At 64.3% G+C, this 57,671-nt stretch carries 47 protein-coding genes, 1 tRNA gene and 1 pseudogene (1 of these 49 running past the window's edge); 26 read left to right on the top strand and 23 right to left on the bottom strand.

Annotated elements, in window-relative coordinates:
- Positions 1 to 640 carry the 3' portion of a shikimate 5-dehydrogenase gene (locus OS914_RS05840; protein WP_267545131.1) on the top strand. 185 nt of this gene lie to the left of the window's left edge, so the window shows 640 of its 825 coding nt (coding positions 186-825); the start codon falls outside the window, past its left edge; the stop codon is at positions 638 to 640.
- Positions 641 to 1,101: 461 nt separating this feature from the next.
- Here OS914_RS05840 and OS914_RS05835 read toward each other — a convergent pair whose 3' ends face one another.
- The 5 genes from OS914_RS05835 to OS914_RS05815 form a co-directional block, all read right to left on the bottom strand.
- Complete coding sequence (locus OS914_RS05835; RefSeq protein ID WP_267545130.1) at positions 1,102 to 1,965, bottom strand: amino acid ABC transporter permease; 864 nt, start codon at positions 1,963 to 1,965, stop codon at positions 1,102 to 1,104.
- Entirely contained in the window at positions 1,962 to 2,606 is a 645-nt protein-coding gene (locus tag OS914_RS05830) for an amino acid ABC transporter permease (protein WP_267545129.1), read from the bottom strand. The genes OS914_RS05835 and OS914_RS05830 overlap by 4 nt, the downstream gene beginning before the upstream one ends.
- Positions 2,607 to 2,615: 9 nt before the next feature.
- On the bottom strand, positions 2,616 to 3,482 hold the full coding sequence (locus OS914_RS05825) for a glutamate ABC transporter substrate-binding protein (protein WP_267545128.1): 867 nt from the start codon (positions 3,480 to 3,482) through the stop codon (positions 2,616 to 2,618).
- Positions 3,483 to 3,550: 68 nt separating this feature from the next.
- Complete coding sequence (locus OS914_RS05820; RefSeq protein WP_267545127.1) at positions 3,551 to 4,327, bottom strand: amino acid ABC transporter ATP-binding protein; 777 nt, start codon at positions 4,325 to 4,327, stop codon at positions 3,551 to 3,553.
- A 74-nt stretch (positions 4,328 to 4,401) separates the two neighbouring features.
- A complete protein-coding gene (locus OS914_RS05815; RefSeq protein WP_267545126.1) occupies positions 4,402 to 5,367 on the bottom strand; it encodes a Bug family tripartite tricarboxylate transporter substrate binding protein in 966 nt (321 codons plus the stop codon).
- Between the two features lie 196 nt (positions 5,368 to 5,563).
- Between OS914_RS05815 and OS914_RS05810 the strand changes: the two genes are divergently transcribed.
- From OS914_RS05810 to OS914_RS05800, 3 genes are all read left to right on the top strand, one after another.
- A complete protein-coding gene (locus tag OS914_RS05810; RefSeq protein ID WP_267545125.1) occupies positions 5,564 to 7,093 on the top strand; it encodes a sensor histidine kinase in 1,530 nt (509 codons plus the stop codon).
- Complete coding sequence (locus OS914_RS05805; RefSeq protein WP_267545124.1) at positions 7,090 to 7,773, top strand: response regulator; 684 nt, start codon at positions 7,090 to 7,092, stop codon at positions 7,771 to 7,773. Before OS914_RS05810 ends, OS914_RS05805 begins: the two co-directional genes overlap by 4 nt.
- Before the next feature lie 432 nt (positions 7,774 to 8,205).
- Positions 8,206 to 8,508, top strand: coding sequence for a hypothetical protein (locus OS914_RS05800; RefSeq protein WP_267545123.1), 303 nt, complete (start codon positions 8,206 to 8,208; stop codon positions 8,506 to 8,508).
- Here OS914_RS05800 and OS914_RS05795 read toward each other — a convergent pair.
- The 3 genes from OS914_RS05795 to OS914_RS05785 are packed head-to-tail and all read right to left on the bottom strand — an operon-like array spanning position 8,505 to position 12,015.
- Complete coding sequence (locus OS914_RS05795; protein WP_267545122.1) at positions 8,505 to 9,566, bottom strand: NAD-dependent epimerase/dehydratase family protein; 1,062 nt, start codon at positions 9,564 to 9,566, stop codon at positions 8,505 to 8,507. The two genes, OS914_RS05800 and OS914_RS05795, sit on opposite strands and share 4 nt — an antisense overlap.
- Positions 9,563 to 10,462 (bottom strand): MTAP family purine nucleoside phosphorylase, encoded by a 900-nt coding sequence (locus tag OS914_RS05790; RefSeq protein WP_267545121.1) that lies wholly within the window; start codon positions 10,460 to 10,462, stop codon positions 9,563 to 9,565. Before OS914_RS05790 ends, OS914_RS05795 begins: the two co-directional genes overlap by 4 nt.
- 5 nt (positions 10,463 to 10,467) lie before the next feature.
- Entirely contained in the window at positions 10,468 to 12,015 is a 1,548-nt protein-coding gene (locus tag OS914_RS05785; protein ID WP_267545120.1) for a glycosyltransferase family 87 protein, read from the bottom strand.
- Positions 12,016 to 12,134: 119 nt separating this feature from the next.
- Here OS914_RS05785 and OS914_RS05780 point away from each other — a divergent pair, with 119 nt between their 5' ends.
- A complete protein-coding gene (locus OS914_RS05780) occupies positions 12,135 to 13,364 on the top strand; it encodes a molybdopterin-dependent oxidoreductase (protein WP_267545119.1) in 1,230 nt (409 codons plus the stop codon).
- Positions 13,361 to 13,888, top strand: coding sequence for a hypothetical protein (locus OS914_RS05775; RefSeq protein ID WP_267545118.1), 528 nt, complete (start codon positions 13,361 to 13,363; stop codon positions 13,886 to 13,888). Before OS914_RS05780 ends, OS914_RS05775 begins: the two co-directional genes overlap by 4 nt.
- On the opposite strand, the gene OS914_RS05770 is transcribed toward OS914_RS05775, so the two are convergent.
- Genes OS914_RS05770 through OS914_RS05760 form a run of 3 tightly spaced genes read right to left on the bottom strand, consistent with a single transcriptional unit; the run spans position 13,819 to position 16,018 of the window.
- On the bottom strand, positions 13,819 to 14,589 hold the full coding sequence (locus tag OS914_RS05770) for a class I SAM-dependent methyltransferase (protein WP_267545117.1): 771 nt from the start codon (positions 14,587 to 14,589) through the stop codon (positions 13,819 to 13,821). The two genes, OS914_RS05775 and OS914_RS05770, sit on opposite strands and share 70 nt — an antisense overlap.
- Positions 14,586 to 15,293 (bottom strand): TIGR04282 family arsenosugar biosynthesis glycosyltransferase, encoded by a 708-nt coding sequence (locus OS914_RS05765; RefSeq protein WP_267545116.1) that lies wholly within the window; start codon positions 15,291 to 15,293, stop codon positions 14,586 to 14,588. Before OS914_RS05765 ends, OS914_RS05770 begins: the two co-directional genes overlap by 4 nt.
- Positions 15,293 to 16,018, bottom strand: coding sequence for a glycosyltransferase family 2 protein (locus OS914_RS05760; RefSeq protein WP_267545115.1), 726 nt, complete (start codon positions 16,016 to 16,018; stop codon positions 15,293 to 15,295). Before OS914_RS05760 ends, OS914_RS05765 begins: the two co-directional genes overlap by 1 nt.
- Before the next feature lie 100 nt (positions 16,019 to 16,118).
- Here OS914_RS05760 and OS914_RS05755 point away from each other — a divergent pair, with 100 nt between their 5' ends.
- Entirely contained in the window at positions 16,119 to 16,739 is a 621-nt protein-coding gene (locus tag OS914_RS05755) for a maleylpyruvate isomerase N-terminal domain-containing protein (RefSeq protein WP_267545114.1), read from the top strand.
- A 161-nt stretch (positions 16,740 to 16,900) separates the two neighbouring features.
- On the top strand, positions 16,901 to 17,590 hold the full coding sequence (locus OS914_RS05750; RefSeq protein ID WP_267545113.1) for a hypothetical protein: 690 nt from the start codon (positions 16,901 to 16,903) through the stop codon (positions 17,588 to 17,590).
- 101 nt (positions 17,591 to 17,691) lie between these two features.
- On the opposite strand, the gene OS914_RS05745 is transcribed toward OS914_RS05750, so the two are convergent.
- The 3 genes from OS914_RS05745 to OS914_RS05735 form a co-directional block, all read right to left on the bottom strand.
- A complete protein-coding gene (locus OS914_RS05745) occupies positions 17,692 to 18,927 on the bottom strand; it encodes a THUMP-like domain-containing protein (RefSeq protein WP_267545112.1) in 1,236 nt (411 codons plus the stop codon).
- Positions 18,928 to 18,991: 64 nt separating this feature from the next.
- Entirely contained in the window at positions 18,992 to 19,804 is an 813-nt protein-coding gene (locus tag OS914_RS05740) for an ABC transporter permease (protein WP_267545111.1), read from the bottom strand.
- Positions 19,801 to 20,676, bottom strand: coding sequence for an ABC transporter ATP-binding protein (locus OS914_RS05735; protein WP_267545110.1), 876 nt, complete (start codon positions 20,674 to 20,676; stop codon positions 19,801 to 19,803). The genes OS914_RS05740 and OS914_RS05735 overlap by 4 nt, the downstream gene beginning before the upstream one ends.
- A gap of 253 nt (positions 20,677 to 20,929) precedes the next feature.
- Between OS914_RS05735 and groES the strand changes: the two genes are divergently transcribed.
- Positions 20,930 to 21,226 carry a co-chaperone GroES gene (gene groES, locus OS914_RS05730; RefSeq protein ID WP_113719120.1) on the top strand — a complete coding sequence of 99 codons (297 nt, stop codon included), beginning with the start codon at positions 20,930 to 20,932 and terminating at the stop codon, positions 21,224 to 21,226.
- Positions 21,227 to 21,383: 157 nt separating this feature from the next.
- Positions 21,384 to 22,994 carry a chaperonin GroEL gene (groL, locus tag OS914_RS05725; protein ID WP_267545109.1) on the top strand — a complete coding sequence of 537 codons (1,611 nt, stop codon included), beginning with the start codon at positions 21,384 to 21,386 and terminating at the stop codon, positions 22,992 to 22,994.
- A 97-nt stretch (positions 22,995 to 23,091) separates the two neighbouring features.
- Here groL and OS914_RS05720 read toward each other — a convergent pair whose 3' ends face one another.
- A complete protein-coding gene (locus tag OS914_RS05720; protein WP_267545108.1) occupies positions 23,092 to 24,078 on the bottom strand; it encodes a DUF389 domain-containing protein in 987 nt (328 codons plus the stop codon).
- A gap of 95 nt (positions 24,079 to 24,173) precedes the next feature.
- On the opposite strand from OS914_RS05720, the gene OS914_RS05715 reads away from it, so the two are divergent.
- The 6 genes from OS914_RS05715 to OS914_RS05690 all read left to right on the top strand — a co-directional run bounded on the left by OS914_RS05715 (position 24,174) and on the right by OS914_RS05690 (position 33,877).
- Positions 24,174 to 26,267, top strand: coding sequence for an acyltransferase family protein (locus OS914_RS05715; protein WP_267545107.1), 2,094 nt, complete (start codon positions 24,174 to 24,176; stop codon positions 26,265 to 26,267).
- Positions 26,267 to 28,372, top strand: a complete 2,106-nt coding sequence (locus OS914_RS05710; RefSeq protein ID WP_267545106.1) for an acyltransferase family protein — start codon at positions 26,267 to 26,269, stop codon at positions 28,370 to 28,372. Before OS914_RS05715 ends, OS914_RS05710 begins: the two co-directional genes overlap by 1 nt.
- A 111-nt stretch (positions 28,373 to 28,483) precedes the next feature.
- On the top strand, positions 28,484 to 29,998 hold the full coding sequence (gene guaB / locus OS914_RS05705; protein WP_267545105.1) for an IMP dehydrogenase: 1,515 nt from the start codon (positions 28,484 to 28,486) through the stop codon (positions 29,996 to 29,998).
- A gap of 310 nt (positions 29,999 to 30,308) precedes the next feature.
- The gene (locus tag OS914_RS05700) at positions 30,309 to 31,433 is read left to right on the top strand and encodes a GuaB3 family IMP dehydrogenase-related protein (RefSeq protein ID WP_267545104.1); all 1,125 of its coding nucleotides are present in this window, start codon (positions 30,309 to 30,311) and stop codon (positions 31,431 to 31,433) included.
- A 128-nt stretch (positions 31,434 to 31,561) separates the two neighbouring features.
- Complete coding sequence (locus OS914_RS05695) at positions 31,562 to 33,301, top strand: glycerol-3-phosphate dehydrogenase/oxidase (RefSeq protein ID WP_267545103.1); 1,740 nt, start codon at positions 31,562 to 31,564, stop codon at positions 33,299 to 33,301.
- An 84-nt stretch (positions 33,302 to 33,385) separates the two neighbouring features.
- Positions 33,386 to 33,877 carry a PTS sugar transporter subunit IIA gene (locus OS914_RS05690; protein ID WP_267545102.1) on the top strand — a complete coding sequence of 164 codons (492 nt, stop codon included), beginning with the start codon at positions 33,386 to 33,388 and terminating at the stop codon, positions 33,875 to 33,877.
- Between the two features lie 53 nt (positions 33,878 to 33,930).
- Here OS914_RS05690 and OS914_RS05685 read toward each other — a convergent pair whose 3' ends face one another.
- The gene (locus OS914_RS05685; protein WP_267545268.1) at positions 33,931 to 35,604 is read right to left on the bottom strand and encodes an ABC transporter ATP-binding protein; all 1,674 of its coding nucleotides are present in this window, start codon (positions 35,602 to 35,604) and stop codon (positions 33,931 to 33,933) included.
- A gap of 157 nt (positions 35,605 to 35,761) precedes the next feature.
- Positions 35,762 to 37,477 (bottom strand): ABC transporter transmembrane domain-containing protein, encoded by a 1,716-nt coding sequence (locus tag OS914_RS05680; protein ID WP_267545101.1) that lies wholly within the window; start codon positions 37,475 to 37,477, stop codon positions 35,762 to 35,764.
- Positions 37,478 to 37,791: 314 nt separating this feature from the next.
- Between OS914_RS05680 and OS914_RS05675 the strand changes: the two genes are divergently transcribed.
- The 4 genes from OS914_RS05675 to OS914_RS05660 all read left to right on the top strand — a co-directional run bounded on the left by OS914_RS05675 (position 37,792) and on the right by OS914_RS05660 (position 45,511).
- Positions 37,792 to 38,685, top strand: a complete 894-nt coding sequence (locus tag OS914_RS05675; protein WP_267545100.1) for an SURF1 family protein — start codon at positions 37,792 to 37,794, stop codon at positions 38,683 to 38,685.
- Positions 38,682 to 39,158, top strand: a complete 477-nt coding sequence (locus OS914_RS05670; RefSeq protein WP_267545099.1) for a DUF3817 domain-containing protein — start codon at positions 38,682 to 38,684, stop codon at positions 39,156 to 39,158. The genes OS914_RS05675 and OS914_RS05670 overlap by 4 nt, the downstream gene beginning before the upstream one ends.
- Positions 39,159 to 39,295: 137 nt before the next feature.
- Positions 39,296 to 40,885 (top strand): glutamine-hydrolyzing GMP synthase, encoded by a 1,590-nt coding sequence (guaA, locus tag OS914_RS05665; protein ID WP_267545098.1) that lies wholly within the window; start codon positions 39,296 to 39,298, stop codon positions 40,883 to 40,885.
- A 198-nt stretch (positions 40,886 to 41,083) separates the two neighbouring features.
- On the top strand, positions 41,084 to 45,511 hold the full coding sequence (locus OS914_RS05660) for an AAA family ATPase (RefSeq protein WP_420713873.1): 4,428 nt from the start codon (positions 41,084 to 41,086) through the stop codon (positions 45,509 to 45,511).
- Here the strand turns inward: OS914_RS05660 and cpaB are convergent.
- From cpaB to OS914_RS05635, 5 genes are all read right to left on the bottom strand, one after another.
- Positions 45,480 to 46,238, bottom strand: a complete 759-nt coding sequence (gene cpaB, locus OS914_RS05655) for a Flp pilus assembly protein CpaB (protein WP_267545096.1) — start codon at positions 46,236 to 46,238, stop codon at positions 45,480 to 45,482. The two genes, OS914_RS05660 and cpaB, sit on opposite strands and share 32 nt — an antisense overlap.
- Positions 46,239 to 46,447: 209 nt before the next feature.
- Complete coding sequence (locus OS914_RS05650) at positions 46,448 to 46,831, bottom strand: alkaline phosphatase family protein (protein ID WP_267545095.1); 384 nt, start codon at positions 46,829 to 46,831, stop codon at positions 46,448 to 46,450.
- Complete coding sequence (locus OS914_RS05645; protein WP_267545094.1) at positions 46,828 to 47,412, bottom strand: serine protease inhibitor; 585 nt, start codon at positions 47,410 to 47,412, stop codon at positions 46,828 to 46,830. Before OS914_RS05645 ends, OS914_RS05650 begins: the two co-directional genes overlap by 4 nt.
- A gap of 192 nt (positions 47,413 to 47,604) precedes the next feature.
- Positions 47,605 to 48,009 (bottom strand): FmdB family zinc ribbon protein, encoded by a 405-nt coding sequence (locus OS914_RS05640; protein ID WP_267545093.1) that lies wholly within the window; start codon positions 48,007 to 48,009, stop codon positions 47,605 to 47,607.
- A gap of 97 nt (positions 48,010 to 48,106) precedes the next feature.
- Positions 48,107 to 48,751 (bottom strand): 5-formyltetrahydrofolate cyclo-ligase, encoded by a 645-nt coding sequence (locus OS914_RS05635; RefSeq protein WP_267545092.1) that lies wholly within the window; start codon positions 48,749 to 48,751, stop codon positions 48,107 to 48,109.
- A gap of 76 nt (positions 48,752 to 48,827) precedes the next feature.
- On the opposite strand from OS914_RS05635, the gene galU reads away from it, so the two are divergent.
- From galU to OS914_RS05610, 5 genes are all read left to right on the top strand, one after another.
- A complete protein-coding gene (galU, locus tag OS914_RS05630) occupies positions 48,828 to 49,730 on the top strand; it encodes a UTP--glucose-1-phosphate uridylyltransferase GalU (RefSeq protein WP_267545091.1) in 903 nt (300 codons plus the stop codon).
- Between the two features lie 4 nt (positions 49,731 to 49,734).
- Positions 49,735 to 50,367, top strand: a complete 633-nt coding sequence (locus tag OS914_RS05625) for a GNAT family N-acetyltransferase (protein ID WP_267545090.1) — start codon at positions 49,735 to 49,737, stop codon at positions 50,365 to 50,367.
- Positions 50,368 to 50,487: 120 nt separating this feature from the next.
- On the top strand, positions 50,488 to 51,654 hold the full coding sequence (locus OS914_RS05620; RefSeq protein WP_267545089.1) for a hypothetical protein: 1,167 nt from the start codon (positions 50,488 to 50,490) through the stop codon (positions 51,652 to 51,654).
- Positions 51,655 to 51,767: 113 nt separating this feature from the next.
- A complete protein-coding gene (locus tag OS914_RS05615) occupies positions 51,768 to 52,568 on the top strand; it encodes an SDR family oxidoreductase (RefSeq protein ID WP_267545088.1) in 801 nt (266 codons plus the stop codon).
- Positions 52,569 to 52,751: 183 nt separating this feature from the next.
- A tRNA-Ala gene (locus tag OS914_RS05610) sits at positions 52,752 to 52,827 on the top strand.
- Positions 52,828 to 53,911: 1,084 nt separating this feature from the next.
- Here OS914_RS05610 and OS914_RS05605 read toward each other — a convergent pair.
- Positions 53,912 to 54,929, bottom strand: a pseudogene (locus OS914_RS05605) (IS30 family transposase).
- Positions 54,930 to 55,350: 421 nt separating this feature from the next.
- On the opposite strand from OS914_RS05605, the gene OS914_RS05600 reads away from it, so the two are divergent.
- Positions 55,351 to 56,340, top strand: coding sequence for an HAD-IIA family hydrolase (locus OS914_RS05600; protein ID WP_267545086.1), 990 nt, complete (start codon positions 55,351 to 55,353; stop codon positions 56,338 to 56,340).
- The last annotated feature ends 1,331 nt before the right edge of the window (positions 56,341 to 57,671 follow it).

Raw genomic sequence — 57,671 nt, 5'->3', positions numbered from 1 at the left:
GGCCATCTCAATGCCGTACAAAGAGGACGTCATTGCACTGGTGGACCGGATGGACCCGTCTGCGGCTGCCATTTCATCCGTGAACACGATTGTGAACGACGACGGCGTCCTGACGGCGTACAACACGGATTACCTTGCCATTGCGCGTCTGCTCCGGGACCACGCCGTACCCGCAGATTACTCCGTGCTGCTGCGCGGCTCAGGCGGCATGGCGAAGGCCGTGGCAGCGGCGCTGCGTGACGCTGGCTTCACCGCGGTCACAATCGTGGCCCGCAATGAAACAACCGGCCGGGCGCTGGCTGACCTTTACGGGTTTGGCTGGCAGCCGGAGGTGGGAAGCGCGACGGCGGATCTCATCATCAACGTCATCCCTCTTGGCATGAGGGGGAGCATAGCCGGCGATGACGAAAAGGTGCAGTCGTTCGACGACGCCGCGGTGACCGCCGCGCAGGTGGTGTTCGACGTCGTCGCCCTGCCGTCCGAAACACCCCTCATCAGCGCCGCCCGCAGCGCCGGCAAACGCGTCATTACCGGCGCCGAGGTCATCGCGATCCAGGCGGAGGAGCAGTTCGTGCTGTACACCGGCGTGCGCCCCAGCCCGGAGCAAGTCCGCGCCGCGTCGGAATTTTCCCGCGCCTAGGTCCCGCCTGCGCCGCACTATTCCTGCTCGCCGCGCAGGGGCACCAGTGCGAATTACCGCATCCCTGCATAGAGGTCCAGAGCCGCCGTCAGCGCGGGTCCGTCTTGATCAGCCCCGAGCTGGCGGTCATGGGCCGGGAGTCGCCGCCGTGGGTTGTTGTCGGTGGCGGCGGTTGTGGACGCTGTGACGAGAATAGCGAGCCCCAGGGCGCTGCCGAGTTGATGGGCGGTGCAAACTTACCGCGCTGAATCCCGTCCCCGTGGACCTCGTTGTCCGTCGACGACACGGAAGCTTCGATGCACAAGCTGTCGCGGGTCTTTCCGCAAGGCGCATCGGATGGTCCCCTGACTGGTTAACAGAAGACCCATGCTCGTGGCAGGCGGGAGCCGAGGGGTTTCAATATACCCCTCGGCCAGTCGCCCTGTACCGTGGTTGAAGGACGGGATCCGGCCGGGGGCTTTTTATCCCGCGGGAACTTCGGCCATGACTTCAGGGACCTGGTCCGGGGATGGCAGGGTCCCTTGACGGCGTCGTTCGCGTCGTTCGATCGCCACGGCGACGGCTCCGAGGGCGATGTTGATGATCATGAAAACCACGGCGGCAACAATCTGCGCTTGGAGGAGGGAACGGCTGTAGTAGGTGCCGATGACGGTTGCGCTGCGGAGCAGTTCCAGATACCCGCCGAGGACGTAGGCCAGCGCTGTTCCCTTGAAGAGAATCACCATCTGGCTGATCAGGGCCGGACTCATCGACCGCAGGGCCTGCGGGAGCAGCACTAGTTGCATGGTCCGAAGTCCGGAGAATCCGAGAGCCTGGGCAGCCTCGGTCTGGCCATTCGGGATCGCCAGGATGCCCGAACGGAGCAGGTCACCGATGACGGCGCTGCTGTAGAGGGTCAGGGCAATGACCAAGAACCAGAAGTCGGAGAGTTTCAGGCCGTAGGAGGGGAGCACCAGCGAGGTGAAGTAGAGCAGCAGAAGCAGCGGCACGCTGGCGAAGACGTCGGCGATGATCCGGCAAGGAACGCGGATGGCTTTTCGCCGGGCGAGCAAGCCGACGGCCAGGAGCGCGCCGAAGGCAAGGGAGAGGACCATGCCGACGCCGGCGGCGCGGAGGTTGTTGCCCAAGCCCTCTGCCAGCAGTTTCCACAGTCCCCATTGCGTGAACGGCTGCCACGCTGCCGCGCCGAATTCGCCGTGCGAATCCAGCACCCGGTAGACCCCGAATCCCGCCGCTCCCAGCACCGCCAGGGAGAGAACCTCCATGACGGCGTGGCGCTTGCGCGCCCGCGGCCCCGGCTTGTCGAACAGTGTCACGGTCGTCATCGGCTAAACGCCGCCTTTCGGTCAAGGGAGGCAACAAGGCGGCTGACGACCAGCCCAATCACCAGGTAGGCCACTGCCGCGCCGCCGAAAATAATGAACGGTTGAGCCTGGTCGACGGAGGCCTTATTGCTGGTGAAGGTCAGGTCGGCAACGCCGACTAGGGCCGCCACCGAGGTGTTCTTGATCATGGTGATCAGCACATTTCCCAATGGCTTGACCACAGTGCCGAAGGCCTGCGGAAGGATGATGTGCACCATGGAGGGTCCCGGGGCAAAGCCCAGGGCCCGCAGCGCCTCCAGCTCCCCGGACGCCACGGTATTGAGCCCCGCGCGGAGGGTCTCGCTGACGAACGGAGCGGTGTACAGGACCAGGACGATCGCCGCGGAAGCGAACAATGAGTACTGGATACCCAGGACGGGGAGGCCGAACACGAACAGAATCATTTGGACCGGGATGGGAATGTTGCGGAACACCGTCACGTACGCCGCGGACACGGCCCGAAGCGTGCGGATCGGGCTGACCCGCAAGGCGGTCAGGATTGTTCCGAGCAGCAAGGCCCCCACCCACCCGAGGACACTCAGTTCAAGGGTGACAAGGACACCCTGGCTGAAGTCGGCTGCATAGCCGGACAAGATGGGCATCGACTTTCCCTACAGAGTGATCTTCGGGGCGGCGACGTCGCCCGGCCGGACCGCGCCGATGGTCTTGTCGTAGGCCTTCTTCCAGTCGCCGTTGTCTTCGATCTTCTTCAGGAACGTGTCCAGGTAATCGTGCCAGGCGGTGTCGTCCTTGGCCGAGCCGATCGCGTATTCCTCCGAAGCGAGGTAGTCGCCGACGATCTTGAATTCGTCCTTATTTTGGTCCATCAGGCCGAAGAGCAGCGACTCGTTGGTGACGACGGCGTCAACGCGCTTCTGTTTGAGTGCCTGGGCGCACTCGCTGTAGGTACCGAAGAGGGTAAGCGTGGCCTTGGGGGCGATGGTGGGCAGCAGCTGGGCAGCACGGGCACCGGTGGCTGTGCAGACAGGCTTGCCGTTCAGGTCATCGGCTTTGGTGATGCTGGTGTCGTCCTTGCGCACCATCGTGGAGACGCCGCTTTCGAGGTACGGGCCCTCGAAGGCAACGGCCTTCTTGCGTTCATCCGTGACTGCGTAGGAGGCGACGACGGCGTCGACCTTGTTTTGCTGAATGAAGGCTTCCCGGTTGGCCGTGATGGCCTCAATGTACTGGATGTTGTCTTCGCTCCCGGTGAGGTCCTTGGCCAGCAGCTTGGCCAGTTCGATGTCCAGGCCCTCCATCTGGCCGGTCACGGGGTTCTTCACACCGAACATCGGCTGGTCGAACTTGACGCCGACGATGATCTTGCCGCGCTGCTGGATTTTGCTCATCGTGCTGTCGGCCGGGAAGGTCTGGGTCGGTGAGCTGGGGGCGGCCGCCTCGGGGCTGCCACAGGCGGTCGTCGCCAGGACCAGGGTGGCCGCGAGCGCAACGGGTGCAAGGAATCGGAGATTCTTCATAATTTTTTTCCTTTTGTTTGGGTCGGAATTGTTGGGTCCGGGCAGCGATGCCCGGACGGGTGCTGCTGTTAGTTGACGGAGGAGAGGAAGCTTCGGGCCCGATCGGTTTCAGGCGAGGTGAAAAAGTTTTCAGGATCGGCGGTTTCGACGATCGCGCCGTCGGCCATGAAAATGATCCGGTCCGCGCAGGAGCGGGCGAAGGACATTTCGTGGGTCACGACGAGCATGGTGGTGCCGCCTTGCGCCAGCTGGCGCATGGTGGCAAGCACTTCCTGCGTTGATTCGGGGTCAAGGGCGGACGTTGGCTCATCGAAGAGGATGACTTTTGGATCCATGGCCAGGGCGCGCGCGATGGCTGCCCGCTGGGATTGGCCGCCGGAGAGTTGGGCGGGGAAGGAGCCCGCCTTCGCCCCGATTCCGACGGCGTCCAGCAGTTCCAGCGCGCGCGCCTCGGCCTGCGCTTTGGGCTGGCCCAAAATCTTCCGCGGCGCCAAGGTGACGTTGTCTAGGATCGTGCGGTTGGCGAACAGGTTGAAGGACTGGAAAACCATGCCCACTTCGGTACGGAACTTGTACAGTTCCTTCCCCTCGGCCGGTTGGGCGGCGCCGTCGACCAGGATCTCGCCGGCATCGATGGTTTCCAACCGGTTGATGCAGCGGCACAAGGTGGATTTTCCGGAGCCCGAGGGTCCAAGGACAACGACAACCTCCCCTCGCCCGACCGTCAGGTTAATGTCGCGGAGGGCGTGCAGGTCGCCGAAGTACTTGTGGACGTCACGGAATTCGACGACGACGTCACGGGAGTGGGTCGGCTTGGGCGTGGTTTTGGGCGTGGTTTCGGGCATGGGGGAATTCCTGTCGGGCGGTGCGGTCATTGACCTGGCGGATTATCTGCAGTGTGCTGCGGGGAGGGGCTGGGCTAAGGGATGCCGAGTTCCTTCAACGTGGCCGCCACGGTGGCGTCCTGTTCCTTGAGGAACGCGGAGAACGTGTCCCCGGTTTTGTAGGCGTCGTCCCAGCCGTTGTCCAGCAAAGCCTGTTTCCACGCCGGGGACTCGTGGAGCCGGTCCAGCGCCTGAAGCAGGCGCTGCCGGTCGGAGGGCGTGATGCCCGGCGGGGCGAGCACGCCGCGCCAGTTCGTGAACACCAGGTTGATTCCGGATTCACGCAGCGTCGGTGCAGTGATGGACGCATGCCGTTCGCGGCCTGAAACGGCCAGGATCCGTAACTGGCCCGAGGCGATCTGGTCCCGGTATTCGGCCAGCCCGGACGTTCCAAAGCTGACTTTTCGGTTCAGCAGCGCCGGGAGGAGTTCGCCGCCTCCGGCGTAAGCACTGTAATGGACTTCGTTGGTGGGGACGCCGATGACGCGGGCAAGTTCCATCGGAAAGAGCTGGTCCGGACCGCCGGGTGCGGATCCGCCGCCCACCGTCACCGATGAGGGGGTGGATTTCCACGCCTGCAGCAGGTCGCCGATGGATTTGTAGGGTGAATCAGACCTGACCAGGATGGCTTCCTGTTCTTCGATCAGTTCGGCCAAGGCCGTGGCGTCGGAGACGTTGTCCTTGGACCCGTTCGCGTATCCGGAGCCGACCACACCCAGGCCCATCATCATCATCAGGTCCGGGTTGCCGGATTCATTGATCAGCCTTGCCAACGCCACGCTTCCGCCAGCTCCTGTGACGTTGAAGATCTCCATATGTCCGGTGGCGCCGGAGTCTTCCATCGTCCGGGCGGCAATGCGTGCGGTAATGTCGTAGCCGCCGCCGGGGCTGTTGGGGACCATCATGCGGATGTCCGTCATGGAGGGCCCCGGTAAGCCGCATCCGGTCAGCGCCAGCACAAGGAGCAGGAGCGAGGCCTTCATCCATCCGGACAATCTCATCGTGCTCCTCCCTTCTATGCCGCCGGTCCTGGTGGTGCATTTCACGCGATGTGACGTGGTTACCATCAAAGCGTGACCCACGTCCCGGTCAAAGTCACTAATACGAAATCAATGGAGGTTGTGGTCTTTGTGGTCACGAAAGCGTCGCCCCAGCCATCTGACATTATCGGGCCAGTTTCTGGTGCTTCAATTGGCTGTGATCACGGCAGTGTTGCTGGCGGTCACCACCGTCTCGGTCAGCCAATCCCGGGCAGAGTTTGTCCAGATCCAGGGCCAGCGGATGCTCGCGATCGCGGAGAACATGGCCTCGACGCCGCTGATTAGGGATGACATCGCCGCGCCCGAGGCAGATGTCGTGCTGGCTCCTGACGTCGAAAAGGCCCGGACACTGTCGGGGGCTTCGATCGCGGCGGTGACCGATTCTTCCGGTAAGGTTCTGGCCTCCTCCGATCCGCAGGCTGTCGGTGACAGACTGGACCTGGCACAAAGCCGGGCGCCCTTGGGCAGGTCATGGACGGGCAACCTTACCCTGAGTGGGCGGCGGACCATTGGGGCGCGGGTACCTATCCTGCAGGCGGACGGAACCGTCAGCGGCGTTGTGGTGGTGGCGGAAGATTACCCGCCGCTGGGAGGTTCGCTGGCGGCGGCCGTTCCGGATCTGATGATCTTCCTCGGAATGGGGGCGGTGCTGGGAGTGCTGGGCTCGTGGCTGTTATCGCGCCTTATCCGGCGGCGCACCCGGGGGCTGGAGCCGCGCGAAATCGCGGACCTGGCGGACAACCGCGAAGCCTTGCTCTACAGCATTCGAGAGGGGGTGATTGGCGTTGGCATCGACGGCAGGGTCACCCTGCTCAACAAGACAGCGATCGAGCTTCTGGGCCTGCCATCGAATGTGGCCGGAGAGCGGGTCGACGAACTGCCGCTGAGCGCGGAAGTCAAGGAGCTGCTGCTGGATACTTCCGACGGCGAAGAAACGGCGGCCGTCACAGGATCACGCCTGTTGGTTCTAAACCGGCGGGTGGTTGGGAGCCGGGGGAGACCGATAGGAACGGTGACGACGCTGCGCGACCGGACGGAAATGGCTGAACTGGAAAGCCGGTTGGCCGCCAATCAGAGCATTACCGAAACCATGAGGGCCCAAACCCATGAGTTTTTCAACCAGCTGCACACCGTCTCGGGTCTGGTACAGCTCGGTGAGTTTGAGGAGGTGCGGTCCTTTATTGGAACGCTGACCCGCCGACGGGCGGAGATCAACGACGACATTTCCAGCCGGATTGAGGATGCGGCCGTGTCCGCCCTGCTGGTGGCCAAAACCAGCCTGGCTGCTGAATCGGGCATCGAGCTGCGGCTGTCCGAAAGTTCCGCCCTTGGCCCGCTCGAGCCGTCGCTGGCTGCCGATACCATCACGGTGCTTGGCAACTTCATTGATAATGCGGTGGACGCGACCGCCGGGCTCTCCGGCGTGATTGTCCTGGTTGATCTGGGCGACAATGATTCAATGATCACCATCAGAGTCAGCGATCCGGGTCCGGGCGTCCCTGAGGACCTTGAGCACCGCATCTTCAACCGTGGCTTCACCACGAAGCCGGTCCCGGCGTCCGGGCGCGGCATAGGCCTTGCCCTGGTGCGGCTGGTGTGTGCCAGAAGGCAGGGCTCAGTGGGCGTTCATAATCTTGACGGCGCGGTTTTCGAAGCAACTCTTCCCTACCCGGCGCCGGTTCGATGATCCGTGTCCTCATAGTCGAAGACGATTTCATGGTTGCCCGGATCCACGGAAAATTCGTTAACCAAACCGCCGGTTTCCGCGTCGTCGGCCATGCCCAGACCGGCGCGGAGGCGCGCCGCGCGGTGGAAGAGAACCATCCCGATCTCATCCTGCTGGATGTCCACCTTCCGGACTCCAACGGTCTGGATCTGCTCCATGAACTTCGGGCTTCCCGCGTCCCGGTCGGGGTTATCGTCATCACGGCCGCACGGGAGGCCAACAGCGTCCGCGCAGCCGTGGAGGGCGGGGCGGCCCATTACCTGATCAAGCCGTTCGAATACAGCGATTTGGTGACCCAGTTGGGGCGTTTCAAGGAGCGCCACCAGCGCTTGAACCGGGTCGAGGAATCGGTTCAGGACGACGTCGACAAAATCTTCGGCTTTGTCGGCAACCCTGTCGGCGAGAAGGTCTCCCCGTTGCCGAAAGGACTGAGCGTGGAAACTGCCCGTCTGGTGATTGGGTCACTAGAAGGAGGCGGCGAAATGTCCGCATCGGAGTGTGCCGACAGCATCGGGCTGTCACGGGTCAGTGTACGGCGCTACCTGGAGTACTTCGCTGACGACGGGCAGATGGCGGTCCGGCTCGAATACGGTAAAGCCGGACGGCCGGAACGTAGATACAGTCTTCGAGAAAGTCCCTAGAATGTCTGCCAACCGATCATTACGACGACCGGAGAGCGTGACCAAGCGTCCTATGCCTTGGGAATTTCGGTCAGGTCCGCGCCGTCGAAGAGTTTTCCGGCACTATGGATCATCGGAGCGTCATCACAGCTGGGAAGTCTGCGACCCGTGCTTACTTTTCGGTCGGCGGAACACCATCAACCAGATCGGAGGCGTGCCCATCAGTCAGACTGAGTAGTGCAAAGAACGAACAGACCAACCGGAAAAGGCAAAAAAAGAGGGTGTGCACAATCTGCACACATGGGGCCCCGGAATGGGTCGTACCGGTGTCGGACTGCTTCGGTTTCCGCATGTTCCGCGATTCCCCAATGTTCGCAAGAGGCTGGCCAGTAGTTCGGCAGCGGTCACAGTCGGGGCGCCTGCACCGGCGGCGGGAACATCGTCGGTGAGCACATGCACATAAGTCCCAACCACACCGGCGGCCTCTGCGGCGAACCGGCTCGTCAGTCGATATCCGGCGTCCGATGGGTGCACGATCACGGCGCCGTCGGCACGCAGACGCGGGTCAATGAGGCCGCAACTCTGGGCCTTGTTCCGCAACTCGGCGCGCCACGCGGCAATTTCAGGGCCGGACCGGAGTTTTCCCGCGCTGACCGGTGGCTGGTCTCCACGCGCTCGAAGGGCTTGCGTGGCCGACCACCGAGTGCGGTGATCGACCAAGGCCGCTTGCGCCGCATGGAGATCCGGTCGTTTTAGTCCTCGTCGCCGCGCAAGGGTGCCAGGGCGAATTCCCGCATTCCCTCGTCGAATCCGACGAGCGGACGCCATTGAAGCTCCTTCTTGATTAGCTCCGAGCTGGCGGTGATGTGCCGGACGTCGCCGAGCCGGAACTGCCCTGTCACAATCGGTGCGAGCGCGTTACTGAAAGTGCTGAGGGCGCGGGCGACGTCCCCGATGGTCTGTGGTTCGTCGGCCCCGACGTTGTATGCACCGAAGCTGCGCCCATAACCGCTGTGCAGTGCTTCCAGAGCGTGGATATTAGCGGTGGCGATGTCACTGACATGGATAAAGCTGCGCCTTTGATTTCCGTCTTCAAAGACCCGCGGGGCCTCGCCTCGGGCAATGGCGGACCGGAAGATTGAGGCGACGCCGGCGTACGGGGTGTTCTTGGGCATCAGCGGACCGTAGACGTTGTGATAGCGCAGCGCTATAGCTTCTGCACCGGTTGCACGGGCCCATGCCGAAGCCAGATTCTCCTGGCTGACCTTGGAGGCGGCGTAGACGTTGCGCGGATCCAATGCCGAGGACTCGGTCACCAGGGCGGGAACCAGTGGTTCATCGGTATCGGGGTTCCGCGGGTCGAACATGCCCGCTTCCAGGTCTTCCACGCTGCGCGGCCCCGGGTGGACTGGTTTCCCGGTGACGGGGTCCCGGTACGCCCCCTCGCCGTACACGACCATCGATGAGGCCAGCACCAGTTGGCCGATGCCGGCCTGCTCCATGGCGGCCAGCAGGACCGCCGTGGCAAAGTCATTGTTCCAGACGTAGTCCGGTGCGTCGGCGAAGTTCACGCCCAGCCCCACTTTTGCGCTGTGATGGCAGACGGCGTCGATCCCGTCCAAGGCTGTACGAACCACGGCGGGGTCCCCGGTGTTTCCGACGACCAGCTCAATCCGTGGATCCAGACGGGGCGGCCGCGGGTGGACCTGTGGGTCCAGGGAGTCGAGCACCCGCACTTCCCAGCCCTTCGACAGTGCTGCCTCGACGACCGCCGTGCCAATAAACCCCGCACCTCCGGTGACCAGGACCCTCATCGGCCTGCCGCCGGGGCGGGTTCTGAGCCGGGCGCCGCGTGAGCGGAGGGCCCGGACACGGGCTGGTCCATGATGATCCGGACGGCCTCAGGATCCATCAGCTGCGGAGCGCGGTAGCATTCGTCGAGGGTGCTGACAGCGGCTTCCAGGACTGCGAGAATATGCGGCTGGGCGGTCTTGAGCCGGCCGAAGACGGCCTCGGCGGTAACCGGTGCCGAGCCGTCGTGACCGGTGTCCGAGTCGGTGACGTAGGCGAGGTTGGCAAAGCCCATATTCAGTTCGGCGGCGAGCACCGGCTCTGGATACTGCGTCATGCTGATGATGTCCGCGCCTCCGGAGACGTACCAGGCGGATTCCGCCCGAGTGGAAAATCTTGGCCCGTTGATGACAACCACGGTGCCCTCCGCCTGAAAGGGCAGGCCGCGTGCCGTGACCGCTTGCCGCAAATGCCGGCGCAGGACACCGCAGAACGGTTCCGTCGCGGGCAGGTGCCGCACTCCGGTCGGTAGGGAGCCGTCGAAGTAGGTGTCGATTCGTCCGGTGGTGCGGTCGATCAATTGGTCGGTAAGGACAAACGTTTCCGGAGCGTAACCTGGCCGAAGTCCGCCGACCGCGGAGGAGGAAATAATGCCTTCCACTCCGAGGCTCTTCAAGGCCCAAAGGTTGGCTCGGTAATTAATCTGCTGCGGCGGCAGGGAATGTCCGGCACCGTGCCGGGCCAGAAAGGCAACGGTTTGACCGCCCACCCGGGCCAGCGAGACCGGGCCGGAGGTGGGACCGTAGGGGGTTTCGGGAGTGAGGACGTCCAGCACCTGGGATCCGGGCAGGTGCTGTGTCCCCGAGCCCCCGATGATGCCGATCCGCGCGAGGTTACTGCCGCCGTCGTATTCTGTCATGGCTTCTATCCTGCCATCCCGGATGCCGCGCGCAGTCCGTCCGCGGCGGACGCCAAGTGGAACGCCCGACGGCGGTGCCAGGCTCCCACGGCGATGGCCAGGGCCGCAGCGGCAAGGCTGGCGCGGTTGACGCGGCCGCTGAACACCGGATCCCCGGGCAGCAGGTAGACGATATTGAGCGCGACCATGACCCCGATGTACTCCCAGTACCGGCTCAGCACCACGGCGGGCAGCAGCAGCAGCGCATACCAGGGGTAGTTCGGGCTGACGATCAGCAGGGTCAAGCCGATCATGAGGGTCTGCTGCTCCCAGATGTTGTGCACGGTCGTCTTGCGCAGCACGGTCAATGCCAGCAGCAGCAGCGCCGCGGCACTGAGTAACATCGGCCATGGGCCGCCGGAGATGAACTGGGCCAAGGCAAAGCGGATGCCGACCTGATCGCTGTACCCCTCCTCCTTGAGGTAGCCGGGGAGGTAGCCAATGACGCCCCACCCGGCGGTCAGCAGATAGGGGGTATACAGCAGAGCAAACGTGGCCAGCGCCGCACAGATGAACCTGACGGGTCTTCGGAAGAGGAGGGCGGGTGCGGCCATCGCCGGAATGAGCTTGGTGGCCACGGCCGCACCGAACATGAAACCGGACCGCAGCGGTTTTCCTGCCTTTCCCGCCGTCAAGAGCAGCCCCGCGGCCAACAGCAGGGCGCCCCCGAGCAGATCGACGTGGGCATTGTTCACGCCTTCAATGAGCACCAACGGGCTCCAGGCCCAGACGGCGGCCAAATACCGCGGCAGGCCCAAACGAGGAAGTGCCAGCAGCAACATCAGCGTGACCGCCAGGCTCACCAGCAGACCGGCGAGCTGGAATGCCGCATAGCCCACGCCGTCCGGGACGGTCAGCCGGACGCCCAGGAAATACAGTTCCGCCGTCGGGGGATAAATTGTTGGAACGTTCGGCCGGTTGATCGTGGTGCACAGCGGCTGTCCGGAAGGCTCCCCCCGGGTGGCTACCGGGGCGGTAGCGAACAGATCGGGGGAGCAACGGGTCCCGCCGTCCGCAGTGCCGTTTCCGGGCGCAAACAACCATCCGGGGCGGAGCCCGACGAGCGCATCATCGAGCGGCACATGGGTATACGGGGAAACGCCGGCCTTTTGCACGATGCCGTCCCACGCGTAGCGGGCCGAGTCATTGCTGGTGGAAGGCGGAGAGCTGATCGCGGCCACACCGAGGAGCAGCGCTCCGGCTATCACGACCGTGCTGATTCTGGCCGGCCGGGCACGCCGCAAAGCACAGACAGCCCCAGCCAGGAGCAGCCAGCAAAGGAGGGTGCCGGCCAGTACAGCCAGCGGAAACGGCGGCTGCGGACGCACCGTCGAGTAAAGCGCCGCGGCCAAGAGCACTAACAGCAATAGGGTCAGGAGCAGCGCCCGCGTCCACCCGGGCGGCGTTCCTGCCGCTGTTCCTGTTCCCATCCCTCGGGGGGCGGCATTAACAGAGGAGCCGGTGCTCACGGGTTGGGCGCTCGTGTCTGAGGCGCTAGTCTCTTGGAGGTCCACCCTTCGATCCTGCCTTATCGCGGGGGGCTCGGGGCACCAAACCGCTACCTCGGGCGTTGGCCCTACGAAAAGACTTCTCTTTCTCCTGGTATTTCCATTGATCGGTAGTGTGACCCCGTATGAACAGGTTGACCGACGCGCTCGCGGCAAAATTTGCCTCGCCGGTGCGCAGTACCAGGCTTTCGGTGGTGCTGGGCAGGTGGCTGGGGCTCACTTTCACGGTCTGCTTTGCCACCGGCCTGTTTAGTCACGGGCTGCAGAACCCGCCGGGCTGGATGTTTTTCCCCACCCGACCGGTCTGGATTTACCAGCTGACCCAGGGCGTGCACATCACCTCCGGGATCGCGTCCATCCCGCTATTATTCGCCAAGCTATGGTCCGTCTACCCCGAACTGCTCAGCTGGCCTCCCGTGCGGTCTGTGGTGCACGCGGTGGAGCGGGGATCCATTGCTTTGTTTGTCTCCGCGTCCCTGCTGCAGGTACTGACCGGGCTGATTAATACGTACAAGTGGTACCCGTGGCCCTTCCCCTTCCGCGAGACGCATTACTGGTTGTCCTGGGTGGTGTGGGGGTCACTGCTGCTGCACATCGCAGTCAAATTGCCGCTCATCGCCGCGAACTGGCGCCGTGCGCGTGAGCCTGCCAACCCAGAATCGACGACGACGGTGCCGGCAGCCGCGGAACTGACGGCACCGGACCCGGGAGGGCAGCAACAAATGCGCTCCGGCCGCGGGACAGCTGGGGCTGTTTCACGACGATGGTCCCGGCGCGGCTTCCTGGCGGCAGTCGGGGTGACCACAGGGACGGTGGTGCTGGGCACAGCCGGCCAATCCTTTGCCTGGCTGTCCCCGGTTAATTTTTTCGCCCCGCGGAAAATGGGTACTGGGCCTGCGTCCGTGCCGGTAAACCGGACCGCGGCCGATGCGAAGGTCGGCCCCTTGGCGCAGAACCCGGGCTGGACGTTGAAGGTCAGCTACCGTGGTAAAAGCCGCAGCCTGACCCTCAGTGAGCTCGCGGCCCTGCCGCAGACCGAACACCAACTGCCGATTGCCTGTGTTGAAGGGTGGAGCCAGAGCGCAAGGTGGCGGGGCGTGCGGATCCGGGACCTGGTCCAGGCGATGGGTGCGGTGCCGGAATCGGATCTGCTGGTGACCAGTTTGGAACCCGAGGGGGCCTACCGACTAATGACCATGCCCGCCGTCTATACCGCGGATGAGAAGACCCTCGTGGCGCTGGAGCTCAATGGGGAGGTCCTGGATCTGGACCATGGGTATCCGGCGCGGATTATTGCCCCGGGCCGACCCGGGGTGCTGCAGACCAAATGGCTGCAGAGTCTGGAGATATTGTGACAACGCCCATACAGCATTCAACGCCGGAATCCTCGCCAACGGCGGCTGAGCCAAAGTTCGGAACGGGCGTTCGCGCGGCCCGCTTCGTTGTGGGGCTGTTGGGCGCCGGCATCGCCGGCTACGGGCTACTGGGTCTGCCCACACAGCTTGGTCCGGCGCAGCTGCTGGGGTTACTGTTCTGGCTGGCCTGCGGGGTTGTGCTCCATGATGGGATTCTGGTCCCACTAACCAGTTTGGCTGGGGCCGGTTTGAACAGGTTCACCTTTGGATTGGGTAGTGCATCGGCGGCCGTGCTGCGAGGTGCGCTCATGGTCGGCGCCATGCTAAGCCTGCTGACCGGCATCCTGGTCCGGGCACAATCGGTCGCGCGGAACACCAGTGTGCTGGAAATGGATTATCTGGCGCATCTGGCCTGGCTTTGGCTGGCGCTGGCGCTGGGTGCTGCCGCGGTAATCTACCTGCTGGAACGGCGTGCCGGGCGGTTCGCTCGAGCGGGATTCAGCCAGCAAAACACCCGACCCTGAGCCCGCCGGGTTGCGGACAGTTCCCACCCGCTGGCGCCAGCCCTAGCGGCCAGGGCCGTTCGTCCCGCACGGGCCCAGCGGAATGGCTCGCTGACTTTACCGTCGTCGTCCTCCAGCACCGCCTGGAATGCGGCATCGACGTCGTCGTCCGGATCCACTTCCACCAGCAGCGTTCCGTCCGGGCTCAGGAGTTCGCGGCTGCGGCGCAGCAGGGCGCTCACGCTGCCGTCGATGCCGATATTTCCATCCAGCAGGACGGCGGAGCGCCACCGGCCTGTGTGCGAGACGGTCTCGAAGACCGACTGCCGCACGGCGCGAGTGCCTCGATCGAGGGCCTGTTGCACCGCCTGAGTGCTGGTATCCAGGCCCATCGCGGTGATTCCGAAGGAAGCAGCGGCAGCCAGCAGCCGCCCCGGGCCGCAGCCGATGTCCAGCAGGGGACCGCTTAGACCGGCCACCAGCGACCGTTCCAATATGGTGGCAGGAGCACACCAGCTGTCGACCGTGAAGGTGACCGGTGCCAAGCCGTAGTCCGCAGACACCGGCCGCAAGGTCAGGGATCCTTGTTTCCGGCCAAGCGCCCGGGCGTAGGGTTCGGACGAGCCCTGCCCAAAAAGCGCCGTGCCCGGGACCCTCGGCGGCAGTGACGACAGAGGCTGCGCGCCTGCTGCAGGAGCAGGCATGAAAATGGCCTGAGTCATCGGTGGCTCCCGACGGCGTCAGCCGGCGAAGCTGCCAGCGGTGCAGCAAAAGCGTCAGGTGCGGCAGCAAACGCGGCGGCCACGGCGGCAGCAAAAGTGGTCCTCGGCACCATCGCCGCAACGTGTGCGGCGTCAGCAACGGTATCGACGTCGTCGAGCATGGGCAACTGGCCCACCCGCAGACCGGCCCCGGTCAACCGGGCCAGCTGCTGTGCCCCGGTCTGGTCCGTTGACATCGGGACGCCGCGGATCAGGTCGCCGCGCGGTGTGTGCATGGCCAAACCCCAGAAACCGCCATCGGACGCCCACCCCAGCCACGCATCATGGACCGGCGCCGGAGTAGTCCAATCGTCCAGTAACTCCCGCACGTGCTGCAGCTCCAGCTGCGGAGTATCCATGCCCAGGATCAAAAGTGGTCCCGGAACTACCGCGCAGATCGCAGCCAGCCGCTCATCCAGGCCGCCGGTTTCCTGCGGGAGGAGCCGGAATCCGGCCGCGTCCTGGGGGCGGGCAGTCCCGTCCAGTACCAAGAGTCGATCGGCCACGGGGAGGCTCCGGACGAACGCAAGGGTCTGGCTCAGGCTTGCCTGGGCAATGGCGGCTGCCTGCACGGGCGTCAACGGCGGGCACAAGCGGGTCTTGACCCGGCCGGGCACGCATTCCTTGGCGATGACCGCGACGGTCACATTAGTTTCGGTTATCACTACTTTTCTTCGGCGCCGCGGGGGCTTTGGACGGGTGCTGCTGCGGCCAGGCTCCGGGCGGCCTTGAGCTGCGCGGACATGTCCCTGACCGCGGTCACCGTTCCACGCAGCGTCCCGGTAACCTTGGATCTGCCCGTTCGGGGTGAATAGATGATGGGCAGTTCGCGGATCCGCCAGTGCCGTTGGCTGGCCTTGAGGAACATCTCCAACGGATAACCGCTGCGCCGGTCCAATAGCTCCAGGGACAGCAGCTCCGCCCGGCGGCCCACGCGCATCGGGCCAAGATCGCTCACCCGTTCTCCGGTCAGCCGGCGAAGCTGCCAGGCGAGCACAAGATTGGCGAACCGGGCATGCACAGGCCACGACCGGCGTTCCGGTCGGCGGCGGCCCAGCACCAAATCGGCCGTTCCGGCCAGCACCGGGGCCAGCAATTGGGGGAGTGCTGCCGGGTCCATCGATCCGTCGCAGTCGCAGAACGCCACATAGTCGGCCGTGGCGGCGAGGAGCCCGGCGTGCGCTGCGGATCCGAACCCGCGGACGGGCTCCCTGACAACGCTCGCGCCTAGTGCGGCCGCGACGGCGGCAGATCCGTCGGTGGAACCGTTATCCACCACGATGGCCCGATATCCGGGCGGCAGCCGGGACAAAACCCAGGGCAGGGCGCCGCGCTCATCCAGGCACGGAAAGACAACATCGACGCGTACGCCGTTTTCGGGGTCAGTCACTATTGAACCTTATGGGCTTTCCGGGACCGGGGCGCACCGATGCAAGAGGTCAATCGCCTTCCAAGGGCGGGCGGCGGCTACGGTCGTGCACTATTAAGTCATGGACCCCTTGGAGCCGGTAACGTCAACGTATCGGAGCGCCGCTTTCTGCTTTGCAGATCTGGTCGCCCGGATTCCCGAAGATGGCTGGGCGAACGCCGGACTTGGGGTGTGGGACCTGCGCGCACTCGTGGGGCATGCCGGCAGAGCGCTGAGCACTGTGACGGCCTACCTGCGCCAGCCCGCCACAAGTGAGGCGGTCACGAGTCCGGAAGGGTATTTCGCACTGGTTGGGCGGGCAACCCAATCTTCCAGCCCGGATGCTGTAGCGGAGCGGGGGCGGCAGGCCGGCCGGCAGCTGGGAGCGGACCCCGCAGCAGCCATTATGGTCCTCGTTGAAGAATCTCTGCATGCCCTGGAGAATTCGGGCGACGCGCTGATTGAAACGATCGCTGGAGGTATGTATCTGCGCAACTATCTACCGACCCGCACGTTCGAACTGGCCGTCCACAGCCTCGATACCGCAGCCGCTGCCAAGGTGGCAGTGACTATGCCGGCGCAGGTGCTGCTGGAGGTTACGGGCCTGGCCGCACGGATTGCCGTAGACCGCGGCGACGGTGTTTCCATTCTCACCGCCCTGACCGGACGCCGGCGACTTCCGGATGGTTTCACGGTCGTGTAGTGGAGGAAGCGCAGAGGGCCCTTCGAAGGTCACGGGACGGTAACGGTTACAGCCCCACCCATCCGCATCACCGACAGCGGCGAAGTACCTCTGACAGGCAAGCAGCTGTGAACAACAGGCCGGTTGCGGAAACCATATCCACAGATTAGGGATTACTTATCATGCGCAAATCAATCTTCACTACCGTCGGCGCCGTTGCAGCATCCGGTGCACTCCTGTTCTCCTTGGCAGCCTGCAGCAGCACCGCGTCTGCGGGTTCCACCACCACCACGGCCGCCTCCTCGAGCTCCTCGGCGATGGCCTCGACGCCTAAGCCGCTGGCCTCCATTCCGGCACTGACGGGGACCACCACCGCAGTGAAGCTCGACGCGTCCTTCGCCAAGGCGCTGGAGACGCTCAAGCTCACCCCGGGCGTCATCGGCACCGCGAAATTGACCGACGGCTCACTGGTCTTCCCGATCACCAGCGGCAAGGTCGACTACTACGATCCCGCGTCGTCGTACCGTCCCTTCGTTCAGGGTCTGATCAACCACGCCGGATCCGGATTCTCCCTGACGGCCGGGGACACCAAGGTTGACCTGACCAACTTCACAATCGACCCGGGCACCTCCAAGCTCTACGGAGATGTCGCCGTCAACGGCACCGTCGCCGTGAAGCAGGCCTACATCTTCAATCTGGACGGCTCAACCCTGATGCCGTTGAAGACCGAGGGTGACACAGCCATCCTGCAGGGGACCAAGGTGGAGATCTCCGATGTTGCCGCCGGCCTGCTGAACAAGACCTTCAAGACGGATGCTGTGAAGGAAGGAATGCTCGTCGGCGTAGCCACCATCACGGTGAACACCAAGTAGCACCAGGCGCCACGCACAACGCATTCCCCGGCCGTCTCAGCAGCAAAACTGAGACGGCCGGGGAATGCGGCGTTTAAGGCTCCGTCCGTCCGGAGCATGCGTCAGAGGGCGAGAGGCAATGCCGGACGGCTGACGGGCTCGACGACGACGGCGACCCGGTCTTCGCCGATCCGCGTCAGCACCAGCGTGGCCTTGTTGGGGCCCTTTCCTGAGCCCGTCAGCAGCTGCCGCCGGAGCTCCTCCGGTGTGACGGACATGCCGCGCTTCTTGATCTCCAGCACACCGATCCGGTTGGCCCGCACCCATGCCTTGAGGGCCTTGACGTTATACGGCTTGACCTCCAGCACCCGGTAAACCGTGGCAAAGGGCGTGTCCAGCAGTTCTGCGGCACAAATATAGGCAATGTGGGGGTCGAGCAGGTGGCCGCCCAGGGACCGCGCCAGATCCGCGACAAGCCCGGCGCGGATGACGGCGCCGTCCGGCTCATAGAGAAAACCCTCAGCCGGGCCGGTCTGAACGTCCTGCCGGGCCGGATCGTAGGGCACCGGGCTGGTCAGTTCGGCGGATCCCCGCGGCCCGATGATCAGCGCGGCGCGGCTCACGGCCGGCCTCGCCAGTGCGTTGAACCACAGCGTCGCTTCGACAACATCGCCGTCGACGGAAACCCACTGCGCCTCGCAGCCGGCGGGGAGGGACTCGTGCGGAATGCCAGGCCCCATTTTTACTCCGACGGCCAGGCCGCGCGCGGCCAGCGTTTCCACGAAGGACAGCGGCGGGGAAAAGGCCTCCGGATCGAACAACCGGGTGGTACCGGATGTGCTGGTGGTCCGGCGCGCCGGGTCAAGCCATACGCCGTCGACGCCGGTCAGGTCCACCGTGGTGGCATCCTCCTGACGAACTGCGGCGGACGGGAAGGGCATCAGATTCAAGGTGGCGCAGGCCGCCGTGGTTTCATCGAGCTCAATGGCGGTGACCTGGATGTCCATGCTGGACAGTGCCAGCGAATCGGCGCCGATCCCGCAGCCCAAATCCGCAACGTGGCTAATGCCGGCACCGGCGAAGCGTTCCGCGTGCCGGGCGGCCACATTGAGTCTGGTGGCCTGTTCCAGCCCGGTTTGCGTGAAGATCATCTGGCGGGCGAATTCGCCAAATTTGGCCTCTGCCTTAGTCCGCAGCCTGGACTGGGTCAGCGCCGCGGAGACCAACTCGGGGGAGTGGCCGGCCTTGCGGAGTGCGGAGTTGAGCGCCAGGGCATCCTTCTCGGAGTACGGACCCAGGGAGTTCAGCAGCTCCCAGCCCTCGGCGGTGAGAAGGGGGGCAATCTGTTCCTGGGCCATGAAGACAAGCCTAGCCGCCCGCCGTCGCCAGCCGCCCGCCGTCGCCCGCCGTCGCGCCCGATGGCTAACTGTCCTTGCGGATCCAGCGGAACGTGAGGCGGCACAGGATCAGGCCCACCACCAGCCACAGCCCCATGACCAGCGCCACGGACCCCAGGTTCCAGGCACCGCCGGGCTCTATCGCTTCAAAGGATTCAGGCAGGAACACGCTTCGCATGCCCTGCGCCATCCACTTCAGCGGAAAGACGGCGGCCACGTTCTGCAGCCACCCGGGAAGCTGCGCGAAGTTCAGGTACACGCCGGAGATGAACTGCAGCAGCAGCACAATGGGGATCACTACGGCCGTCGCGGACTTCCCCGTGCGCGGGAGCGCGGACAGGGCAATGCCCAAAACACAGCTGGTGATCACGCCAAAGAGGAACACCCAGGCAAACGTCAGCCATTTGCCCGGTTCCGTGGGCAGCGCGACATTGAAGGCGAACCGTGCGACCAGCAGCAACAGTGCTACCTGCAGGACCGAGCTCACCAGCACCATGCCGATCTTGCCCATGAAGTAGGAAAACACGGGCAGCGGAGTACCGCCCAGACGCTTGAGCGTGCCGTCGCCCTTTTCACCCGCAATGTCTACACCAAGGTTCTGTACGCCGCTGAGCAGCATGCCGGCGGCTACCATGCCGGGGACGTAAAACGCGGCAAAGGAGATGCCGCCGCTGCCGTCCGGGGCCGAGCCAATGTTGCCGCTGGTGCTGAAGGCAACGGCAAAGATGGACAGCATCACGATCGGGAATAGGAAGGTGAAGAACACCGAATCACCCTGGCGGAAATACACCCTCAACTCGTAGCCAATCCGCGAGGCGCCCAAAGTCACAGTATTCATATCGTCTCCTCGACCGCGGCAGCAGCAGGGTTGCCCACCAGATCCAGGTAAATGTCCTCCAGCGAAGGCCGGGTGATTTGCAGGCCGTCCACCTCTCCACCGGCCTGGGCATACAGCAGCGCCGCGAGGGCGGCCGGCTCGCTGGTCCGCTGCGCATGCTCGACGCCGTCCCGTTGCCATCGCACCAGCGGAACCTTGGCTGCGGCCCCGCCTATTTGGTCAATGGTGCCTATGTCCACCAGCCTGCCACCGACGATCACACCGGCACGGTCGGCCAGCGTTGCGGCCTCGTCAAGGTAGTGGGTGGTGAGCAAAATGGTGGTGCCCTCGTTCTTGAGCTGGTTGATCAGGGCCCAAAACTGCCGGCGGGCCGCCGGGTCGAAGCCCGTGGTGGGCTCGTCTAAAAACAGCAGCCTGGGCCGGCCGATGATGCCCAGGGCGACGTCCACACGGCGGCGCTGACCACCGGAAAGCCTGCTGATCCGGGTCTTCGCCTTATCCGTCAGTCCCACGGCATCGAGGACGTCGCTGACCTTGCGGGGGTTGGGGTAGTACCCGGCAAAGTGGGTGAGCTGTTCGTGCACGCTCACGTTGCCGCTTTCCCCGCTGGACTGCAGCACGATCCCCAGCTGGGCCTTCCAATCCAGGCCGCCGTGCTGCGGGTCGACGCCGAGCACCGTGACGTCCCCGCCGCTGCGGTTCCGGTAGCCCTCCAGAATTTCAATGGTGGTGCTTTTTCCGGCACCGTTGGGGCCGAGCAGGGCAAACGTTTCGCCGTCGTGGATCTCAAAACTGATGCCGTCCACGGCGAGGGCCGCGCCGTAGGACTTTGTCAGCCCCCGGACCTGCACCGCAGGCACATCGATTGTCATGGCTCCAAGCTTGCACCCACGTGGGGCAGTCGGCAATTCCGCCGGACGGATGCCTTTGAACTGGCACTCGCCTTGACCGAGTGCCAGCCCAAACCATAGAGTCTGAGTTAGCACTCTCACCCGTAGGGTGCTAATTGAAAATGAGAGCGCCCACGGTTTTGCCACCGGCACCGCGACGACGGTCGGCAATACCAACAGTGACGCACGCATTGCAATAATCCGCAGATTTTACTCATGTGAAGGAGAGGTCCGAGTGTCGGTCTCTATTAAGCCTCTTGAGGATCGTATTGTCGTCCGCCAGCTGGAAGCGGAGCAGACCACTGCTTCGGGTCTGGTTATCCCGGACACCGCCAAGGAAAAGCCCCAGGAAGGCGAAGTTGTTGCAGTCGGCCCCGGCCGCGTTGATGACAACGGCAACCGCGTTCCGATCGATGTTGCCGTCGGCGACGTCGTCATCTACTCCAAGTACGGTGGAACCGAAGTCAAGACCGGCGGCGAAGAACTCCTGGTTCTCTCCGCCCGCGACGTTCTCGCCATTGTTGTGAAGTAACTCGTAGTCAAAATAACTCTGTTGTGAAGCAGTCGGTTAGCTGACCAACAGCTCACTGGCTTCTACGAAGCACAATTCGCTTTGACGGATCCCCGCACCGCCGCTCCCTACTGGAGTCAAGGGTGCGGGGTTTTCGCCTTGAAAGGACACAAATTTTATGGCAAAGCAGCTTGCATTCAACGATGCTGCCCGCCGTTCCCTGGAAGCCGGCATCGATAAGCTGGCGAACACCGTCAAGGTGACTCTGGGGCCGCGTGGCCGCAATGTTGTGCTGGATAAGAAGTGGGGTGCCCCCACCATCACCAATGACGGCGTCACGATCGCCCGCGAGGTGGAGCTGGAGGACCCGTACGAGAACCTTGGCGCACAGCTGGCTAAGGAAGTTGCCACCAAGACCAACGACGTAGCCGGCGACGGAACGACGACGGCGACGGTACTGGCCCAGGCTCTGGTCAAGGAGGGCCTGCGCAACGTTGCCGCGGGAGCCGCTCCCGGAGATCTCAAGCGCGGCATCGAGGTCTCGGTGGACGCGATTGCCCAGCGCCTGCTGGAGAACGCCCGCGAGGTCCAAGGCGGCCAGGTGGCCGAAGTTGCCGCCATCTCCGCGCAGAGCCCGGAGATTGGCGCACTGCTCGCCGAGGCCTTCGACAAGGTCGGCAAGGATGGTGTCATCACCATTGAGGAATCTTCCACCACGGCAACCGAGCTGGTACTCACCGAGGGCATGCAGTTCGACAAGGGCTACCTGTCCCCGTACTTCGTCACCGACGTCGAACGCCAGGAAGCCATTCTTGAGGACGCCCTCATCCTGATCCATCAGGGCAAGATCTCCTCGCTGCAGGATTTCCTGCCGTTGCTGGAGAAGGCTCTGCAGGCGGCCAAGCCGCTGTTCATCATTGCCGAGGACGTCGACGGCGAAGCCCTGTCCACGCTGATCGTGAACAAGATCCGCGGCACCTTGAACGTGGTTGCGGTCAAGGCCCCGGGCTTCGGTGACCGCCGCAAGGCCATGCTGCAGGACATCGCGACGCTGACCGGCGCACAGGTGATCTCCCCGGAAATTGGTCTGTCCCTGGAGCAGATCGGTCTCGACGAGCTCGGCACCGCGCGCCGCATTACCGTCACCAAGGACACCACCACCATTGTGGACGGTGCCGGCACGACGGAAGATGTTGCGGACCGTGTTAAGCAGCTGCGCGCTGAACTGGAGCGCACCGACTCGGATTGGGACAAGGAAAAGCTGCAGGAGCGGCTGGCTAAGCTGGCCGGCGGCATCGGCGTCATCAAGGTCGGCGCGGCCACCGAAGTTGAGCTCAAGGAGAAGAAGCACCGCATCGAAGATGCTGTTTCCGCCACCCGGGCCGCTCTCGAAGAGGGCATCGTGGCCGGCGGTGGCTCGGCTCTGGTCCAGGCGGCCAAGGCTCTGGACGAGGATCCGAAGGTGGCAGCCCTGGACGGGGACGCCGCAACAGCCGTCGGACTGGTTCGCCGCGCCATCGCTCAGCCACTGCGCTGGATTGCCCAGAACGCCGGGCATGACGGCTACGTGGTTGTCAACAAAGTGGGCGAACTCGAGGATGGCTTCGGCTTCAATGCCGCAACCGGCGAGTACGGCAACCTGATCGAAGCCGGCATTATTGACCCGGTCAAGGTTACCCGTTCGGCGCTGCGTAACGCTGCGTCCATCGCCGCTCTGGTGCTGACCACGGAGGCGTTGGTCACGGAGAAGCCGGCCGAGGACGACGACGAAGCAGGTCACCAGCACTAAGAAATCCAGCTCCCGGCGTTTGCGGGAGCGTTGACAGGACTACCCCGCAGGGACTTTCTGCGGGGTAGTTCCGTTTTCGGTGGCCGGTTTCGACGCCTCAGCGTCCGCGGTAGCGGCGGGCGGCGGCGCGGCGCCGGCGGGCAGCCGGCGTGGCTTGTCCCGGGTGCCCCTTGGACGTGACCAGGTGGTAAAACACCAATACGGCGACAGCGGAGATGATGATGCCGGCGAGGTTCAGAACCAGTTGCAACGCCGAACCGGCGGCCTTTACCGGTTCCCCCAGCGCCAGGGCGACGGCGACATAGCCGGCGGCCGGGACTGTGGTCACTGAAATGAAGACGCCCACTAGGACAGCGGACTTTTGCCCTATCAGGGACAGCATCCCGGCGGCTCCGGCCAGCATGGCTACGATCAGCGAGTACGGCCCCGGGTGGTAAATGAAGTCCGTGGCTGGGCTGCCGTGCTGCAGGAAGGTCCGATCCAACAAGCCCAGCGGGACGGACAGCCAAGCCGCAAACGCCGTGACGACCATTGCGACCGGGAAGCCGACGCCTAGTGCAATTGCCGATCTCTTGGCCAGCACCCAGCGGCGGTTCACTAGTCCCAGGGCGATGCCCGCAAGTGGGCCAAATTCCGGTCCAACGACCATCGCGCCGACAATAGCGATCGTGGAATTGGTCACAATGCCTATACCGGCCAATTGCAGGGCTATTACCAGGAAGGCCAGAAAGCTCCAGCTCAATTTGGAATCCTCACCCGTGTGGGCTTCCACCTCGTCCCAGATGATCGCGTCGGCGCCTTCACCCGGGGTAGCACGTTCGGCCTCATTTACTTTGTCCGCAAGAACCAAGGCAGGTTCGCTGACGCTGACGGAACCAACTTTGGCGACGTCCATCCCCTCAAGGCTCTCCAGCAGCTTATCGACGGATTCACGCACGCACAGAATCTCCACCACGTCCCCGGCCGGGAGGACGGATGCGTGGTCAAAGACAACGACACCGGCGGTGCCGGGCATACTTTCAGCGGCCTCCACGACCCTCGTCGTTAAACGCGACGGAACCACGGCTCGGATCAGCAGTGTCATGTACGCTCCCTGTGCTTCTCGTTGCCCGATTAATTCAAGATTACATTCCGGTAACATGGTAGGGACTTTTGGCAAGTGTTAGGTGATTAGCAAGCGTGACAAGCAGTATTTTGGCAAAGCCTGCCGGACGGCGCTCCACGGCGGGACGGCGCGGTGACTGGGGACCCCGAAACCGGAAATTCCTGCCGGAGGTCCAGGGCCTGCGTTCCTTGGCCGTGCTCATGGTGGTGGTCTATCACGTGTGGCTTGGCCGGGTGTCCGGCGGAGTGGACATTTTCCTGCTGGTATCCGCTTTTTTGATGACGCGCCAGTTTGTCGGAAAAGTGGAGCGTGGGGCACCGCTGGACTTGCTTAAACACTGGCTGCACCTGTTCAAGCGGCTGCTGCCCGCCGTCGTCGTCGTTCTGCTGGCGGTGCTCGCGGCGACCTACCTGTGGTTGCCGCAGACGCGGTGGAAAGAGATTTTTTCCGAAATCTGGGCATCAATGCTCTATTTCGAAAACTGGGCGCTGGCGTCCAATTCGGTGGATTACTATGCCGCTGACCACAGTGTGGCCAGCCCGCTGCAGCATTTCTGGTCGTTGTCCATCCAGGGTCAGGTCTTTATTCTGTGGCCGCTGATTTTTGCCGCCGCAGCGCTGCTGGCCAAGGTATTCCGGCTACGGTACCGCGTCCTGCTCACCTACGTCTTCGGTTTAGTCTTCCTGGCGTCCCTGGTTTTTTCGATCCAGGAGACCGGCAGTAACCAGGCTGTCGCATATTTTGATACCCGCACCCGGCTCTGGGAATTCGCGTTGGGATCACTCCTGGCTTTGGCGCTGCCCTATCTGAATTTTCCGCGGATTCTGCGGGTACTCTTGGGCTGGATTGGCATTGTCGCCATGATCAGTTGCGGCATCGTTCTCGAAGTTGACCAGCAATTTCCCGGCTATATTGCGCTGTGGCCCACCGTTGCCGCCGCCCTGATCATCATTGCCGGTAAGACCGAGAGTCCGATCGGCGCGGACCGGCTCCTCAGTTCCCGGCCGCTGGTCTTCATGGGCGGGAATTCCTATGCGCTGTATCTGTGGCACTGGCCGCTGCTGGTCATCTACCTCGGTGTTTCTGGCCAGGAGAAGGCCGGCTGGTTCTCGGGCACCGTGGTGATAGTGAGCGCCATTGTGCTGTCCATCCTCACTACGCGTTTCGTGGAAAAGCCGATCCGGGACTGGAAGTGGGCCGAATCCAGCAAGCTGCGCGCCGGCGTGGTCATGGCAGTATCACTGGCCTTGGTTGCGGTTCCGCTCGGTGGCCTGCAACTTCATCTTGATAAGGTCAGCATGAAGGCGGGCGCCGGTTCCACCCCGGAAAACCCGGGCGCGGCGGCCCTGTTTGCCGGCTACTCGCCCGCAGCCAGCGCGAAGACAGCGCCGCTGGTTCCGGCGCTGACGGACATTGCGGACCAGTGGCCCGTCTGGGACGGTGGCTGCACCGTCATCGACAAATCCGATGAGTCCCGGACGCGCTGCGACAATGGCAACGACGCTAACCCGGCAAAGACCATCGCGGTGGTCGGCAGCTCGCATGCGCTGATGTGGAGCACGCCGCTGCTGGAGATGGCGAAGAAAAACAACTGGCGGGTGGTCGCTTTTACTGGCGGATTCTGTCCTGTCACCGACGGAACCGATGCGGATATTTCCCCCGGCTGTGCCGATTACGTGCGTGGTGCGCTCGACTCGGCGCTGGAGCTTAGACCCGATGCTGTGGTCACCACCAGTACCCGGGCCGCGCATAGTTTGAGCACCAGCGAGTACCTGGACCCATCCTGGGCGGGGATTATCTCCAAGGTCACCGCCGCCGGTATTCCCGTTGTTGCCATCCGGGACACGCCCCGCTTCGACCAGACCCCGCTGGGATCCGGACCGGATTGTGTGGCGAAGAACCTCAAGGACTATTCCATCTGCGCCACAGCGAAGGACCAAAGTTTCTCCGCGGTTTCCCCCACGGATGCGCTTCAGGAGGGCCTGCCGGGTGTGAGTTTCCTGGATTTCACCCCCTATTTCTGCCCGGAGGACAGCTGCCCGGCCGTGATCGGCAATGTGCTGGTTTACAAGGACAGTAATCATGTCACCAGGACCTATCTGTCGACTCTCACGCCAGTGGTGGAGCAGGCCTTCATCGCGGCCACCGGCTGGGAGGAGGGAAAGTAATGGTGCCCGCCCAACAGAAGGTGCCTACGCAACAGAAGGCGTCCACGCAACAGAAGAAGGGCTTTCGCCCGGAGGTACAGGGCCTGCGGGCGCTGGCCGTGCTGATGGTAGTGACCTACCACATTTGGCTGGGCCGGGTCTCCGGTGGGGTGGATGTCTTCTTGCTCATTTCCGCCTTCCTGATGACGCTGCAATTCACCCGCAAGGTAGAGCGCGGAGCGCCTCTGCGGCTGATCCGGCACTGGCTGCACCTCTTCAAGCGGCTGCTGCCTGCCGCCGTCATCGTTCTGCTTGCGGTGCTGATCGGCACGTGGGCCTTCCTGCCGCCGCGGCGCTGGCCGGACATCCTGCAGCAGGCCTGGGCCTCGCTGCTGTACTTCCAGAATTGGGTACTGGCGGACAATGCGGTGGACTACTACGCCATTGACCATTCCGGTGCCAGTCCGCTGCAGCACTTCTGGTCGTTGTCCATCCAGGGGCAGGTCTTTATCCTGTGGCCGCTGATCTTCGCTGCGGCCGCCCTGCTGCTGCGGGTCATCAGGGGCATCGGGCGCCAGTCCACTCTGCAGACAAGGCTGCCGCAGCTCGGAAGCTGGCTGACCTACCGTTCTGTGCTGGCTGTGATCTTCTCTGTGATCTTCGCCTTCTCGCTGTCCTTCTCCGTCCGTCATACCGCCGAAAACCAGGCTTACACCTACTTTGACACCAGGGCCAGGCTCTGGGAATTCGCGCTCGGCTCGCTGCTGGCCCTGGCGCTGCCGTACGTGAAATTTCCCCGCGCCGTCCGGGTGCTGCTGGGCTGGATCGGCATCGCGGCCATGATCAGCTGCGGCCTCGTTCTCACCGTCGACCAGCAGTTTCCCGGGTACATTGCGCTCTGGCCGACGGTATCCGCGGCATTCATTATCATCGCCGGGCAGACCGGCAGCAGGCTGGGTGTGGACCGGATTCTCTCGGCCAAGCCGCTGGTCGCCATGGGTAACGTCTCCTATGCGCTGTATCTGTGGCATTGGCCGCTGTTGGTCCTTGTGCTGGTGGTGATCGACCGGCCGGCGGTCAATGTGTGGCAGGGCGTGGCCATCGTCGCTGCGTCCATTGCGCTGGCGTTCCTGACCACGAAATTCGTCGAAACGCCGCTGCGCCGCTGGAAGTGGCCGGAGCACCACGTCTGGCGCGCCGCCGCAGTTCTGGTTGCCTGCGGCGCGCTGCTGGCTGCTCCGGCGGCGCTGTGGCAGAACAACATAAATGCCTATGACGCGGCGGTGGCGGCCCAGCCCGCGGCGGATAACCCCGGCGCGGCGGCGCTGGAACCGGGATTTGCCGGGATACCCTCGCCCAGCGCCAAGGCCATCCCCGCGCCAGCGCAATTGAAAAATGAATTCGCCACCATCGACGGCGACTGCACCGGCCGGCTGGCCCCGGCCGCACCGCTGCTGGCGCAGATCTGCCACGCCAACAAACCGGTGGGAACACCGGCCAAAACCATCGTGGTGCTGGGGGACTCCCATTCCCAGCAGTGGCTGCCGGACTGGGACGCCCTGGCCGCGGCGCACAACTGGCAGATCGTCATGATGATCAAGGACGGGTGCCGGTACGGGGCGGATTCGGCCACCCGCGCGGAGGACTGCAACGAATTCAATGCTCAGGACCGCGACTATGTGATGGCTCTGCATCCGGATGCTGTCTTTACCGTGGCGTCCCTGACGCTGGAGGACAGCCCCTACGAGACGGAGGTTCCCGGCTATTTGGACGGGATCCGGGGTTTCTCGGAGTCCGGGATCCAGGTGGTGGGGATCAGGGACAACCCGCGGTTCACTATCAACATGGCGGACTGTGCGGCTAAGAAGGGGGCCACCGCGCCGGCGTGCAATCCACCGCTGTCCGAAAGCCTGGCCGCCAGTTCCCCGCTGGATGATCTGCAGGGAAAGCTGCCGGGCCTGTTCCTGATGGATATGAGCGATTACATTTGTGCCAACGGCGTCTGCCCGGCCGTGGTAGGGAACGTGTATGTCTACAAGGATGACAACCACCTGACCAAGACGTATACGCAATCCATGGCGCCGATGTTTGAGCAGCGGCTGCTCGCCGTCACCGGGTGGGGGTAGGCCGCTGACCGGTGCGGAACCGGCGCTGGCATCCGGCCCAGAATAGGGCTGGGCCGGCTTTCGTTTTAGAATGGATAGACCCCCACCTTGCGCCACCGCTGAGGAGCCCTCATGACCCAGCCCGAAATCCACGACCCCTTTGCCTTCATTGGTCTGACGTACGATGATGTGCTGCTGCTGCCCGGCCATACGGATGTGATTCCCTCCGAGGCGGACACCAGCTCACGATTGTCCCGGCGCATTCGCGTCAACACCCCGCTGCTCTCTGCGGCGATGGACACGGTCACGGAGGCCCGGATGGCCGTGGCCATGGCGCGTCAGGGTGGCCTGGGTGTGGTGCACCGCAATCTTTCGGTTGATGATCAGGCCGAGCAAGTGGACCGGGTGAAGCGCAGCGAGTCGGGGATGATCACCAATCCCGTGACCATCGGCCCGCAGGCCTCGCTGCAGGAGCTGGACGATCTATGCCGGCACTACGGCGTTTCGGGCCTGCCCGTCGTCGACGGCGAGGGCAAGCTGCTGGGCATCGTCACCAACCGGGATACGGTCTTCATCCCGGATGCCGAATACTCGCGCCGCCTGGTCCATGAGGTCATGACGAAGATGCCCCTGATCACCGGCCGGGTCGGGATCAGCCGTGAGGACGCCTCCGGTCTGCTGGCCAGGAACAAGATCGAAAAGCTGCCACTGGTGGACGGCGGCGGCAGGCTGCGCGGGCTGATCACCGTCAAGGACTTCACGAAGGCCGAGCAGTACCCGCTGGCCACGAAGGACGACGCCGGCCGGCTGCGTGTCGGCGCCGCGATCGGCTTCTTCGGTGACGGCTGGGAGCGGGCCATGAAGCTTGTCGACGCTGGCGTGGATGCCTTGTTCGTTGATACGGCAAACGGGCACAGCCAGGGCGTGCTGGAGATGATCGCACGACTGAAGGCCGAGCCCGCCGCGGCGCACGTAGACATCATCGGCGGCCAGGCGGCAACGCGCGAGGGTGCCCAGGCGCTCATCGATGCGGGCGCGGACGGCATTAAAGTGGGTGTGGGGCCGGGCTCCATCTGCACTACCCGGGTGGTGGCTGGCGTCGGTGTTCCGCAGATCACGGCCATCTACGAGTCGGCCAAGGCGGCCATTCCTGCCGGCGTGCCCCTGATTGCCGACGGCGGCCTGCAGTATTCGGGCGACATCGGCAAGGCGCTGGTAGCCGGTGCGGATACGGTGATGCTGGGGTCCCTCCTGGCAGGCACCGAAGAGGCCCCGGGGGAGCTGATTTTCGTCAATGGGAAACAGTTTAAGACGTATCGCGGCATGGGCTCGCTCGGGGCAATGCAGACCCGCGGCAAGAGCACGTCCTATTCCAAGGACCGCTACTTCCAGGCCGATGTTTCCGGTGACGACAAACTCATCCCGGAAGGCATCGAGGGCCGGGTAGCCTATCGCGGACCGTTATCTTCGGTGGCCTACCAATTGGTTGGCGGCTTACGCCAGACCATGTTCTACACGGGTGCGCGTACCGTCCCGGAGCTGAAGGCGAAGGGAAAATTCGTCCGCATCACCGCCGCCGGGCTGAAGGAATCCCACCCGCACGACATTCAAATGACGGTGGAAGCGCCCAACTACGGCTCGAAATAGTCCCCGGCCGCTCCCACACCTCGTTCCTCGGTGCGGGGCCCTCGCGGCCGTGGGCCCACCCAGCCGCTCCCACACCTCGTTCCTCGGTGCGGGGCCCTCGCGGCCGTGGGCCCACCCGGCCGCTCCCACACCTCGTTCCTCGGTGCGGGGCCCTCGCGGTCGTGGGCCCACCCAGCCGCTCCCTCGCTCCCACACCTCCCCGTTTCGGCAACAGCGCACCACGTATAGACATCGGCACCTGCTCCGCGTTGGTGCCGATGTCTATTCCTGGTGCGCGGGGCAGGATGCGCACCTGCGCTAACCTTGAGCAGTGACTTACGAGATTGAGATTGGCCGCGGCAAGCGTGGGCGCAGCGCCTACTCCCTGGATGACATCGCGATAATTCCGTCCCGGCGGACCCGAGACCCGAAAGATGTCTCGGTGAAATGGCAGATTGATGCCTACCAGTTTGAAACGCCGGTCATCGGTGCTCCAATGGATTCGGTGATGTCGCCGGCAACAGCCATTGCCCTGGGACGCTTGGGGGGCCTGGGCGTCCTTGACCTGGAGGGTCTGTGGACACGGTATGAAGATCCGCAGCTAGTGCTCGACGAGATCGCTGAGCTGGAATCCACCGCCACGAATCCGGCGGCCACCCGGCGCCTGCAGGAGCTCTACGTTGCCCCGGTCCGGCCTGAACTGATTACCTCCCGCCTGGCCGAGATCCGCGCGGCAGGCGTGACGGTGGCCGGGGCGCTGACGCCGCAGCGCACGCAGGAATTTTACGAAACAGTGGTGGCCGCGGGCGTAGATATCTTCGTCATCCGGGGAACAACGGTCTCCGCCGAGCACGTCTCCAAGACCGCGGCGCCGCTGAACCTCAAGCAATTCATTTACGAACTCGATGTTCCCGTTATTGTGGGCGGCGCGGCCGGCTACACTCCCGCGCTGCACCTGATGCGAACAGGCGCGGCCGGCGTCCTGGTGGGGTTTGGCGGCGGCGCATCCACTACCACGCGCCGCGCCCTAGGCATCCGGGCACCAATGGCCAGTGCCATCTCCGACGTTGCCAGCGCGCGCCGGGACTATATGGATGAGTCCGGCGGCCGGTACGTGCACGTCATTGCCGACGGCGGCATGGGCTCGAGCGGCGACATCGTCAAGGCGATTGCGATGGGCGCGGACGCCGTGATGCTCGGCGCGGCATTGGCCCGCGCGGATGAGGCACCGGGACAGGGCTGGCATTGGGGCGCCGAGGCGCACCACCCGGAACTGCCGCGCGGGGACAGGGTCCGCCTGGACAGCGTCGGGCCCTTGAACGAGGTGCTGTTCGGGCCGGCGCACCAGGCCAACGGCACGGCGAACCTGATCGGGGCGCTGCGCCGTTCGATGGCCACCACCGGGTATTCGGATCTAAAGGAATTCCAGCGCGTCGAGGTCGTGGTCTCGCCCTAAGGACCGAGGCCAAGGCAACCGCGCCGAAGGAGCGCACCGCGTCCCGGGCGCATCACCTGCACTGCCTTTCCGGCGCTCCAAGACGTAGGGTGAAAGCACCAGCTTTCTTGCGTCTTCAGGAGGTCCGCATGTCTGTTTCAGCACGTCCCACCGGTGAGCTTGGTCCGCAGGCACGCGAGGCCGCGCTGGCGGAGCTCAGGGCAACCTCCGATCCCGGCGCTGAACTGGACATTTTGGTGGTCGGTGGTGGCGTCGTCGGCGTCGGTTCCGCCCTCGATGCGGTGACCAGGGGACTGAAGGTCGGCATCGTGGAGGCCAACGACTGGGCCGCGGGAACGTCGTCGCGCTCCTCCAAGTTGATCCACGGCGGCCTGCGGTACCTGCCGATGCTGGAATTCGCACTGGTCACCGAGGCACTGAAGGAACGCGGGCTGCTGCTGCAGCGCATTGCCCCGCATCTGGCCCGTCCGGTTCCCTTCCTGTATCCGTTGACCAAAAGGTTCATCGAACGCCCCTACGTCGGGGCAGGCATCCTGCTCTACGACACTCTGGGCCTGACATCCGGTAACAGCCGGGGCGTGCCGATGCATAAGCATTTGAGCAAGAAGGCCACCCTGCGGGCGGCTCCCAGCCTTAAAGACGATGCGATGATCGGCTCCATCCGCTACTACGACGGCCAGGTGGACGACGCACGCTATGTGGCTAATATGATCCGTACCGCCGCGAGCTACGGAGCACACGCGGTCAACCAGGTCAGCGTGGTGGACTTCCTCCGTGAGGGTGAGCGCGTGGTGGGGGCGAGGGTCCGGAATAACCAGGACGGCAGCGAGTTCGATATCCGCGCCAAGCAGGTCGTGAACGCCACGGGCGTCTGGACGGATGACACCCAGGGAATGGTGACCGACCGCGGGCAGTTGAAGGTCCGCGCGTCCAAGGGCATCCATCTGGTGGTGCCGCGGGACCGGTTCCAGTCCACAGTGGGGCTGATCCTGCAGACCGAGAAATCCGTGCTCTTCGTGATCCCTTGGGGGCGGCACTGGATTATCGGCACTACCGACACCGACTGGCAGTTGGATAAAGCCCATCCGGCTGCCTCCGCCCGGGACATCGATTATCTGCTCGAGCACGTCAACAAGGTGCTCAAGCGGCCGCTGACCCGGGAAGATGTGGAGGGCGTGTATGCAGGGCTGCGCCCGTTGCTGGCGGGGGAGAGTGATTCCACCGCGAAACTTTCTCGTGAACACGTGGTCTCACACCCGGTTCCCGGCATGGTGGTGGTAGCCGGAGGTAAATGGACTACCTACCGGGTGATGGCCAAGGATGCGGTGGATGAAGCAACCCGCACGCTGGATGAAAAGGTCCCGGCCAGCGTTACGGCCACCATTCCCCTGCTCGGTGCGGAGGGGTTCAAGGCTGCCTGGAACCGGCGCAACCGAACGGCGGAGGAAACGGGCGTGCACGTCGCACGGGTGGAGCATCTGCTCAACCGCTACGGCTCAATGGCGGCGGACGTCCTAAAACTGATAGCCGACGACGCCGGGCTTGGCCAGGCGCTTCCTGGTGCCGACGATTATCTTCAGGCCGAGGTGGTGTACGCGACCACGCACGAGGGTGCGCTGCATGTGACGGATGTCTTGACGCGGCGGACCCGGATCTCCATCGAATCGTGGGATCGGGGCGTGGCGGCGGCCCCGGTTGTCGCTAAACTGATGAGTGGAATCCTGGACTGGAGCGGCGAACAGCAGGAGAACGAAATCAAAAACTATGTGGCGCGCGTGAAAGCTGAGCGTCTGAGCCAGCAGCAGCCCGACGATGCGTCCGCGGACGCGGCCCGGCTGAGTGTGGAGACTGGCACACGGCAGCCGTAACGCAGCGCAAGTGCACGCAGTGCATGCAGACGCGGTGCACACAGTGCATGCAGACGCGGTGAACAAAGTGCCCGAGAGGCAGATATGACAGAGGGCTCGCTGGAACGATACGACGCAGTACTGACGACGCCAGAGCTCGTCCTCCTGGAAATGGAGGCAGATTCCAAGGAGGACGCTGCGGCGCAGCTGGCGGAACGGATGTTCCAAGCCGGACGGATCAGCGATCTGGCGGGTTTCCTGGCCCAGGTCAATGCCCACGAGCACCAGCTGGCCACCGGATTGCCTGGGGGCATCGGCATGCCGCACGCGCGCAGCGAATTTGTGACCAAGACATCGATTGCTGTGGGTGTCACCCGGCACGGCTACAGCCTGGACTTTGGTGCTGTGGACGGGCGGGCCACGGTGGTGCTGCTGATCGCCACACCGGCCAGTTCCTTTTCCGAACATCTTGAGGTGCTGGCCACCTTGGCGCGCTCGCTGTTCAAGGAGAACTTCCGCGAGTCGCTGCGCCGGGCCCATGACGCAGAGGTCATCGCCGAACTGATCAATTCAACCCTGGTGTTCTTCGACCACTGATCACCAGCGGCACTGCGCCCCTGAGCACTTGCGCTCCGCGGCCCGGCCTTCTCCTATTGCGTGTGCCAGGAATTCCACAGCGACGCGTAGGATCCGTCCAGCGCCAGCAGTTCCTCATGCGGCCCTAGTTCTATGATCCTGCCGCCCTCCACCACAGCCACCCGGTCCGCGTCATGGGCAGTGTGCAGACGATGCGCAATGGCCACCACTGTGCGCCCCTTCAGGACGGCGCTGAGCGATCGTTCCAGGTCCCGGGCCGCCTGCGGATCGATCAGCGAGGTGGCCTCATCCAGCACCAAGGTTTGGGGGTCGGCCAGAATCAGCCGGGCCAGTGCGAGCTCCTGCGCCTGGGCAGGCGACAGCGAATACGCCCCGGATCCGACCTCTGTCTCCAGCCCCTCCGGGAGGTCGCGCGCCCAACTCAGCGCGCCGACGTCGTCCAGCGCCCGTTCAATCTCGGTGCCGTCGGCGTCCGCTTTGCCCAGCCGCACATTGTCCGCCACGCTGCCCACAAAGACGTGGTGCTCCTGGGTGACCAGAGCCACCTGGCGGCGCAGTTCTTCCAGCGGCAGATCGACCAGCGGAACGCCGCCCACCTGCACCGATCCGCCGGTGGGCGGATGAATACCGGCAATCAGCCGGCCAAGCGTTGACTTTCCGGCCCCCGAGGGCCCCACCACGGCGAGTCGTTCGCCGCGCACCAGGCGCAGATCCACGCCGTGCAGCACATCGTGCCCCGGCCGGTACGCGTAGCGCGCGGCCTGAACGTGGATATCCTGACCCTTCGGAAGCACGCCGGAAGCCGTCCGGTCCGCGGGAACATTGCGGATTCCGGTGATGCGTGCCAGCGACGAGGCGCCGACCTGGAGTTCGTCCAGCCACATGATCAAGGTGTTGACCGGGTCGATGAGCTGGAGGGCATACAGGGCGACGGCGGCAACGATGCCCGGGGTCACCTCGCCTTCGGTGGCCAGCCAGCCGCCCCACAGCAGGACCACCGCCACGGGGAGGTAAAAGGCGAATTCCGTGGCGGGAAACAGGACACTGCGCAGCGAGAGCGTATAGCGTTCGGCCCGGAAACTGCCCAGCAGTGCATTGTCAATGGACCGCCGGCGCAGTGCGCCCAGGCTCAGTGCATCCACCGTGCGGGCACCCTCAATGGTCTCCGTGATGGAGCCATTGACCACGGAATAGCTTTCCCGTTCCGTCAGGTACCCGGCGGCCGAGCGCTTGAGGTACCAGCGCGTTACCGGAATCATCAGCGGAGCGCCCGCCAGCAGCGCAATCGCCGTGACAGGGGAGACCGCGACGGCGGCCGCCACCGTCAGCGCCACGGTAATGGCGGAAACCAGGATTTGCGGAACCGCAAACCGGACGGCGAAGGAGACCGCCTCCACATCATTAGTGGTGCGCGAAACGAGGTCCCCGGTGCCGGCCTTTTCCACCGTGGACAGCGGAAGGGCCGTCACCTGGTCCATGAACTCCTCGCGCAGCTGCGCGAAGACCCTTTCCCCGGCGATCATGGACGCTGTCATCGCAAACCGCTGCAGGAGGGCCTGCAGCAGCACAAATCCGGCCATCACCAGGCTGAGCCTGCTGACATAGCCAACAGTGGTCCCCGCGGCAACGCCGTCGACAATCAGTTTCAGCAAGACGGGGCCCGCCAGGCCGGCGACGGCGGCCAGCACGAACAGCGCCACCACCTTGATCAGTGCAGCGCGGTGCATCGAAAGCAGCCGCCGCGTTTCCGCCCGGACCTGCGGAGAATCGGACACCGGGAGCTGGCCGTTCTGCACCGCGTCAGGGCCGGCTCCGGTGCGGGTTTCAGCTGCAGCTCCGGGCGAGTCCGGGGAGGTGGAGATATTGAGTTGTTCGGCCTCGGTGTCACTCACCGCGGATCACCACGTCCCGGTAGTCGGAGTTTTCCAGCAGTTCGCGGTGCGTGCCCGCCGCCGCTAAGATTCCGTCGTGCAGGAACACCACGTGGTCCATGGCGCCGAGCATCAGCGGGCTGGCCGTCACCACGACGGTGGTGCGTCCGTCGCCGCGGGCCGCCGCCAGCCGGGCGGCGATCCGCGCCTCGGTATGGGCGTCGACGGCGCTCGTGGGCTCCACCAGGAGCAGCGTCTCCGCCTCGGTCAAGAGCGCCCGGGCCAGCGCCAGACGCTGGCGCTGGCCGCCGGAAAAGGACCGTCCACGTTCGGTGACCTTGTAGTCCAGTCCTTCCTCCACACCCGCCAGGATGTCCAGCGCACTGGCGGCTTCGAGCGCGGCCAGCACGTCGTCGTCGTCGTGCGTCTGCTGCGGATCCAGCCCCTCGCGTAAGGTGCCGGTAAACAACTGCGGATCCGCCTCACTGAAGACGATCCGCCGGCGCACCTGTCCCAGCGCCACGCGGTGCAGCGCCGTCTGACCCCACAGCACAGGCGTCGTACTGAGGGCATCATCATCGAAGCGGCCCAATCGCTCGGCCAGGGCCGCGGAATCGGCCGGATTCCCGGAGACGACGGCGGTCAGCCGGCATGGTGCAATCTCCACCGATGACGCGGTGTCGTAGAAGGAGGCGGCCGCCTGCGGTGCGGGCTCCGGATCCGCCGGCGTCCGCACCGCCGATTCGGTGCCCAGAACGTTGATGATCTTGCGTGCGCCGACCACGGCGCGGATGGCGGAGGAAACGGCCTGCGCCACGGAACGGACCGGCGTCACCAGGAAAACGGCGAAACCATACAACGAGACCAATTGCCCCGGTGAGATCTGGCCCGTGACGGCCAGCGAGGCACCCAGCCAAGTGAAGAGCACGGCAAAACCGCCGGTGACCAGCAACTGGGTGGCTTCCAGGGTGGCCAGCGAGCGGGCCACATCGTTGCCGGTCTGCCGGGTTGCCTGCGACCGTTTCTTGTAGCGGCCCACGAAGATGTGTTCCCCGCCGATCCCGCGCAGTACGCGCAGCCCCGCCACGGTGTCCGCACCCACGGCGGTCATTTTGCCGGACTCCTCACGCTGTGCCCGCTGCCGGCTCTGCAGCGGTCGGATGATGAACAGCAGCATGGCGCAGCATGCCGGCACTCCCACCAGCACGGTGATCCCCAGGGTCAAGGACACCTGTGCCACGAGGACGGTGACCACGACGTAGGACAAAGCCGATCCGGTGAGCCTTGCGAAGGTGTCGTAGATCTGCCCGATCCGGGTGGCGTCCGAGGCGGCGGTGGAGACCACCTCTCCGGTGGAGAATTTCCGCGGCAGGGCATCCCCGCTGTAGGTGATCTTGTGGCCCACCAATTGGATGGACCGGAACGCCGCCTGCAGCCAGTTGCTGACCGAGATCCGGTGCCGGAGGACGGCGAAGACGGACTGGACCACGGCCAGCAGCAGCAGCACTCCCGTCCAGGCCAGGAGCGCAGCAAAGTCCCGACCGAGAATGCCCTGGTCCAAGGCCTTGCCCAAAACCAGGGGAACCAGCGCCTGGCTGAGCATCCAGACGGAGCCGAAGACCATTCCGGCCGCCAGCGAGGCCCCTTGCTGGCGGGCCAGCCACCACAAGTAACGAAGCGGAGAGCGCACATCCGGGCCAGTCGACACGGGGTAAGGGAATGTACGCACAAAGATCCAGCCTAGGCCGGGTTTCACGCCGGGCACGGGGACCGTAAATTTCGTGATCAAATCGTGACCTTACTCACCTCTTCGGCAGACCGGGCCGAGCGTATCCCAAGAATTCCCGGGGAACTTTACGATCTGCGCAGCGTCCGGACCTTAGAGCGCGCATCATCCATCCCGCGCGCATTGAGCGGTCAACGTTGCGCAAATTGATGTTGCGCAGATTGATCCGATTGCAGTCCGCGCAGGCTCCTTGGCCGCCCGTGGCGTGCAGGGGCGGGCATTGGGACTTCTACAGGCGGAAGAAGTACCTTTAAGGGGTGTTGAAAACCGCCCTGAAACCCCGCTGGATCGCCGCGCTCATCCTCGCGCTCGCCGTATCCGGGGTTTTTGTTCTGCTTAGTCAGTGGCAGTTTTCCCGTTCCACCGAGCGCACCGACGCTCCGCCGGTCGTGCTTGAAAGCACCAAGCCCCTGCTGTCCGTGCTGGAGCCGGGCGTGCCGATGCATGCCGCCGCCGCCGACCAGCTGGTCACGGCGCAAGGTCACTTTGATGCGTCACGGCAGGTCGTGGTGCAAAACCGGCTGCAGGACGGCACTACCGGCTACTGGGTCGTGACCGCGTTCATCGTTGACGGCGCCCCGGTCCTCAAGGGTGCCGGTGCGTCGGCCGAAACCGTGATTCCGGTGGCCCGCGGCTGGCTCAAGGCTCCCGGAGAAGCCAAGACGCCGCCGTCGGGCCCTATCATTTTGGCCGGGCGGCTCATCCCGTCCGAAGCGCCGGACCCTAAGGCCAACGTCCCCGCCGGGCAGGTGGCTGCCCTGTCCACCGCGCAACTCATCAATGTCTGGCAGGTCAGCAGCTACCCGGGCTTCGTCATTTCCAATAGCGAGCTTGCGGCCGGACACGAAGTGGGGGCGCAGGCAGTGGCCGGTGATCTCAAGGCCATCACCGTGACCGCCCAGCCGGATGCCTCGCCGATTAATTGGCTCAACATTTTCTACGCCGTCGAGTGGGTCGTTTTCGCTGGTTTCGCGGTGTTCCTGTGGTGGCGGCTGGTCTCGGATGCCTACCGTCGCACGCTGGAGCCCGAGGACGACGACGATTACGACGACGCCGGCGAGGATCACGGTGGCGACCATGCCGGCGAGGAAAACAGCATCTTAGACGAAGGCGGAACTTCCATCCAACAATCCAGTGAGGTACATCAGTGAGCGCTCCATCCAAGGCACCCAAACGCCGTTTCGGCGGGACAGCCGCGCAGATCCGGTCCGCCCTCGGGCTGTATAAAGCGTTGGCCTACCTCACCGGTTCGATGTTGCTCCTGCTGACCACCGAACTGGTGGTGCGCTACGGGTTCCACTCGGTGCTCATGGCCGGTGGAACCGATGCAGCAACGGGAGCCAGCCACGGCTTCGGCTTCGCCGCGGTGCAGGACAACGGCTTCAGCGTGATCGGCGGCTTCAACATCTCCACCGCCGTGCTGATTGTGCACGGCTGGATGTACGTGGTTTACCTCATCGCGGACTTCAGGCTCTGGTCCCTGATGCGCTGGCCGTTCGGCAAGTTCATCCTGATCGCCTTAGGTGGCGTCATTCCGTTCCTGTCATTCTTCCTGGAGGGCAGGATCCATAAGCAGGTCGAGGCGGAGCTGGCCGCATTCCCGACGGCTTCCAAGCGGTACTGACCGCCGTCACTTTCGCCGAACCCGGCATTCGGTCCTCGGTGCCGCAGGTGGTTTTGATGAAGAGTACAGAACGCCGGGAATTGTGCTGGTCCGCACGCCCGGCGGGGTGAGGCACAGCGTTGGGTTAAGATTGATGGGTGACTACCCCCGCAGAACCCCAGACTACGCAGCAGCCCGTCCTCGTCGTCGACTACGGCGCCCAGTATGCCCAGCTAATTGCCCGTCGCGTCCGTGAGGCCAACGTGTACTCGGAGGTGGTGCCGCACACGCTGAGCACCGAACAGTTGCTGGCGAAGAATCCGGCGGCCATCATCCTTTCCGGCGGTCCGTCCAGCGTCTACGCTGACGGCGCTCCGTCCGTCAGTCCTGACCTCTTCGAAACCGGCATTCCGGTATTGGGGATCTGCTACGGATTCCAGGCGATGGCCGCGGCGATGGGCGGGACCGTGGCACAGACCGGGCTGCGTGAATACGGGGCAACGGATATCACGACGGTGGGGGACGGACGGTCCATTTTGGCCGGCACCCCGAACCATCAGAACGCCTGGATGAGCCACGGTGACAGCGTCCAGCAGGCACCTGAGGGCTTCGAGGTCCTGGCCAGCACTGACAGCGCACCCGTGGCAGCCTTCGCCAATGAAGCAAAATCACTCTTTGGCGTGCAGTGGCACCCGGAAGTCAAGCATTCTGACTTCGGCCAGCAGGTGCTGGAGAACTTCTTGTTCTACGGCGCCAAGCTGCAGCCCAATTGGACCACCGGAAACATCGTTGAGGAGCAGGTCCAGCGGATCCGCGACCAGATCGGCGGCGCCCGGGTGATCTGTGGTTTGTCCGGAGGAGTGGATTCGGCCGTCGCGGCGGCCCTGGTCCAGCGCGCCGTCGGAGATCAATTGACCTGTGTCTTCGTTGATCACGGTCTGCTGCGCGAGGGTGAAGCCGAGCAGGTGGAGCGGGATTTTGTCGCCGCGACCGGTGTCAAACTCTATGTTGCGAAAGAGACTGACCGTTTCCTCGATGCCCTGGCCGGCGTATCCGACCCGGAAACCAAGCGCAAGATCATCGGCCGCGAATTTATCCGCGCCTTTGAAGAAGCCGAGCGCGCCTTGATCAGCGAGGCCGGTTCCGACGGCGAAGCGATCAAGTTCCTGGTGCAGGGGACCCTTTATCCGGACGTCGTCGAGTCCGGGGGAGGCGAGGGAGCAGCCAACATTAAGAGTCATCACAACGTCGGCGGGCTCCCCGAAGACCTGCAGTTTGAGCTCGTGGAGCCGCTGCGTGCGCTGTTCAAGGACGAGGTCCGCGCCGTGGGCGCCCAACTGGGCCTGCCGGCCGAGATCGTGGGACGCCAGCCCTTCCCCGGCCCCGGCCTGGGGATCCGGATTGTCGGCGACGTCACCCGCGAGAGACTGGCGTTGTTGCGAAAGGCCGATGCCATCGCCCGCGCCGAGCTGACTGCGGCGGGGCTGGACAATGAAGTATGGCAGATGCCCGTGGTGCTGCTGGCGGACGTCCGCAGCGTCGGGGTACAGGGCGACGGCCGAACCTACGGACACCCTATTGTGCTCCGGCCCGTCTCCAGCGAAGATGCGATGACGGCAGACTGGTCCAGACTGCCGTATGACCTGCTGGCCCGCATCTCCAACCGGATCACGAACGAGGTCGACGGCGTTAACCGCGTCGTGCTCGACGTCACCAGCAAGCCGCCGGGAACCATCGAGTGGGAATAGCGCCGGATCAGTGTGCCGTTGCCGCGATTTCTGCACAACAAGGGATAGCCTCAAAAGATGCCCGTATGGTCCAGATCGTCACGCTCTAACGCCGATAGATCAAACGCCGATAGATCAAACACCGATGGATCCAGCCCTGAGCGGTCCAGCCCTGCGAGGTCGAGCCCTGCGCGATCCAATAGAGAGAAGAAGGCACTAGTGTCGGAAAAAGTCAGCCAGGGCGAGACCTCCAACGAGCTCCGGACATGGCTTGCCGGGCTGGGCTCCTACTCCGGCCCCGACACGCTGCTGGGCTTCACTAAGGCTCCCGAGGGCTGCATTGACCTGACGCATGCCCATCCCTCCGGCCTGGCGCAGCTGCTGACAGGCCGGCGCACCAGGCTTTCCACCTTGGTCCGTGATGCTGGCCAGTACGCCGTGGCCGTCCGCACTGCGGGAACGCTGCGGGCGAAAATTTTTGAGCTGGGCTCTGACCGCGGCATCGATGTGGGCTATCTGGCGGCCGGGACGGCCAGCTGGACTAACGCGACACGAAACGACGGCGCGGGGGGCAGCACCGTGGAACCACACCACGTCTGCGCCCCGGTGCTGCTGACCGCGATTGTCATGACCGCCCGGCCGGGGCAGGACGACTATGAACTCCAACTCACGGAGCAGGCACGACTGAATCCTGCTCTGGTGCGCAGCCTGCGCCACGTTCACGGCATCGAGCTTGATCCGCAGTCCTTGGCCAGGCTGGCCTACAGCACGGCGCGCTTTAATCCGGCTCCCGTCTTGGAGCGCTTGCGTGCCCTGGTGCAGCCGATCAAGGGCGCCGTCGTCGAGCATCACCTGCTGGTCTCCACCTTTGCCGACCTCGCCGAAAACCTGCACGACGCTGCGCTGCTCGCGGGGAACCCCTTTGTCGACGCGCTGAGCTCCGCAAGCCGTGATGAGGGCGCTGACGCGGTCCGTTCCGCCCTGCATGAGGCGGACGATCGGGGCGAATCGGGTAGATTCACGGCCTTGGACGCACGCGAACCGCACGACGAGCTGCTGGTGCTCGACGCCGATACCCGCCAGCAGCAGGTGCTCGATATGATCCGCGCTGGTGATTCACTGGTCGTCTCAGCCCCACCGGGGACCGGCCAGACGCAGACCGCCATTAACGCCATAGCTGCTTTGGTTTTTGACGGCAAGAGCGTGCTGGTGATCGGGGAGCGCCGCGGCACGCTGAACGAACTGGCGCAGCGGTTCTCGGATCTGGGTCTGGCGGATCTGCTGCTGCAGCTCAGTGCGCAAACCGGTCCGCAACACCTCAAATCCGCGCTGGTCCGGGCGATTGTGCGCAATGAAAAGGCCGCAGAGCCGAAGTTGACCGATCTGCACCGGACGCTGACCGAGCACCGCCACCACCTGATGGACCACGTAGCCTCCCTGCACAATGTGCGCCAACGCTGGGGTTGTTCCCCTTATCAGGCAATGCAGTCACTGGCTGAGCTGACCTCGATCCATCCGGCGCCGTCCACCACCGTCCGGCTCAAGCGCAGCGTCCTGGACAACATCGCGGACCGTGACGAACTGGCCGGACGGCTGCGCCGCGCCGCGGAACTGGGCAGTTTCAGTAAATCCGCCACTACCAGTGCGTGGCACGGGGCCCGGCTGGTGACCCGCAAGGAAACCGAAGAGGCCCATGCCTTGGCCAGCGGACTGCTGACTCAGCTGCCCGAGTTTGCCCGCAAGATGAACGAGATGGCCGAGTTCTCTCAGATCCGCGAGGGCCACAGCTTTGTTGAGTGGGGCGAACAGCTGGAACTGTTGGTGGCCGTGCGGGAGAGCCTGGATAAATTCACCCCGGATATCTTTGACCGCCCCGTCACGGACCTCATCTCGGCTACCGCCAGTTCCGGCTGGCGCCGTGAGCGGAGTCTGGAGATGCCCGCCATGCAGCGTTCCCGACTGCGGAGGGTGGCGAAGGAATATGTGCGCCCCGGGGTGCACATCTCGGATCTGCACACCTCCCTGGTGCTGGTGCAGGAACAACGCTCGGTGTGGGCGGACTACGCCACGACGGAACGCCATCCGGCCGTCCCGTCCGGGCTTGCCGAACTTCGCGCCACGCACACCGGGCTTGGCGGCCTGCTGCACCAGCTGGGCCTGGCAGTGGAGCGGACAGCCGCCGGCGGTGGGCTGGAAAGCACCGGCATCGATGAGCTGATCGTCCGCCTGCAGGCCCTGGTGGATGATAAGGAAACGCTGCAGACCCTGCCGGAGCGCACCCTGCTGCTGGAAAGCATGCGCGAACATGGACTTGGCGAGTTGCTGGACGATCTGACGGACCGTGAGGTGGCACCGGCCGAGACGCGCACCGAGCTGGAACTGGCATGGTGGCAGTCGGCGCTGGAGGCCATGATCAGCGGCGATGATTATCTTGCCATGTCCGACGGCGAGAACCTGCGCCGCTTGGAGTCCGAGTTCCGTCTAGCCGACCAGGCGCACGTCGACAGCGGCAGCCCGCGGCTGCGGTGGCGGCTGGCCCAGAAATGGAACTCCACCGTCTCCGGCCGCAACCGTCAGGGCGAACTGCTGCGGAACCTACTTAAGGACGGGCGCGTGACCCTAGAGGGGCTCGCGAAGCAGACCCCTGACCTGCTGGCCAACCTGCTGCCGGTATGGGCAACGAGTCCCTTGATGCTCCCCGCTGTGGTTCCGGCAGGGCAGCGCTTTGACGCCGTCGTCATCCTCGACGCGGAATCCACTTCGCTGCAGGCGGCCCTGCCGTCCATTGCACGTGCCCGGCAGGTGATCGCTTTCGGTGACGAGCAGACGGCGGCTCCGCGTGCCTTCTCCGTCGCGGTCGAAAAAGTGGCACGCGGCGAGGAAGAGTCCCAACGCCCGGAGAGTATCTTCGGTGCCCTGGCCAAGGTCCTCCCGGGACGCCGGCTGAGCGTGTCGTATCGGGCGGTGGATGAGGAGCTGGTCCTCCAGCTGAGTAAAGACTTCTACGATGACCAGCTCGAAAGAATGCCGGACGGGCGCACCGTGACCGGGCTGGACAGATCACTGGTGGTTGACTACCTGCCGGACGGCACGGGTCTGCCCGGGACCGGCATTGATGGCGTTGAATCCGTGGTGGCCGAGGTAAACCGTGTTGTCGATCTGGTTTTTGAACATGCCCGGGTCCGTCCGCGTTCCTCCCTCGCGGTCGTCACGGCCAGCGAACGGCACGCAATCCGGGTGGCCCAGGCCATCCGGATGCAAATGCCGAACCACCCGCTGCTGACCGAGTTCTTCGCCTCCAGCCCGGAATCCTTCCGGGTGGTCACCGTGAACAGGGCAGCGGGTCTGGTCCGTGACCATGTGATCTTTTCCCTTGGGTACGGACGGACGCCACATGGGCGGGCGCTGCATAATTTCGGCCCGTTGTCGGCTTCTGACGGGCGCTCGAAGTTCGCGCTGGCCATGACACGCGCCAGGGAGCATCTGCAGATCATCACCTGTTTCCGCCCCGAGGATCTGGACGAGGCCCGGTTGAGCTACGGGGCACGCGATTTCTATGAGCTGCTGGACCGCGAACTGGCGGGAAACTCCCGGCTGGGAACGACCGCCTCACGGGCCGCTGCCAGCGAGCAGTCGCTGGGTGAAGACCCGCTTGTCGCCGATCTGGCGGAGCGGCTGCGGGCCCGGGGAGCACGCGTTTGGCATCACTACGACGGCGTCCTCGACATGGTGGCCGCATCGGACCCGTTGCAGAACCTAGGCAAGCAGGATGACGAAATCCCGACCCCGGTGGCCGTGGAATCCGATGGAACGGCAAAGTACCAGGGGATGAGCGTTAGAGAGCGTAGCCGGCTCCGGCCGCAGCTGCTTGAACGGCTCGGATGGCGTTACATGCCGCTGTGGACAATTGAGGTCTTTACCGACCCCTCTCTATGTGCCGACCGGATTGGCGGATACCTGGGCCTTTCACCGGCGCTGAACGAAGGCGAGCTCTCCTCCTTGTTGGGGCCCGCTACGGCGGCCAGGCCATTGTCAGGGGGTCCCCGACCGGACGAATCGCGTACCGGCGCTGCGGAAGTCGATCAACAGGGGGCGCAGGCTAAGGGCACAGAGGCAACGGCCGTGTCTTTGGACCTAGCGGCTTCAGACGCAGTCTCTTCGGAGGGTGGGTTTTCTGAAGCTAGGTCCTCAGAGATGGAGACGCAGCAGGAGTCCGAGGGAACAGTGTGGGCCGGGGAGGTCGAGGGGTCGGCCGGTCGCCCTTCCGCCGTTGCCGAGGGCAATGATCCGGCGCAGGCATCCATGGCCGCTGGAGCGGACGGCAACGCCGACGTCGTAAACCCGGAGACGGGAGGGCAAGCGGGAACGGACACGAGGACTGCCACGGGGACACCTGCTGAAATAGAAACGGGACCAGGCATGGGAGCAACTGCTGGACTAGAAACGGGACCGGCATTGGCGGACGATGTCGGCTCAACGACGGCACCCGCTGCACGCGCTGACGCCACAGAACTAACGCTCCCGGAGGATGCGGAACCGCTGCTCGCCACGGTCGCAGCCAAGGACGACCCGCGTGCCTGGGGAGATAAGACGGACGAGGGGTACGACGACTGGCTCAAGGACCAACGCCCTCCGCACTGGGGGTAGTGGCACGCGATTGGTCAGCCGGGGTCACCAGGACCAGGAAGAGCTTGCCGCGAGCGGACGCTCCGGCCAGCTTGACGGCCTGATCACCGGTGGCCGCGACGACCACCAGTCCGTCGGCTTCTTTGCCGGGCAGCAGATCCTGGCTCAGTCCGGTGACGGGTGGTTTCCAAAGCACGGGTACGGCCTCGGCCAGCACCTGGTTGACAGCGGTCTGGTCCAGCCCTGTGCTGGTGCTCAGGACTACGTTGACCAGCTGACCGGGGTTGATCAGAGCGACGGTGGCTGCGTCGGCAAGCCGAATGGGCACCGCCTGGCTGCCGGTAGGAGTTCCGATCAGCAATCCCGAACCCAAAAGCGCAGCATCCGTGAGAACCTGCCCTTTTCGCAGCGGGCCGGAGAGTTGCCGGCCGGCGACTGAATCTTGAGAACGGAATGCCGCTGCCGGTACCGCGTCCTGGGGCAGCCGTTGCAGTGCCAGGTCCGCAGCGCCGAGCATTGCCCCGCCGGCCAGATCCCTGGCGGCGACGACAATCACGACGGTGTCCACGGGTGCCGGGGCCAGTTGCTGGACAGCCACGGCCGTTGCCGCACAGAGAAGCAGGGCGGCAATGAAGCGCCGTCGCCGCCGAACCAGTCGCATAATCCGATGGCGCCAAGTGGGTTGGAGTGCAGCGCCCTGGTATTGTCCCTGATACGTTGGTGCCGTTTGTTGGCCGAGAGTCTTCATGCCTCGAACCTACGGCCGCGGAACCGGATTCTCGGCGCGAAAACCCAGTCTGTGTAGAAGCTGTGGGAAAGCCAGCCTGTGGAGGATGCGCCACCACGTGATCGTGCCCCTACGGGATCTTGCCACCACGTGAGCCGGCCACTACATGACCCTGCCGCTACATGATCCGCGCACTGCGCGGAACCCCTGCGCGGCATTTGGGCAGCAGGTTAATTCTGCAGCCTCGACTCCGTCCCAGACCCCGCACCGGTCCCGAGCAATGGCGCCAGCGCACGCCATCGGGCAATCTCGCACCCGTCGGTGAGCTGGAAGCGACAATTGACCCGCCGGCCCTTGAACTGCCCGGTAACAATAGCCACCTGCGGGCCGCCATACTGCTGAGTGCAGCGCCTCGGCGGCCCGGGTCGTGGGAAGAAGATGCCCTCACCATGGATTTCCAGGACTGTCAGGGCAGCGCCCGGATCCGGGACGGTCGAAGCCGGGCCGGGGCTCCCGCCGTCCGCTACGAAGCGCAGGATATGGTCTCCAGCGCCGGGGTACTCAGTTAGTGTGATGGTGAGGTCGATCAGGCTTTCCCCAGCAGCGACGGTCATGCTGGGCCCCCGGCTGCGCCGAAGAGATCCTTGGCCGCGTTCCACGCCGCTATTGCGCAGCCGTCAGTGCGGGAGAATGAGGCGCTGACGGACTTTTGGTCCAGTATTCCGGTAACAGTGGCCTGCTGTGGGCCCCCGTACTGCTGCGTGCACGATTGGTTCGATTTACGTGCACCCGAGTCCAGCAGCGTGGGGTCATTCTTAATCAACACACAGGCTGCGTCGGCGGTGGGGAGTTGGTTGCCGGGAGCGGAAACGCCATTCGTGCAGGTTAAGGTGTAGTGCACGGCGGGATCGCTGTCAGACGGCCTAACCGTGATGGCCAAAACTGCGTTGCCCGCGCCCGGGCCGGTGCCGGTAGACGGGGCTGCCGCGATAGGGGGAGACGGCGGCGACGGGGCAGCTGCTCCCGATCCGCCAGCTGCTCCCGATCCTGCCGCGGTAGGGGGAGCTGCCGCAGAGGAGACGCCGGGGGAGAGTGCGGCACGAGACGGACCTGCAGTGTCGGTGCCTGTCGCACAGGCAGCCAGTCCGCCGCAGATAGCGACGGCGAGTACTGCGTGGGTCACGAGCTTGCGCATCCGGGGGCCTCCTCGCCTCTGTTTAACCCTACTCCGTTACGCGTAGAACGCGGGGGAGGGGTGCAGCCGCGGCGCTGGGGCTGCGCCGGTTCCGGGGGAGGGGGGCAGCCGCAGAGGGTTAAGGGGCCGGCCGGGGCTGACGGAGAAGCGCAACATGATTCAGCTGGCAGCGGCAGTCACCGGGGATTTGCCCTATGACGCGGTCGAGTTTCCGCCGGAATTGCCGCCGGAGCTTCCCGAACCGCTCGATGCACCGACACCGACCGGAGCCTTTGCCGCAGAATCCTTGGCAGCAGAACCTGCGGAGACGGATTCCTTGGCGGGTTCCTTGATGGAACCGTCCTTGCCGGAACCGTCCTGGCGGCTGCCTTCCTTGGCCGAACCATTCTTGGCAGTGGCCGGAAAGCCGCCACCCTTGCTGTCCCGGGAATCTGTACGGTAGAACCCTGGTCCCTTGAAGACGACGCCCACGGAATTGAACTTCTTGCGCAGCGCACCTTGGCACTCGGGGCAGATCGACAGGGAATTGTCAGTAAATGACTGCACGATGTCGAAGTTGTGGCCGCAGTCCTTGCAAGCGTAGGCGTAGGTTGGCACTGATTCTCCTTCTCGAAACACGGGACAGGGCCGTCGCTAAACCAGAAAACGTTAGCAGTCTATGGCCCTGAGTGCCAATTCTAACACTTCCTCGCGTTTAGCCTGCCGCAGTTGCGGCGTAGCGGCGGGGAGTCAGGACGCCGTCAACGGGTGCATCCCACGGCTCGCGTCCGATCGCACCTGCGGCCAGCAACTCGTGGTCGTAGACCATTGCCACGGTTGGCGGACGCTGCGCGGCTGGCCCCAGCAACGCGAGGAACCTGTCGTAGTAGCCGCCGCCGTGACCAAGCCGGATGCCATCCGCGTCCACTGCCAGGGCGGGCAGAAGAATTCCGGCTGCTTCCATCATGAAAGCTGCCGGTAGCCGTTCCCCCACGGGTTCATCCACAGGTGCCAGGGCGCTGCGATGCAGGGGAATATCTGGCCGCCAGCGGACCCAGCTAAGGAGGAAGCCCACCTCGCAGACCGGAACATACACGTGGTAGCCGGCGTCCGTCAGAGCACGGACCACGCCGGCCGTTGGAGGTTCTGTGCCGCTGGAGAGGTACGCCCCAATCGAAAGGGGAGCAGGAGAGGAAATCTCCACGGCGGAACCGGTCACGGGCCGAGCCGCCATGGGCCGCCGGAGGGATTGCGCCCACTGGAGGGCCTGCCCGACGAAACCGTCGCCGGCGTCGGATCTGCCGCCGTCGCCCATTTCCTGCCGCTGCGCCCGAAGCAGCGCCCGCAGTTCAGTCTTCACCGGCATCATTTCCCCCTTTACACGCATTGTCGAACTGGTGTGACCAAATCCCATTATCCTCAAGTAGCCTAGGACAATGACTTCTGCACCCCGCGTTCGCAAGGCCGTAATTCCCGTTGCCGGATTGGGCACGCGATTCCTCCCGGCCACCAAGGCCATGCCCAAGGAAATGCTTCCCGTCGTGGATAAGCCCGCCATCCAGTATGTCGTCCAGGAAGCCGTCAGTGCCGGGCTCATTGATGTCCTGATGATTACCGGGCGGAACAAGCGCGCCCTGGAGGACCATTTTGATCGGGTGCCGGACGTCGAGCGCACGTTGAAGGCAAAGGGCGACGACGACCGGCTCGCCGCCGTGCAGCTCGCCACCGAGCTCGGCGAGATCCACTACGTCCGGCAGGGCGATCCGAAGGGGCTTGGCCACGCCGTGCTGCGCGCCAAGACACACATCGGGAACGAACCGTTCGCCGTCCTGCTCGGGGATGACTTAATTGACGAGCGCGACGAACTGCTCACCACCATGATGGACGTGCAGGCCAAAACCGGCGGCTCCGTCATTGCCCTGATTGAGGTGGAGCCTGAGCAGATCTCCGCCTACGGCTGCGCCGACATGGAGGCGATCGATGGCGAAGATTACGTCCGCGTGCGCCGGCTGGTGGAGAAGCCCAGCCCGGAGGAAGCACCCTCCAACCTGGCCATGATCGGCCGGTACGTGCTGCATCCGGCCATCTTCGAGGTCCTCGAAAAAACGCCGCCGGGCCGGGGCGGGGAAATCCAGCTCACCGATGCGCTGCAGACCCTGGCCTGCCGCGAGGGCAACGGCGGCGGAGTCTACGGCGTTGTCTTCCGCGGCCGCCGTTATGACACCGGCGACAAGCTCAGCTACCTCAAGGCCGTCGTCACGCTCGCGTGCGAGCGTGACGACCTGGGCCCCGAACTGCGCCAGTGGCTCGGTGGATTCACGGCGCAGCTGCCGGCCTAGGCCCATGCGGGGGGATACCAGCTGGCCGGTGACGCTCGAGTGCGGCGACATCATCCTGCGGCCGGTGCGGCACCGGGATAAGAAAGTCTGGAGCGAGGTGCGCCGGCGGAACTTCGACTGGCTGGCCCGGTGGGAGGCCAGCAGCCCGTCCCCCGGCGTTAACCTGCCCACCTTCGCAGGGATGGTCCGTGCCCTGAACGAGCAAGCCAGGGCCGCAACGGCACTGCCGTTCATCATCGCGGAACGTCAACCAGGGCTTGCGGCACCGCAGCTGATCGGACAGCTGACCGTCTCCTCGATTTCCTGGGGATCGGCGATGATGGCCACGCTGGGATACTGGGTGGACCAGGACCGTGCCGGCCGCGGGATTGCCCCAACAGCCGTTGCGATGGCCACTGACCACTGCTTCCGGAACCTGGGTCTGCACCGGATGGAGATTAACGTCCGGCCCGAGAACGGTCCCAGCCTGCGGGTGGTGGAGAAACTCGGTTTCCGCGATGAGGGGCTTCGGCCGAGGTACCTGCACATCAACGGACAATGGGCGGACCACCGCAGCTTCGCCCTCACGGCCGAGGAAGTTCCCGACGGGCTGCTGCCGCGCTGGCTCCGCGAGCGCGGCGGGGCATCGGGGGCGTAGGCGCCGGTCGGCCCAAAAGGTGGGACGGCCGGGGCCCGAAAAACCGCTGAAAGACAGCGCGCCCCGCGACACGCCCCCGCTAATGCCCGGTCCGGCACGAATCCCCCTTAAAGTTGAACCGTGGACGCACCCCTTAATACCTCAGTGATTCTGCTCGTCGCTGTTGCCCTTTGGCTGCTGTGGGTTGGTCCGTACGTGCTGCGCAGACAAAAGCCGATTCTGTTGGCGGACAGTCCGGCCGCGTTCCCGGAGGTGCTCGTCATTGACGCTGCTCCGGCCCCTCGCCCAGATGTTTTCATGGCCATGGAAACTCAGCCGACGCAGGAGAAACAGATGAACACGACGAAGACTCACGACGTCCGTAACGGTGGCGTGACGTCCACTGCAGTGACGTCCGCTGCTGTGACGTCCATCGGCGTGAGGTCTGGTGCCGGCACTCAGGACGACGGCGGCAAAACCGGGGGCAGCACGGCCCGCCTCGCGTCCCGGCCGGCCCGGTTGAAAATCCGCTACGGCCGCACCGCCCTGGCACTGCTGGGCATGCTTGCCCTGCTGACTCTGGTCATCGGCGGCGGACTCGCACTATTGGGCCTGGCCTCGGGGCTGATCCCCGCGGCAGCCGCAATCATCTTCGTCGCGTCCCTGGCGCTGCTCCGCAGCCTCGCCGTCCGCGACCGCAAACGTAAAGTCGAGGCCGCCTTCCGCGCTGCTATGGGCTCCTCCAGCGCGCCGGTCCGTGGCACCGGCGCCGGCAGCGCGCCGGTCCGTGGCACCGCGCCTGCCGCAGGCCGGCCCGTCGTCGGCCGTGCCGCCGTCGCCGTCTTCAACTCCGCCGATTTTGATGCAGCCGACGCCGCAAAGCAGAGCCAGGAAGCGACGGCCAGGATACCGCTGACCGCCACCGAGCTTCGCCGTGCGGCCCTGGAGGTTGCCGCCCGCGGCGCCGCCGACGCCGAGGTCGCGCACACCCGCACGGTCGCGGAGCCCGAGCCCTGGCAGCCGGTGGAAGTTCCCAAGCCTGCCTACGTTCAGGCTCCGCGGGCGGACCGCCCCGCGCCCGCCCCGCTGGAACTCCCCGCCGCACCAAAGGCCGCAGCAAAGGCCTCCATCAAGGTCACCGAGGCGGCCGCAGCAGCGAGCACCGTTTCAGCTGGCACAGTGCAGGTAAGTGCATCACCGTCCGTCACCTCCACGGAAGGCACCGTTGCCGCCGTCGTGCCGGATAAGACCAAGCCCGTGCACGGCCTGAGCAACCTCGACGACGTCCTCCAGCGCCGCCGCGCCTGACCGACCCCGCCGCGGCCACGCCTGCCAGCGCCGCGCCCGCGTTTTCCCGGTGTAACGGAAGATCTGTCCTGCCCGGAGTTCCCATGACCGGCGGAGCCGGATAGTCTGCTCAAATGGCAACAATTGCGGTGGTGGGCGGAACCGGAACGGCCGGACGCATGGTGGTGGCCGAGGCACTTCGACGCGGCTTAGAGGTCCGCTCCATCAGCCGTCGCCGCCCCGCGCCAGAGAGCCCCAAACGCATCCCCGGCGCCGACTACATCACCGCCGACGTCGCCTCCGGACAGGGACTCCCCGAAGCGTTGGACGGCGCCGACCTGCTGATCGAAACTCTGGATGCCAAATCCGGCGCAGCGCTCAAAGTGCTCCCCGCCACCAGCGGCCGGCTGCTCCGTGCAGCCGCCACAGCCGGCGTCCGCCGGGCCGTCCTGCTGAGCATCGCCAACGCCGGGCAGGCCGACTACGGCTACTACAAAGTCCAGGCCGCCCGCGCCCGGCAGTACCAGCGCGCCACCGTGCCCACCGCCGTCATCGCGGCAACCCAGTTCCACGACCTCGTCGCCGGCATCTTCAGCTCAGGGGCCCGCTACGGGCTCGTCCCCGTCATCCGCGGCGTCTCCTTCCAACCGATCGCCACCGCAGACGTAGCCGGTGCGCTGGTCGACGCCGCCATGGAAGAAGGCGTTGGCAGTGCAGCGCTGCACAGCACCAGAATCATTGGCGGCCCCGAAGTCCTCACCATGCGACAGCTCGTCGGGCAATGGAAAACCGCCACCGGCCGCAAGGGCATGACCACGCCGCTGCCGCTGCCCGGTAGCCTGGGCCGCTTCCTCCGTGAAGGTGGCAACCTGGTGCCCGAGAACACGTACGGCACCATTACCTTTAGCCAATGGCTCGAGTCCCTTGCGGACTGATGGGGCTGGCGGTTGCGGAGCTCCTTGGCTGGCCGTTGCGGGGCGAGCGCTGCGTAGGGTGATCTTCTCCGCGGACCGTGGTTTTGTCTGTGGCGGGGCGCATGGATGGTTGCTCGTGAAGCGGCGTTTGGAAAGTCCGGGGGAGGGGCGATATTCTAGGTGAGTCGATGGCGTTGCCATCGCGGGGCTATGGCGCAGTTGGTAGCGCGCTTCGTTCGCATCGAAGAGGTCAGGAGTTCGAATCTCCTTAGCTCCACCACGAAAGCTCTCTGACCAGCGGAAACGCCGGGTTGGAGGGCCTTTTGTTTGGGTAAAAATGCCCTCACCACACGGAACGACGCGCTTTGGGCAAAAGACACGCTTGGATTTTGGGATTCGTTTGGTCATGGAATCGTGGCGTTGGAGGCACCAAAAACGATTCTTGCGCAGCAGCTTGCTGCGCAATTGGCGCCTTGGCCCAGGTCCCTGCAAAGGTAGTCATGGAGGTTTCGGGGCGGAGAGCCCTTTCTGGCACCATCTTTAGAGCCCGAGCCCAGGAATGGATGGCGGTGCTGTGATGCTGAGGGGCACCGCGGGTGGACGAACAGTGGCAACTTTTCCAGCGCCTTGGTCAGGTCCGGCGCCATGGCCGCTTTTTTCGATGTAGTGCTTCTCCGTGATGGCGCTGCCGGAGTGGCCCATTTAACATGCGGCGTCCTTGGAACTGTATTCCCGGTCGATGATGGTGGCCACGGTCTTGCGGAAAACGTGCGGAGTGACCCATTCGTAGCCTGAGCCTTCCCTCGCGTCACTCCTTTGGCGGCGGAAGTTGTTGGGGCTGCGCACCGTCCCGGCAGCCGAGGGGAACAGGAAGTCCTCGGGCCAAGTTGGCGTTCGGCCCACATGCGTTTGAGGGTCTCCACGACGAAGCGGGGGAGCGCCACAGTGCGGTATCCGGCCGCTGTCTTGGTGTAATCCTGCCGGAACAGCGGCTACCCTTTGTAACGGGGCACGGTTCCACTGATGGTCAAGGACGGGTGCTCTGTATCCAGATCCACATCTTCCCAACGTAGGGCAATCACTTGGCCAATCCTGGCACCGGTCGACAAGAAGACGTCGACGGCTTCGAGCAGGTCGGTGGCCCGGGGGGCGGCCTTCGTGGTCAGGACTGTTTTGCCATGCTTTGACCCAGGTGTGCATGTTGCATCAGTGTTCCTCCCTAGCACTGAGCCAAGCATCGAGGTCTGCGCGGTTGATCCGCAAGTGCTGGCCGATCGTGTGGACGGTGGCGGCGACGTGCTTGAAGCGCCACTGGTAGACGCTGTGGCCAACGTTGAATGGGGCCTTGTCTGTACTGGGCGGTGTCAAGCCGTCTTAGCAAAATTGTCGTTGAGTAGTTTGGTGAATACTTCTCGTGGTGTCAGGAATCCCAGGACGGCGCGGGGTCTGTCGTTGAGCTCATCGGCGATGGAGTCTAGGTAGGGCTGGTGGCTGGTGAGTTCAATGCCTGTGGGGAGGTACTCCCGGATGAGCCCGTTGGTGTTTTCATTGGATGGTCGCTCCCACGGTGAGTGGGGGTTGAGGTGGGCGAAGTACACGGGAAGGTCAGGGGCCATCTCCGTGCCCTGGTCCCAGGTCAAGGAACCACGCATCAGCGCCGGCAGGTTATTCACTTGACCGATGAGGACATCGGCCAGACCGGTAGCCTTCTTGCCCTCGGGCAGGCCCAACATGATCAGGAACCTACTGTGCCGCTCAACCAGCGTCGCGATAGCACTTTTGCATCCCTTGCCGACCACCAGGTCCCCTTCCCACGCTCCAGGCACACGACGATCAGCTGCTTCCTCGGGACGGTCATCAATGCTGACCATCCCGATGATCCGCCCACCTGTCCGCTCACCGAGGGGCCTGCGGGATTTACTCCTAGTTCTCTTGGACCGGAGCAGGATTCCGGAGGTCGCCAGCTCGCCCTTGGGCAGGGCATAAATCCGCCGGTAGATCGTCTCGTGGGAGACGGTCCGCCCCTCGGCCTCGGGTGATTTCGTCATGGTCTCACCGCTGGTGTCTGTGGCTTCCAAACGCAAACGACCGGCAATCTGCAGCGGTGTCCTTGACCTGGCCAGATCCGCCTTCATCCGTACGCCGAGGACCGGATCCGTGTCCAGTTTTCCGTGCTTGCGGGCGTCGGCGTTTCCGCTCCGCGGCGCAGTCAGCACTCACCGGCCGGTAACCGCCGGTCTTCGTCGAATTCCGCCGGCGTTCCCGCCAGATGATCGTGTGATCCCGACCAAGATCAGCCGCGATCTGCCGATCCGTTCGCCCACCAAGGCTGCCTACGGCGATGTCCGCCCGATCCGAAAACGGTAACGGCCTACGCCCCACCAGCAGCTCCTCTATTCAACGAACTTGTTGCTTCGAGGGAATGACACCGCCGGTTCTTCCGATTAGGAGATCGCTGACGCGGTGTTTTAGGGTGACATCAAGACCAACATTCACACGGACATCCTGTATCCGTTCGCCCGTCCGATGGTTGACAACGTGTTCAGGTATTACGACGGCTTCCTGAAGGTCGACGGGGAGGTCGATAACAAGAAGAACTCCGGCCCCCGAGTCTAGGTGGCTTCAGCCGAGGAGGGCCTCGCGGCTCGGGTCGTCGACGCTGGCGTATCATTCGACTGATCCGGCACACTGAAGCAGCAAAAACCAGCGGAGGGGTTGAGTCGTATCCTCCTGGTTCTTACGAGGGAACGGCCCCAAACGAGAGCGCAAGCCGAACAGCAAAACCAACAAGGGTGAGGTATCGATGACCAAACGGCTAATTGACGGCTTTGACGGATTGCTCGCGGACCTCGACGGCGTCGTGTATACCGGACCGCGGGTGATCGACGGCGCCGTCGAAGCACTAGATCAGCTCGCAGGAGAGGGTAAGAGCCTGGCATACGTGACCAACAACGCGTCACGCTCACCCGAGGAGGTTGCCACGCATCTGCGGGAATTAGGGGCACCTGCCACCGCTGAGCAAGTCTTCGGATCTGCGCTGGCCGGTGCAGAGCTGCTGGCTGGCGAGGTTGCCGCAGGCGCGTCGGTGCTCGTCGTCGGCGGTAAGTTCCTCGCGGACTCCGTCAGGGAGCAGGGACTCGTCGTTGTGCCCACATCGGATGATCGGCCAGACGCTGTCATTCAGGGGTTTTCCCCCTCCCTTGGCTGGAAGGATCTCGCGGAGGCCGCCTACGCGATCACAGCGGGTGCCACTTGGATAGCGACTAACATGGACATGACCCTTCCGCAGGAGCGGGGATTCGCTCCCGGCAACGGGTCACTGGTGGCCGCGGTTGCCGCTGCCACCGGCAAGTCGCCTCTGGTCGCAGGAAAACCAGAAGCAGCCCTCTTCCGGACAGCTGCGCGCCACTCCGGCGTCGTGCGCGCCCTCGTCGTCGGCGACCGACTGGACACCGACATCCTGGGGGGAAATCGCGCGGGCATGGCCACAGTCCTCGTCCTCACGGGAGTGGACTCGGTCCAAACAGCGCTGGGTGCGCGGGTGGAAGAGCGTCCGAACTATTTGATCCGTTCCCTGCGCGAACTTTACGAGGAGTACCCGGCGATCACGGCCGACGACGGAGCCTACTTCTGTGACGCCGCAGTGGCTCGCGTATCGGGATCGACGGTGAGCGTCAGCGGCCGTGAAAACGACCTTAACAGTTGGCGTGCTGCCTGTGCCGCGTGGTGGGCAGCTCACCCCGATATGACACCGGACGCTGCGCCGGAGATTGTGTTCGAGACGGCGGGATAGGGGCCGACGGGTCATCCGGTCCTCAGGAAGGAACCATCGAGGGATGATGATCAGCTCGCGCAGCAATTGCGCGTTGGTGACCATGATGCCGGAGGGCTTCGAAACTGCTCACTTCAAGTTCTCGAGACAGTTTCGTCGTTGATTTTTCGTTAAGCGGCTACGGGGTTGGGGGCTTGGTGGTTGGGTACGGCCGTCGTTGGCGGCAGTACCAGCCTTCGATGTAGTTCATGACGTCGGTGCTGGCCTCAAGCGGGTTGGCGAAGCTGAAGTGGTGGTAGAAGTCGGTCTTCGGGTGTGAGAAGGAATTCTCTGCCGCGTCATTGTCCCAGCATTAATCGGCTAATAACCGGGTGCAATTCGCCATACCGGCTAATCGTTGCCGGGTCAGTGTGGTGTGACCAGTGTGATCAGCCGGAGGACTTTCAGGGCCAGGTTCGTCTCCGAGTCCGGGCGCGTTTCGGCGATGTACTCGTTCGTATTCGGTGCGCACGGTGAAATTAAAGAGGGATGTGTTGCGTAGGCTCTTCTCGACCGAGATGTGACCTAACAGGTTCATAAGGGCTTGGAGGGTGACGCCGGTCCAATTTTAGGTCCAGGAGTTCAGCCACTCTCAGTCCGCAGGCCCGTTGCAGACCTTATCGACGAGTTGCGGATCATTGGAGAGCTTGACCCCGTCCTCCCGGTGCTGTTTCGTCTCGAACTTCCTGCAGATCCGCCCGATGGTGGATTTGGATAAGCCCGAACGCTTGGCCATCATTGACCATTACCGATCCCGTTCTTCGGCGTTGACTCTATAGTCGCGACCACGACGTCTTCAACCTGGTCGGCCGTCATGGTCGGTGGGCGCCCTGGTCGCGGTTCGTCAACCAGACCGTCGAGACGATCTCGGAGGAATTTCGCCAGCCTGTTGCCCACGGTGTTCGTAGGCAGCCCACACATTCGGCAACTGCCGTGTTATTCAAACCCTCATTACAGCCGAGCAAGATCCGTGAGCCCATCGACAACGCCTGCGACGACTTCGCCCTCCGAGCCGAGCCGACCCGACCGGCAGCCCGCGCTCCTCATCGGTCGGGGCAAGTCGATCTTCGGGCGCCCAGTTCGTGACATACCAAGGCCGACTACAGGAGGTCAGAGGCTCGACTGGCTGTACTGAAAATAACTCCAGTAAAGAAGTATTTATTTTTAAAAGTACTCGACTTACTGGATTAGGTGGCGTAGTTTTGCAGTGGGACGCCGGGTAGGTGACTGGCATCACACCAGGGGGGGTCGGGGCGGAGCACGCCTGGTCCTTCAGGTATCTGGGGATGTCGGGTTTGCCGGCGGTCCCACTC

The sequence above is a fragment of the Arthrobacter endolithicus genome (assembly GCF_026627425.1).
In the GTDB taxonomy this organism is placed as follows: Bacteria; Actinomycetota; Actinomycetes; order Actinomycetales; family Micrococcaceae; genus Arthrobacter_M.
Note: the sequence above shows the minus strand (reverse complement) of the source record. Positions and strands in the feature narration are given on the sequence as shown.

Excerpts from the sequence above, each read along its gene's own strand:
- OS914_RS05835 (WP_267545130.1), bottom strand. The coding sequence starts at position 1,965 with ATGACGACCGTGACACTGTTCGACAAGCCGGGGCCGCGGGCGCGCAAG.
- OS914_RS05830 (WP_267545129.1), bottom strand. The coding sequence starts at position 2,606 with ATGCCCATCTTGTCCGGCTATGCAGCCGACTTCAGCCAGGGTGTCCTT.
- OS914_RS05825 (WP_267545128.1), bottom strand. The coding sequence starts at position 3,482 with ATGAAGAATCTCCGATTCCTTGCACCCGTTGCGCTCGCGGCCACCCTG.
- OS914_RS05820 (WP_267545127.1), bottom strand. The coding sequence starts at position 4,327 with ATGCCCGAAACCACGCCCAAAACCACGCCCAAGCCGACCCACTCCCGT.
- OS914_RS05815 (WP_267545126.1), bottom strand. The coding sequence starts at position 5,367 with ATGAGATTGTCCGGATGGATGAAGGCCTCGCTCCTGCTCCTTGTGCTG.
- OS914_RS05805 (WP_267545124.1), top strand. The coding sequence starts at position 7,090 with ATGATCCGTGTCCTCATAGTCGAAGACGATTTCATGGTTGCCCGGATC.
- OS914_RS05800 (WP_267545123.1), top strand. The coding sequence starts at position 8,206 with ATGCACATAAGTCCCAACCACACCGGCGGCCTCTGCGGCGAACCGGCT.
- OS914_RS05795 (WP_267545122.1), bottom strand. The coding sequence starts at position 9,566 with ATGAGGGTCCTGGTCACCGGAGGTGCGGGGTTTATTGGCACGGCGGTC.
- OS914_RS05790 (WP_267545121.1), bottom strand. The coding sequence starts at position 10,462 with ATGACAGAATACGACGGCGGCAGTAACCTCGCGCGGATCGGCATCATC.
- OS914_RS05780 (WP_267545119.1), top strand. The coding sequence starts at position 12,135 with ATGAACAGGTTGACCGACGCGCTCGCGGCAAAATTTGCCTCGCCGGTG.
- OS914_RS05770 (WP_267545117.1), bottom strand. The coding sequence starts at position 14,589 with ATGACTCAGGCCATTTTCATGCCTGCTCCTGCAGCAGGCGCGCAGCCT.
- OS914_RS05755 (WP_267545114.1), top strand. The coding sequence starts at position 16,119 with ATGGACCCCTTGGAGCCGGTAACGTCAACGTATCGGAGCGCCGCTTTC.
- OS914_RS05750 (WP_267545113.1), top strand. The coding sequence starts at position 16,901 with ATGCGCAAATCAATCTTCACTACCGTCGGCGCCGTTGCAGCATCCGGT.
- OS914_RS05745 (WP_267545112.1), bottom strand. The coding sequence starts at position 18,927 with ATGGCCCAGGAACAGATTGCCCCCCTTCTCACCGCCGAGGGCTGGGAG.
- OS914_RS05740 (WP_267545111.1), bottom strand. The coding sequence starts at position 19,804 with ATGAATACTGTGACTTTGGGCGCCTCGCGGATTGGCTACGAGTTGAGG.
- OS914_RS05735 (WP_267545110.1), bottom strand. The coding sequence starts at position 20,676 with ATGACAATCGATGTGCCTGCGGTGCAGGTCCGGGGGCTGACAAAGTCC.
- groL (WP_267545109.1), top strand. The coding sequence starts at position 21,384 with ATGGCAAAGCAGCTTGCATTCAACGATGCTGCCCGCCGTTCCCTGGAA.
- OS914_RS05720 (WP_267545108.1), bottom strand. The coding sequence starts at position 24,078 with ATGACACTGCTGATCCGAGCCGTGGTTCCGTCGCGTTTAACGACGAGG.
- OS914_RS05710 (WP_267545106.1), top strand. The coding sequence starts at position 26,267 with ATGGTGCCCGCCCAACAGAAGGTGCCTACGCAACAGAAGGCGTCCACG.
- guaB (WP_267545105.1), top strand. The coding sequence starts at position 28,484 with ATGACCCAGCCCGAAATCCACGACCCCTTTGCCTTCATTGGTCTGACG.
- OS914_RS05695 (WP_267545103.1), top strand. The coding sequence starts at position 31,562 with ATGTCTGTTTCAGCACGTCCCACCGGTGAGCTTGGTCCGCAGGCACGC.
- OS914_RS05690 (WP_267545102.1), top strand. The coding sequence starts at position 33,386 with ATGACAGAGGGCTCGCTGGAACGATACGACGCAGTACTGACGACGCCA.
- OS914_RS05685 (WP_267545268.1), bottom strand. The coding sequence starts at position 35,604 with ATGCACCGCGCTGCACTGATCAAGGTGGTGGCGCTGTTCGTGCTGGCC.
- cpaB (WP_267545096.1), bottom strand. The coding sequence starts at position 46,238 with ATGAAGACTCTCGGCCAACAAACGGCACCAACGTATCAGGGACAATAC.
- OS914_RS05650 (WP_267545095.1), bottom strand. The coding sequence starts at position 46,831 with ATGACCGTCGCTGCTGGGGAAAGCCTGATCGACCTCACCATCACACTA.
- OS914_RS05645 (WP_267545094.1), bottom strand. The coding sequence starts at position 47,412 with ATGCGCAAGCTCGTGACCCACGCAGTACTCGCCGTCGCTATCTGCGGC.
- galU (WP_267545091.1), top strand. The coding sequence starts at position 48,828 with ATGACTTCTGCACCCCGCGTTCGCAAGGCCGTAATTCCCGTTGCCGGA.
- OS914_RS05625 (WP_267545090.1), top strand. The coding sequence starts at position 49,735 with ATGCGGGGGGATACCAGCTGGCCGGTGACGCTCGAGTGCGGCGACATC.
- OS914_RS05615 (WP_267545088.1), top strand. The coding sequence starts at position 51,768 with ATGGCAACAATTGCGGTGGTGGGCGGAACCGGAACGGCCGGACGCATG.
- OS914_RS05600 (WP_267545086.1), top strand. The coding sequence starts at position 55,351 with ATGACCAAACGGCTAATTGACGGCTTTGACGGATTGCTCGCGGACCTC.